General features: G+C 49.7%; 25 protein-coding genes. 9 read left to right on the forward strand and 16 right to left on the reverse strand.

Annotated elements, in window-relative coordinates:
- The first annotated feature begins 367 nt into the window (after positions 1 to 367).
- From ACJAYR_RS13335 to ACJAYR_RS13350, 4 genes are all read left to right on the forward strand, one after another.
- Positions 368 to 1456, forward strand: coding sequence for an MBL fold metallo-hydrolase (locus ACJAYR_RS13335; RefSeq protein WP_415237058.1), 1089 nt, complete (start codon positions 368 to 370; stop codon positions 1454 to 1456).
- A gap of 483 nt (positions 1457 to 1939) precedes the next feature.
- On the forward strand, positions 1940 to 2944 hold the full coding sequence (locus tag ACJAYR_RS13340) for a TAXI family TRAP transporter solute-binding subunit (protein WP_415237081.1): 1005 nt from the start codon (positions 1940 to 1942) through the stop codon (positions 2942 to 2944).
- Between the two features lie 76 nt (positions 2945 to 3020).
- Positions 3021 to 5075 carry a TRAP transporter permease gene (locus ACJAYR_RS13345; RefSeq protein ID WP_415237059.1) on the forward strand — a complete coding sequence of 685 codons (2055 nt, stop codon included), beginning with the start codon at positions 3021 to 3023 and terminating at the stop codon, positions 5073 to 5075.
- 454 nt (positions 5076 to 5529) lie between these two features.
- The gene (locus ACJAYR_RS13350) at positions 5530 to 8163 is read left to right on the forward strand and encodes an ATP-binding protein (RefSeq protein WP_415237060.1); all 2634 of its coding nucleotides are present in this window, start codon (positions 5530 to 5532) and stop codon (positions 8161 to 8163) included.
- 30 nt (positions 8164 to 8193) lie between these two features.
- Here the strand turns inward: ACJAYR_RS13350 and ACJAYR_RS13355 are convergent, their stop codons facing one another.
- The 10 genes from ACJAYR_RS13355 to ACJAYR_RS13400 form a co-directional block, all read right to left on the reverse strand.
- Positions 8194 to 20322 (reverse strand): hypothetical protein, encoded by a 12129-nt coding sequence (locus ACJAYR_RS13355; protein WP_415237061.1) that lies wholly within the window; start codon positions 20320 to 20322, stop codon positions 8194 to 8196.
- Positions 20323 to 20340: 18 nt separating this feature from the next.
- Positions 20341 to 21357 (reverse strand): CsgG/HfaB family protein, encoded by a 1017-nt coding sequence (locus ACJAYR_RS13360; protein WP_415237062.1) that lies wholly within the window; start codon positions 21355 to 21357, stop codon positions 20341 to 20343.
- 29 nt (positions 21358 to 21386) lie between these two features.
- Complete coding sequence (locus ACJAYR_RS13365) at positions 21387 to 21992, reverse strand: hypothetical protein (protein ID WP_415237063.1); 606 nt, start codon at positions 21990 to 21992, stop codon at positions 21387 to 21389.
- Positions 21993 to 22316: 324 nt separating this feature from the next.
- Positions 22317 to 23294 carry an ornithine cyclodeaminase family protein gene (locus ACJAYR_RS13370; RefSeq protein WP_415237064.1) on the reverse strand — a complete coding sequence of 326 codons (978 nt, stop codon included), beginning with the start codon at positions 23292 to 23294 and terminating at the stop codon, positions 22317 to 22319.
- Positions 23291 to 24133 carry an alpha/beta fold hydrolase gene (locus tag ACJAYR_RS13375; RefSeq protein WP_415237065.1) on the reverse strand — a complete coding sequence of 281 codons (843 nt, stop codon included), beginning with the start codon at positions 24131 to 24133 and terminating at the stop codon, positions 23291 to 23293. The genes ACJAYR_RS13370 and ACJAYR_RS13375 overlap by 4 nt, the downstream gene beginning before the upstream one ends.
- Positions 24130 to 25581, reverse strand: coding sequence for a M81 family metallopeptidase (locus tag ACJAYR_RS13380; protein WP_415237066.1), 1452 nt, complete (start codon positions 25579 to 25581; stop codon positions 24130 to 24132). Before ACJAYR_RS13380 ends, ACJAYR_RS13375 begins: the two co-directional genes overlap by 4 nt.
- A gap of 3 nt (positions 25582 to 25584) precedes the next feature.
- Entirely contained in the window at positions 25585 to 26127 is a 543-nt protein-coding gene (locus tag ACJAYR_RS13385; protein ID WP_415237067.1) for a TRAP transporter small permease, read from the reverse strand.
- A 4-nt stretch (positions 26128 to 26131) separates the two neighbouring features.
- Positions 26132 to 27109, reverse strand: a complete 978-nt coding sequence (locus tag ACJAYR_RS13390) for a TRAP transporter substrate-binding protein (protein WP_415237068.1) — start codon at positions 27107 to 27109, stop codon at positions 26132 to 26134.
- Positions 27110 to 27151: 42 nt separating this feature from the next.
- Positions 27152 to 28441: a TRAP transporter large permease gene (locus tag ACJAYR_RS13395; protein WP_415237069.1), complete on the reverse strand. Its 1290-nt coding sequence runs from the start codon at positions 28439 to 28441 to the stop codon at positions 27152 to 27154.
- A complete protein-coding gene (locus ACJAYR_RS13400; RefSeq protein ID WP_415237070.1) occupies positions 28438 to 29589 on the reverse strand; it encodes an NAD(P)/FAD-dependent oxidoreductase in 1152 nt (383 codons plus the stop codon). Before ACJAYR_RS13400 ends, ACJAYR_RS13395 begins: the two co-directional genes overlap by 4 nt.
- A 92-nt stretch (positions 29590 to 29681) precedes the next feature.
- Between ACJAYR_RS13400 and ACJAYR_RS13405 the strand changes: the two genes are divergently transcribed.
- Both ACJAYR_RS13405 and ACJAYR_RS13410 read left to right on the forward strand, forming a co-directional pair.
- On the forward strand, positions 29682 to 30299 hold the full coding sequence (locus ACJAYR_RS13405) for a helix-turn-helix domain-containing protein (protein WP_415237071.1): 618 nt from the start codon (positions 29682 to 29684) through the stop codon (positions 30297 to 30299).
- A 219-nt stretch (positions 30300 to 30518) separates the two neighbouring features.
- The gene (locus ACJAYR_RS13410) at positions 30519 to 31133 is read left to right on the forward strand and encodes a hypothetical protein (RefSeq protein WP_415237072.1); all 615 of its coding nucleotides are present in this window, start codon (positions 30519 to 30521) and stop codon (positions 31131 to 31133) included.
- Between the two features lie 383 nt (positions 31134 to 31516).
- Here the strand turns inward: ACJAYR_RS13410 and ACJAYR_RS13415 are convergent, their stop codons facing one another.
- The 3 genes from ACJAYR_RS13415 to ACJAYR_RS13425 all read right to left on the reverse strand — a co-directional run bounded on the left by ACJAYR_RS13415 (position 31517) and on the right by ACJAYR_RS13425 (position 35758).
- Positions 31517 to 32986 (reverse strand): PAS domain S-box protein, encoded by a 1470-nt coding sequence (locus ACJAYR_RS13415; RefSeq protein WP_415237073.1) that lies wholly within the window; start codon positions 32984 to 32986, stop codon positions 31517 to 31519.
- Positions 32987 to 32995: 9 nt separating this feature from the next.
- On the reverse strand, positions 32996 to 33505 hold the full coding sequence (locus ACJAYR_RS13420; protein ID WP_415237074.1) for a methanogen output domain 1-containing protein: 510 nt from the start codon (positions 33503 to 33505) through the stop codon (positions 32996 to 32998).
- Between the two features lie 210 nt (positions 33506 to 33715).
- Positions 33716 to 35758 (reverse strand): methyl-accepting chemotaxis protein, encoded by a 2043-nt coding sequence (locus ACJAYR_RS13425; protein ID WP_415237075.1) that lies wholly within the window; start codon positions 35756 to 35758, stop codon positions 33716 to 33718.
- A gap of 278 nt (positions 35759 to 36036) precedes the next feature.
- On the opposite strand from ACJAYR_RS13425, the gene ACJAYR_RS13430 reads away from it, so the two are divergent.
- The gene (locus tag ACJAYR_RS13430) at positions 36037 to 37332 is read left to right on the forward strand and encodes an MFS transporter (protein ID WP_415237076.1); all 1296 of its coding nucleotides are present in this window, start codon (positions 36037 to 36039) and stop codon (positions 37330 to 37332) included.
- 160 nt (positions 37333 to 37492) lie between these two features.
- On the opposite strand, the gene ACJAYR_RS13435 is transcribed toward ACJAYR_RS13430, so the two are convergent.
- The 3 genes from ACJAYR_RS13435 to ACJAYR_RS13445 all read right to left on the reverse strand — a co-directional run bounded on the left by ACJAYR_RS13435 (position 37493) and on the right by ACJAYR_RS13445 (position 40611).
- Positions 37493 to 37702 carry a cold-shock protein gene (locus tag ACJAYR_RS13435; RefSeq protein WP_169544072.1) on the reverse strand — a complete coding sequence of 70 codons (210 nt, stop codon included), beginning with the start codon at positions 37700 to 37702 and terminating at the stop codon, positions 37493 to 37495.
- 43 nt (positions 37703 to 37745) lie between these two features.
- Positions 37746 to 39116, reverse strand: a complete 1371-nt coding sequence (locus ACJAYR_RS13440) for a DEAD/DEAH box helicase (RefSeq protein WP_415237077.1) — start codon at positions 39114 to 39116, stop codon at positions 37746 to 37748.
- A 526-nt stretch (positions 39117 to 39642) separates the two neighbouring features.
- Positions 39643 to 40611 (reverse strand): LysR family transcriptional regulator, encoded by a 969-nt coding sequence (locus tag ACJAYR_RS13445; protein WP_415237078.1) that lies wholly within the window; start codon positions 40609 to 40611, stop codon positions 39643 to 39645.
- Positions 40612 to 40699: 88 nt separating this feature from the next.
- On the opposite strand from ACJAYR_RS13445, the gene ACJAYR_RS13450 reads away from it, so the two are divergent.
- Positions 40700 to 41566: an ABC transporter permease gene (locus ACJAYR_RS13450; RefSeq protein ID WP_415237079.1), complete on the forward strand. Its 867-nt coding sequence runs from the start codon at positions 40700 to 40702 to the stop codon at positions 41564 to 41566.
- Positions 41566 to 42333: ABC transporter permease (locus tag ACJAYR_RS13455; protein ID WP_415237080.1), on the forward strand; the 768-nt coding region annotated here is incomplete at its 3' end. The genes ACJAYR_RS13450 and ACJAYR_RS13455, both read left to right, overlap by 1 nt.

A 42333-nucleotide genomic window follows, 5' to 3' on the forward strand; every position in this document is an offset into this window, starting at 1 on the left:
GTTGACGAAAAAAGAGTAGAAAATAAGCTCAATAAGCTGTGGCCGGATCGTCTGACGTATTGCCGCAAACCATCGGGTACCTCCAACCATCTCCACCCCTTTCAGCCAGACTATACAATATTCAAGCCCAGTTAATCATATTCGACAGACCATTGAACAATTTCGGTTTCTTAAGCGGTCTGCAATTCCCATTTATAAGTTAACTAACATTATTGATGCCAAATCAGCAAACATTACAAAACGCTTTAGGATATATATAGTACTCATATACGAGAATAGTGGCAAACAGGAGGGTCTCGGCGAGATCTGGTTCCTACTCTTTCCGAGATAGGCTTTGCCTTAAATAAAAAGAACGAACAGGACATAAATGCGGTATCTGGGTCTGATCATTATCCTCTTTGTTGTCTCTGGCTGTTCCACTTCTCACGAACTACAGCCATTTGATCCAACCCGCCCCAAGGCCCACCACACCCAAGACGGCTTTCGTAATCTTTATCTGGACGACACCCAAAAAGCGGGTTTTTTTGACTTTCTGTTCAAAGTTCGTTTGCAAAGCAATTGGCCTGATGAAAACGCGCTGGCAAAAATGCCTCCCACACCCCGTGTTTCGGTCGATATTGCATCGATCACCTCTCCGCCCGACAATGATTTGCAAGTCACCTGGATCGGCCATTCGACATTGTTAATACAATTCGACGGGATCAACATCCTAACAGATCCCATGTTTTCTGAACGCGCTTCCCCATTTTCCTTTGCCGGTCCGAAACGGTATACCGCACCGGCCTTATCCATTGATCAGCTACCTGATATTGATGCCGTAATTATCAGCCATAATCACTACGATCATATGGACCTTGCGACCATTCAAGCCATTGGGAATAAGACGAAATGGCTGGTTCCTCTGGGAAATGCCCGCCTTTTGCAAGAGGTTGGCATAACCAATGTGATTGAATTGGACTGGTGGGAGAAAATCGATTTTAAAGGAATGGTCCTGACGCTTACCCCAACACAGCATTGGTCTGCCCGGGGACTGTTTGATCGATTTGCAACCCTTTGGGGATCCTGGGCGGTTCAGTTCCCTGCCCAGAATAGAAGCTTCTGGTTTGGCGGCGACACTGGTTATAATGACATCCAGTTCAAGCAAATTGGCGAAAAATTTGGACCATTTGATCTGTCGTTCATTCCCATCGGTGCATACGCCCCCAGATGGTTCATGAAAGGATCCCATGTAGATCCAGAGGAAGCTGTCCTAATCCATCAGGATATAAAGTCCGAGCAATCAATCGGAATTCATTGGGGAACTTTTGTCCTGACCAGTGAGCCGGTCGAAGAACCCCCGATCGCCCTTAAAAAGGCACTAAAAAAGGCGGGTATTCCGCAAAATAGTTTTCTCGCACTCCCCATTGGAGAAACTTACCGAAAATCTGAAGAAAATGCTGTATTAGCTGGTCAATAGGGCCTGTTTATTGGGTTCAACCGCGGTGTCTGGGCCCAGTGGAAATTCCGGAAAAAAGAACCCATAAACTGGGTTTCCCATTTCCCTTAAAAGACAAGCTCCATGTTCTATATTGAGCCCTGCCGTTTTTCAATTTAGCGTGCGAAAATGGCAAAGCCAGAACAAATGGGCATGATTATTAAATTTGGCTTATATTTAAGGGCCTATTTCCCATTCCCTAAAAAAAGACGGTTCAAATTGATCCCTCTTAAAGATTTCTGCTAACGCTCTCTTGCGTACATATTTATGACACAGGGCACACGCAGCACATCTCTCACGGAGGCACAAAGATAAAACCATCACAAATTCAATATTGTAGAGTGAAAATAATCTTCTTTACAATTAGGGGCATAATATCTTTTTATTGGAGCAAGTAATACGTACACAAAGTAAGTTTGTTCGACGATCCCTCGCTAACGGGAGAAGGGAATTTTTATGAAATCAATGAAAAAAATTGTGACAGGGATGGCAGTAGCCGCCACGATGGTGGCAGGCGCCATGTCATTCGCCTCTGCGCAAGACCTTAAGTTCTTTACCATTGGTACAGGCGGCACAGCCTATACTTATTATCCAGTTGGCGGCGTGATTGCCAACGCCATCTCAAAGCCTCCCGGGTCCCGGGAATGTGGTCAGGGTGGCAGCTGCGGCGTTGACGGTCTTATCGCTTCTGCCGTGTCATCACGCGGATCAGTCGATAACGTAAATGCCATTATTTCCGGCCTGCGCGATTCTGGTTTTTCACAGTCTGACGTTGCCTATTGGGCTTATACCGGAACCGGAACAATGGAAGGAAAGGCACCCGCCAAGGACCTTCGCACCATTGCGGCCCTGTTTGAAGAGCATATCCATTTGGTTGCCCTTGAAAAAAGCGGCATCAACTCTGTTGCTGATCTGAAAGGCAAAGTCGTTTCCCTCGACGAGCCAGGCTCTGGAACCTATGTGGATGCAAAACTCATCCTAGAAGCAAATGGCTTGACGACAAAAGATGTTACGGCAGAAGCCTTGAAAGGCAATGCCGCATCCGAAGCATTGCGGAACGGTAAAATTGATGCCTTTTTCGTGGTCGCAGGATATCCAGCTGGTTCCTTGGTTGAGCTTGCTTCCGCTGAAGACATCAAACTGGTACCGATCGACGGGGATGCAGCTAAATCTTTGACCGACAAATACGGTTTCTTCTCCCAAAGTGAGATCCCGGCCGGAACTTACGAAGGTGTCAATGGCACACCGACGGTTGCCGTGGGTGCCCAGTGGTATACAAATGCCAAACAGGACGAGACCCTGATTTACAACATCACAAAAGCTTTGTGGAACAAAGAATCCCGTAAGCTGCTTGATGTGGGTCACGCCAAAGGCAAAACTATTACAACTGATACCGCCCTTGCGGGTATCGGTGTACCGCTGCACCCAGGTGCAGAGAAATTCTACAAAGAAGCCGGGCTGATCAAGTAAGCTTTCACATCTTCAGGATCCCAGACGCCTCTGCGTCTGGGGTCTTTTTTTATTGCTGTTTTTTGGGGAAGAAAACATGACTGAACAGGGCGGGAGCAAGGGAGCACCCAGTGCTGAAGAACTACGGGAAATAGAAAGACGCTATGACCCTGAAACAGCCTTTCGGTTTTCTGGAAAGAAGATGGCACTGTTCATTTCAACCGTTCTGGTTGCAATGTCAATTTACCATTTTTATGCCTCGGGATTTGGTCTTATCCGCGAACTCTTGCACCGTGGAATTCATTTATCCTTCGTTCTCGGACTGGTATTCTTCCTCTATTCATTTTTTAAAGCCAAAGACGGATATGTACCTGCACCGCGCTGGTATCGTCCCGGAGGTATTCATCTTATTGATATTTCCTTGGGTTTTCTGGCCGTCGGTGCCGCAATTTATCTGCCGTTATTGCCGCCCGAAGTCGTCTCGGAACGGGTCGGCAATCCTTCGACATCAGACGTCTTTATGGGAACAGCACTCCTGCTTATAACGCTGGAGGCAACCCGCCGGTCAGTTGGACCAACCCTGCCCATCATTGCCAGTATCTTTATCCTGTTTGCCTTATTTGGACCCTACGCACCCGGTGCACTAAAACATGGCGGGACAAGTTGGTTAGGCTTGATAAATCATATTTACATGACCAATCAGGGTATTTACGGCATCGCAATCGGGGTCATGGCACAATATGTCTTTCTGTTTATCTTATTTGGTGTTTTAGCCACTCGCATAGGCCTCGGTCAGCTTTTTATTGATCTGGCGATGATTATCGCGGGTCGGTTTTCAGGGGGCCCGGCGAAAGTTGCTATTTTTGCCTCTGCCTTTATGGGCAGCATATCGGGATCGTCCATTGCCAATACAGTAACAACCGGCGCGCTTACCATCCCCGCCATGAAGCGCGTGGGATATCCTGCCCGGTTTGCTGCCGCCGTTGAAGCCACAGCCTCAACCGGAGGGCAGATCACCCCCCCCATCATGGGGGCTGCCGCTTTCATTATGGTTGAATATCTCGAAATTCCGCTCCGGGATATTCTGGCAGCCGCACTGTTTCCCGCCCTTCTGCATTATTTTGGCATCTTCATCATGGTGCATCTGGAAGCCAAGAAACTGGGCTTACGGGGTCTAACATCCGCAGAGCTACCCAAACTTTTCCTTGTTCTGAAAGAACACTGGCTGGCCATCACACCACTTGTCATTTTGGTGTATTTCATTCTGGCGGGCCGGACACCCGACTTTGCTGCTGTCTATGGGATCATTGCCTGCGTGGTTGTTGGATTTTTAAAACCATCCCACCGCCTGACTTTTATCGATCTTTGGGAAGGGCTTGGCGCCGGCGCCAGAAATACCATCGCGGTCGGGGCCGCGGCCGCCTGTGTTGGGATTATTGTGGGTGTCGTCACCCTGACCGGCGTCGGTTTCCGATTGGGATTTGTCGTAGTTCAAACTGCAACCGACATTGGCGCCATCTTTGGGACAACCTGGCCGTTCAGTTTCTTTGAAGTCCCTCAATGGGCACTGTTCTTCTCGCTGATCCTTGTCGCCATTGCCTGTATCTTTATGGGCGCCGGCATACCGACAACCGCCACCTATATCATTCTGGTGGCCGTCGCTGGACCTGCCCTTACACAGCTTCAAGTTCAGCCACTGGTCGCTCATTTCTTTGTGTTTTATTATGGCGTGCTGGCCGACATTACGCCCCCGGTTGCGCTTGCCGCCTATGCAGCTTCCGGGATTGCCGGATCCAATCCGTTTGCAACCGGCAACACAGCCTTCCGTTTGGGGATCGCAAAAGCGATGGTGCCTTTTGTTTTCGTCTACTCTCCGGCCCTACTGTTAATCACTGATGATTTCACCTGGTCCGCCTTCATCATTACACTAACCGGTGTGATGGCAGGTATCAGCCTGCTGGGCGTCTCTTTTTCCGGCTATCTGTTTGCTCCTCTCTCTCAATGGGAACGGTGGTATATTGGCATTGTGTCATTGCTGTTTATCGCACCGGGTATAGTCACGATGGGCGTTGGCGCTTTGCTCGCATCTCCGATCATTATTCGGCAGATCATTTTGGCACGCGAAAGAAAAACCCTTGCGCCGCCCGGTTAAAGCCAGACAGCCTCGTTTGTAACTTCGATCAAACGGGGCTTTCTTATCTGTTCTGATATCTTAGACGGGATTACCTTTCCGGCGTATCAACAAAAGAACACTGCCTGGTCGTCTCATGAGCAGGTTTGGTACTACGAAACCGAATATCCGCCCGTCCCCTAAAAACGTAAATCTATCGGTCACGCCCCTGTTGCAGTATGGGAAACGTCACTGAACCATATCAAATGTTCGTATCAGACCCAATAAATGCGACCGTTCACCGGCACGCCAATGAGCCTTAGAAAAGAGCTTTCCAAGCTGCAGGCAATCCAAAAACTATATTTTCTAGCAAGAACTTAGCCAAATACGGGAATGGCTTACAAACCCGTCAGGAAGCCTCGTAAACTCCGTTTCTGTTTACGCTTCCGAAACCATCTGGATGATAGAGTAAGCTGTGGTAATGTGGAGCCTCAGCTTGAAACCTAAAAATCTGTTTTTACAAAAACAGCAAATCGCCCTTATTGTTGGCTTGATAGTTATCGCCGCTGGTTCAGCGGGCCTTTGGGGTTGGGGACTCTACAACGCAGCCCTCGAACAACAAAGAGCAGGCTTGTTAGCGCTAACACGATCACAGGCACAAACCATCGCGGCCGTTGCCCGGTTTGATGCGCGTGACGTCAATGCCGATAATCCTGAAGGTGCTGTTGGAACGACGTTAAGTCAAGTGATTGACACTTACCGACATTTTGAAGGCTTTGGCAAAACCGGAAGTTTTTCTTTTGCGGTCAGTACCGCGAATGGCAACAATTATTATCTGGAAACCGGCGGACACAAACACCTGAAAAGTAAGTTAAATGCCGATACAGACGTGCTGACAAAAGATGTGCCCATGCAATTGGCGTTATCCGGACATTCCGGGACAATAGTTACCACAAATGCAAACGGCGTTGAAATTTTGGCCGCCTATGAATTTGTTGACAGTCTAAATCTGGGTATTGTTGGCAGTATTGCCATTCAGGAAATCAGAGCCCCTTTCATTGAAACCGGAATTATCGGGATTTTCTCAGCGATCGCTATTATCATTTTTGGTGCCGTCGCCAGCTATCTGTTAATCCGCCCCCTGATTTTAAAACTTGCCGGTCAGAAGAAAGCTCTGGAAGCCAGTGAAAGACGGTTTCAGGACTTTGCCATGAGCGCATCTGAATGGCTGTGGGAAATGGATGAAGATTTGAAATTCACCTATTTTTCAGACTCATTTGAAACAAGCACCGGCATAAATGCTCAAAAGTTGATTGGCCGGGCGCGGCAACCTATTACCAACAGCCCCGAAAGCGCCGAAAGCGCCGAAGTCTGGCAAAATCACATTCAGGATTTAAAAGACCGAATGCCTTTTTCCGGCTTCATCTATCAAACCACTGACCACAACGACAACGTCATTTGGCTACAGAGCTCCGGTCAACCCTATTTCGCTTCAGACGGCACCTTTTTGGGGTATCGTGGTACCGGCATAAACGTAACTGAAAAGGTCCAGATAGAAGAAGAAAACAAGCGAGAACGAGAAAAAGCCAAAATTGCCCAAAATCGTTTGATTTCCGCCATCGATATTCTTGAAGACGCCTTTGTCCTGTTTGACTCAAATGACCGTCTGGTGATGTGTAACGAAAAATACAAACAGTTCTACGAAAAATCCGCTGATTTATTCGTTCCAGGAAATAGTTTTGAAGAAATTATTCGAGGCGGCGCAGTGCGGGGCCAATATGCTATCCCGGAAGGGTATGATGTTGAAGACTGGGTGCAGGAACGAATGACCGCGCACCGCAACAGTAACTCAGTGCTGGAACAGCAACTGGAAAATGGTCGCTGGCTGAAAATAGCGGAACGGAAAACACCTGAAGGTGGTTACGTGGGCTTCCGGGTCGACATTACAGATCTGAAAAATGCCCAACAACAGGCTGAGCTGGCGAATATTGCAAAATCTGAATTTTTAACCGCAATGAGCCACGAAATCAGGACTCCAATGGCGGGGATCATTGGTTTAACAGACCTTTTACTTGAAGATGAACTCAGTGATCAACAATTAGACTTAGCGCAAGGGATCCGCGTTTCCGGGCAAAATCTGATGGCCATCCTGAACGACATCCTTGACCAATCCAAACTGGAAGCGGGTAAAATAGAGATCGAAAATACTGATTTTAATTTCCGCCATCTAATTGACGAAACCGTTCAGCTTTTCTCAGCAAAATATCGGGAAAAGGGGTTGAACCTGGACGTTAAGATTGATGCGGATCTCCCTCAGTCGATCTGTGCAGATCGATTGCGGATCGGTCAAATCCTGTCCAACCTCATTGGGAACGCTCTTAAATTCACAGAAAACGGCGGGACAACAGTTTCTGTCAGACAACTGAGCCAGGAAGATGACAATATCTGCCTGAAATTTGAAGTAACGGATACCGGCATCGGTCTTACGAAAAACGTTCAGGACAAACTATTCAAACCATTTGCCCAAGCGGACAACTCGACCTCCAGAATCTACGGGGGCACGGGCCTTGGTCTTTCCATTTCAAGAAAGCTTGTAGATCTGATGCACGGCCAGATTGACGTCAGCAGTCAACCGGGCGAAGGGAGTACCTTCTGGTTCACTATTCTCTGTAAAAAGTCAGAACTTCAAGTTCCTGACGAGCCCGTTACCTCCCGCAAGAAAAAGTGGCAATCGACAAAAAGACTGAATATTCTTGTGGCGGAAGACAACGACATCAATCAACAAATCATCCGAACCATCCTGACCCAACTGGGTCATGACGTGACTGTAAGGGAAAATGGTGCGGATACAGTCCAATCTGTAGAAACAGATGTTTTCGACCTTATTTTGATGGATGCCCGCATGCCCGTAATGGACGGGCTGGAAGCAACCCGGCTTATTCGGGCAGGCACGACCCCCAACAAAAACATACCGATTATTGCCCTAACCGCAGATGTCGTCGCGAAGAATATGCAAGATTATCTGGAGGCCGGTATGGATGAAGTCTGTTCCAAGCCGCTGGATTTGCCGAAACTCATGACAGCGATGAACACATTACTGGATGAAGAAATTCATAAACTCGCAAGCTGATCTGCCAAACGATCCCTTAGATGATCCCTGTCACTGTCCGGATGCCAATTGCTGACGCACATGATTTTCGTAATTTTGATTGGCCGCCTCTGCGGTCATGGCAAATAAGTTCTGTGCCTGACGAAGGTTAAAATACCCAATCGGCGAATAAGCAAGATTTTTGGGTTCGATGCCTAGCACATGAAAGTCTATTTTTGACTTATGGTCGGCCGAAATCTTCTTGTTTATATCCATGACCACAAATTTAGGTGCCCCTTTATGACGATCCAGCAGTTCGATCATATAATCCTCAAGTAAATTAATGCGCCCCTGTAACTCATGCGCGTTCACATACCGTTCATAGGCGCTTTTCCCGCTCATCGGGACAATACCGCCCGGATCAATGATGACCAACCGCCACAAATCCTTACCCTCGACCACCCGCTCAAACGTATAATTATCTGGCTTATTATCCAGCCATGCATACCCTTTTCGGTTAAGCTCGCGAGTTCCCTGATCAAGGGCGATGCGCTGACCATCTGTCAGAGATCCATTTTGTTCAGGGCGGGCCATCAGGTCTTCCGCCGTGCCCTGTTTCATATATTCAACAATTTCGATCCTGCGAACCCCGTTGCTTTCGAAAAACTTCGTCCCGACCTGTGTGGCTTCAAGTGTTTTGTGGACCTTAACCCCTCGCACGAATTGGGTATCCACTTCATTTTGCAAGACATCCCGCCCGAACGAGTCCATCGCCTGCGCATCGCGGGCGCCACTTTTGATAATGCGGATCAACCAGTTTGGATTCTCAAGATGTCGATAAACATAGCTGGTCGCGCCTTTCGCAACATATTCACCCAATAAAATCGAAACGTCCTTGCCATTAGGCCCTTTGAAATTCAAAGCGCGCTGGGTTCGATAGGTTTCATTTTCCAGGGCGCTTCTATTGTCACGGCCCGCCCCAGTTTTCCTGTCAGATGACGGCCTGACTTCACGGCCGGACAGGCTGGCATTTTCCACCACGCCCTCTGCCCCGGCAACCTTCTCACCGCTGAAGGGCACATTATCATTTGCAGGTTCAGGAAGCCCCAGCTTCATTTCCGCGACAGCTTCCTTGCCCGTTCCTTCCAGTTGATGGGATTTGTACAAGTCAGCGGTAAGCTGATTGGCTGCTTTTTGAATGGCTTCCAGATATCCCTGTGCTGCCTGATCGCTTATTTGCTTTATTTCCGCTTCGGTTAGCGCACTACCTTTCTCGGCACGCGCTTTTGCTAACGCATCCTTCGACAGAATATCTCTTACCCTACCCAGATTGGCCCGGTTGTCGTTCAGCGCTACAGTCATCTCGACGACGGACTTCAGGTTGCCAAGCTTCAAACCTGCAATCTGTGCAGCATCCAGGGCACGGACAAAGTATTTCGCACCTTTGGACGCCAGTTTTACCGGATCGCCATCATGCAGGATTTCCTTGAGCATATTCGCGACTTGCTCAAAATAGGACTGGCGGCCTTGATCTGTTGTCAGCGGCTTTTTGAGGGTCGGCGGTGTATCGGATAACAGGCTCTCTACTGTAATGCTGCGTTTTGCGGCCTGTAACGACATGACAACATGTTCGATCGCCCCTTGAGTATGATAGGCCTCCTGCGCGAAGTAAAGGGCGCGGGATTGGGCATTCCGTAACTTCAACCGCAATGCATCCTGGCCTGTGGCGTCTGCTTTTTCGAATTGCTCACGAAGTTGCAGAATATCCTGCAAGGCCTCTTCATATAACCGATTTTCTGCTGTTATCTGAGCATCCTCGGGTTTGGTATTGGAATTTGGATCCTCCAGAAGCTGCTTCTTCCGCGCTTCAATTTGCGCCCTGAAAACATCATTGGAGGCTTCCACCCAGCGCAACATGATCTCAACATTGATACGATTGGCTTGTGGGGTATTTTGCAAGATAAGATCACGATGGGCTTGCCAGACGTCATTCTCCATATATTTCCGGCCGGCCAGATGGGAAAATGCATCCTGATAGGTAATATCGCCTTTTCCGGCCTTAATCAGACTTTGAATGGTTTCTGTGTAAGCGTTGGTATCCAGAACGGTTCCTGTTTCACGCCCACCGATTTTTGCCGCCTGCCCCCAACCGGCTGCAAAACGGGCATTAAACAGAATTACCGCCAACTGCGCTTTTGGTCCGACAAAGCTGATATCATAATCACTGGTCAGGTTTTCAGAACCAAACGCTTCCACTTCACCGCCCAACTCCTTGATGATTTCTGCCGCCAGACTATCGACAATCCGGCGCCGGAGATTGACCAGAAGGCGCATCTCGACAGCTGACAATTCGCCCGTTTGATAGGCTTTTCTTGCTTTATTCCAGTTTCCTTTAAAGCGCTCCATCAATGTTTGAGTAGGTCGGTCAATATTTTCAATTATATCCCGCGTGTTCATTGCTTCGGTTTTGATGGCAAGCCGTCCTAGACCTTCTTTTTCAACCACTCGTAATGTCTGGCCATCATATAGCTTGCCCGTCAATTCGTTGGACAACAGCTGAATATCCTGAAGGAACTTTTGGGCAGCAGCATTTTCGATTGCCGTACGCTCGGCAGCTGTCAATTCAACCCCTTTGACCTCTTCTGCGGTTTTAAGATCCTTTTCGGCCAAAATCTCCCGCACTTTCGCAAGATCGGCCCGGTTTGCATCCAACGCCACAACCTGCTCGATTAATGCCCGATACTCCGCCAGTTTTATTCCCGCGATTTGGGCAGCATCCAGTGCCCGAATAAAGTATTTTGCCCCTTTGGAGGCGAGCTTGGCAGCATCCCCCTCGTGCAAAATTTCCTTCATCATATTGGCGATCTGTTCCACATACGATTGCCGACCTTGATCCGGTGTTAAATCAATTTTCAATTTAGGCGGAGTGTCCGATGTCAGGCTTTTAACCGTAATTTTGCGTTTTGCCGCCTGAATTGACATCACCACATGCTCAATCGCCCCTTGGGTATGATAGGCTTCCTGAGCAAAATACAGCGCCTTTGACTGGGCATTACGAAGTTGCTGGCGCAAGGCTTCTTTTGCAACGCCCGTCGCTTTTTCAAACTGCGCACGGAGCGCCAGAATATCTTTAAGCGCATCTTCATACAGCCTGTTTTCAGCTGTGATCTGCAAATCGCTTTCCCGCACCGGATTTTCCTTGTCCGCGCTCAGCTCCGCCATTTTCAACTGGATTTGCGTTTTGAAATCCCGATGAGCAGACTCGGCGAAATCCAGTACTTTTTGAACGTCAGCCCGCAGCGCTTCCGGTGTTTTCTCCAACACCAAAGCCCGGTGCTTCGCCCAGTTCGCATCTGACAGGTATTTTCGATTGGCCATATGGGCAAAAGCATCTTGAAAAACACTATCGCCGCGGCCTTGTTCTATAAGACTTTGGATGGTTTCTGTATAAGCGTTGGTGTCCAGAACAACACCGGTTTCCCGCCCGCCCAGTTGCGCAGCCTTGCCCCAACGACTGGCGAAGCGGGCGTTAAAAATAATGACCGCCAACTGAGCTTTTGGGCCAACAAAACTGATATCATAATCGCTGGTCAGATTTTCCGACCCAAAGGCCTGAACTTCACCGCCCAGTTCCCTGACAATTTCATTGGCAAGGCTATCAACGATATCTTTGCGCAACAGGGTCAGTTTGCGCATATTCGCGGCGGACAGCTCCCCTTTCTGGAAAGCCTTGCGCGCCGCATCCCAATTACCGCCATAGGTTTCCAGAAGAATGCGGGTTGGCTTATCAACATTTTGAAGCCAGTTTTGATAATTCAGTTCGCGGATCTGCGCCTCTCGTAACTGGCTGACACGTGTGGTTGGGCCTGTGCCCGGAACAGGGCCTTTGCCCATATAAGACAGGATTTTATTTATCCGGGCCTCCTGCAAGCGGGTCGATGCAGATTTTTCACCGCCCTCAAGAACCTTGTTCGTGCCTTTAAGGAGAACAATCGTCAAAAGATTACCCAGATAGTCGTCCTGCGAAATCTGATTGCCCTCAAGCAAACCGTTCATCGCCGTCAAAAGACCGGCTTCGCCCAAGAAAGCGACATTTTCAAGTGCCCGTGCGTAGGATTTTCCGGCCGCCGCTGTGCTCCCTAGGCCTCTGGCTCTTTTGCCCAGCTCCTGCGCTGTTTTACCAAACCCTTTCAATGCCCCTATGATCAACAGATTATGGGCATATTCTTTTACGATCGTTTCGCGAGACCAAAACTGGTCCTGCAAGGCGAGTGTCGGATCAAGTCCGATACGCGCCCCCCGGTTAAGCGCAGTAAACGCACCGGCTTCAACCGCAAGTCCCGTTCCATAAGCAAGCGCTTTTCCGCCGAGGGTCCGCACCCCGCCAAGCGCCAGCATTTCCATGGTGACGGCCCGTCCAAATTTTCCAGCAATTCCGCCCGGCAAAGCAACGGTCGCAAAAAGCTCTGCCCCCTGTTTTGCGTTCAGGAAGCGGTCGACGGTTGCCAAAGGGCCTTTTTTAGTAAGATTGACGAATTCAGTTCCGACCTTGGTTGGATCAAGCTTGATCTGTTTAGGGATGGTATATTTTCCGTCTGTAAGGAAACCATGACGGGTTAAAATGGTTCTGTCAGCGTCACTTAATTGACCCGGCAGGTTGGCCCCAGCGCGGATCAGTGCAATCTGAACCTTTTGACTTTCTGCGGTAATCTGTTCAAGCGCTTCTTGAGTTGCATCCATGCCCACCAGCAGGTTATACGCCCGGGCGGGGCCGGCCGACGTCCAGTCTTCGTGCAGATAATTAACAAACGCGTTGATTTCACCGGCCAGGGATGCATCCCGTAGCGGCACCAAAGCACGGAACAGGCGCTGTGGATCTTCTTCCAGTAACGCAGACTGATATTCGTTTAACAGTTGGTTCTTATCGTTGATTGCAACCCGGGCTTCCAGATCCTTCGCTGCCCCGGTCATGAGACGCCCTGTCTGGGCCAGCTTTTCAAACATTTCAAGTAACGGATTTGAACTGCCGACCAAGGCTCGCAAATACTTTGCTTCTGCCGTTACGAAGAAGTCATACAGTTTCGCTTTTTCCGGTGTGGAACGGGTAGGATCTTCGTTAATGAGCTCTGCCCGGCGACTATCTTTGTAGGCCAGTTCGGCGTCATCCAGCGCCATTTCCAGCCAAAAATCCTTATATTTTCCTGGATTGGCTTCATACTCGCGATCCCGTGGATCATTTTTATGATTGGCAATTGTTTTTTCCCGCAAGCCCCGGCCTGCGGTCATTGAGTAATTCTTGCGAGTGTCCCAGATTTCAGTCGCAGACCGACCATAGGCATAAACACCAGCAAGTTCGCGCTGAACGGCTTTCATTGCCGCTTCCCGATGGGTTTTTGCCAGAAAACGGCCATACCATAGCTCTCCACGTGTGTCCGGCGCCGAATATTGGCCCGCGTTATCGAACCAATAATCATCCATACCATCCCGCACGGAACGAAGCTGATTCAACTCGGCAATGGCACCCGCCAACCGGGCTTTATCGTAGTCCTTATCCCTCAGCAACAGGCCTCGATCAGAAAAATCAGACCGGATCTGAGCTTCATACTCCTGGATCGCTTTATTCGCAGCCATCCGCAGCTCGTTCATTTTTTGCACCCGATCTTCTTCAGGCACCTGCAATAAATCAAGACGCAGCTTTAAGCCGGCAAGTTGCCTGATTTCAAAGCGATAGGCGGCCGCGCTTCGATCAGGTTTATTGTTCTGAGCGGCATTGCGAGCTGATTTCCCCGCGGTTTGAATTCTTTCCTGTAGGTAACCGTTCAGTGTTTGCGACACAATCGCACCCTGATCTTTCAAAAAGGCACCCAGTATCTTTCTCTGTTCGGCCGATACGCCTTCACCGTTCATGCGCAGTCGAATACTGTCCAACAAACGTGTTGCTTGCTGGAGCCCGATCTGAATATCTTTTGGACCAGCCTCCTTAATCAGCTTTTTCATCTGAGCCTGCAAGGCAGGACCCGCAATATCATAACGCCCGGCAGCAATAGAGCCGCGCACAATATCCATCAGGTCTGAAAGCGAGATTTCTTGTTGGGCAAGTTTTTGCGCCCATGACTGACCCTGGTTGATTTGCTCAATCAAGCCGTTCGCCGCTTTTTCCAACGCCTTCCTATAAACCCTGTCCAGATCACCGACAGTTGCCAGCTTCTCCTTAAAGGCAAGAAGTTGTTTCTTGAGTGCTTCTTCGTCCGCACCCGATCCAAGTTTCGAAGACTGAAGTGAGATATCCGCATATTCAACCTGAAGATCGAACCGATCTTTCACATCCTTTGGAATATCTTTCATTTCCCGCAACTGTTTTATCAGCAACACGGCTGTTTTATCAAAACTACCGGAAGAAATTAAATCGTTCAGGGCGATCAGACTGCCCGACAAACGCGCGTCTTGTGGCAATTTAGCGATTAAATCAGCCAGCCTCTTTTCGTCTATTTTGTCACCGATTGACAGGAGTTCGATTTTGAAGCGTGAACCAATAAGCGCTTCATCACCTGGATTTTTGACGAGCGCCGTTTCAATCGCTTGTTTTGCCTCAGCAAATTTCCCGGCCCGCGCCAGACGCTCTGCATTTCCAAGGAGTAGCGTAGAGACCAGTTTAGGATTGGTTGAAATCTCCAGAACGGTGGCGATTGCAGTATCGCGTTTGGCGGTTAAATCTTCTAACGGCCCGAGTTGATCGCGCTGAGATTGGGGAAGCAACGCGTAAACGCGTTCAAGGTTATTCACCGTATCGATCAAGGCCACCGACCGCGCCAGCTTCACAGACGGATCATCCGACGTCGTTTGATTGATCAGGTCCAGAGCCTTCTTGAAATCCCCCCCGCGCATGGCTTGATGGGATTGATCCAACCGGCTTTTTGCACCGTTCAGGCCAGCAAGGCTTTCTCCGTTCGCTTTCTGATGATCATAGATCCGGGCTAACTGTCCATTGACGCGCTCCAGCAAATTTGAAAGTTGCAGGTTTCTGCTTTGAAATTCAGCATTCGCCGGAAGTGCTTTTTGTAAAGCGGTCAATGATTGTTTCAACCGTTGAACGGCCGCCTGGCTGCCCGAATGGTCCAGTATTTTCTCTCCTTTTTCAAGGCGTGCCAGTTGTCGGGTTATTTGATCGAGAAGAGGTTTAAGGCTTTTAGCTGACTGACCCGGCAAGCTTGCAATTTCTGCCAATGCCGCCAACTTCTGCAGCATCTCATCAGGTTTGTTATCCAACCCTTTCAGCTGTCCTTCCAGTCGTTGGTTCAAACTGTTTCGCAACTCATTGGAAGACTGCATCAATATGTCTTTTTCCGACTCTCCCAATTTATTGTTTTTATCCAGCAAGGCCTGTTTTAGAAAATGTGCCCGCGCCAGATCCGCAACCAGTATCTGTTCTTCTGTTTTTGAAAATGCAGTGACAGCCGCCGCCCGCTTCATTAATGCATCGATAAACAGCGCACCTGTCGGTTTCAGACCATGATCCTCCATGAAATCCGCAGTTTCATCGATCAATTCGTCCGCTGCCGTCGCTCCCAATTGCTTGATCAAGCCAATCAGGATCCGGGGCAGCACTTTTTGCGCCATCTCGTCCGTTTGCTCAAAGGCAGGCATCAAGCCTGTGTTGATCCAGTCGATCAGCTGTCTTGTGCGTTCCAATTCTATTTTTTCAGGAGAGGGAACAGGCGTTAAAGCCTGCTGATCCTGCGGACGAAGACTGGCGACCTGTGCCCGGACACCCGCAGGCGCTGAAGGAGGCCGTTTGATTTTGGCAAGATACGTATCGCGCACCGCTTGAAGAGCGGCCCGCTGGTTGGTAAAAACCTGCGCAACAACGGGTTGCCCGCCGTCCTTAAAAGCAGTTTCCGTCTGCCGAACCCCTTGGATCGTTTTATCCAGAACCTTGACAATTTCCTTGATTTTATCCTGTTCGATTATCGGATCTTTTGGGGTTGCCTGAGATGTATTATTTGCTGTCGTCGATGCGGGAGCAAACCCTTCAGGCTGCACGGCGGCTGATTTCAGGGTTTCCATTTTCTTCTGCAAGGCATCCCGCCCTGCAAATAAAGAATTACGCTGTCCATCCAGCGCGCCCAGCAAGCCGGGAATTCCAGCCCCCTGAACCGACGCCATCATTGTTTCTACGGCTTCGATATGAACGTCAATGTCGTCAATGGCCTGTTTAAATTGCTGAACCGCCGCGGTCTGGTTGACCGCAGGAGGGGCTTTCGTCTGATTTTTTAGCGCGGCAATTTCCGGAAGAAGCGCGTCTTTCGCCGTCTTAAAGACGAGCTGTTGCTGGGCAAAAACCTGATGAGCAATTGAAGTTTCTGGCGTGTCCTTTTTCAACCTGGTAAACAGCGCAACCTGAGCGCCAAGCGCAACGGCTGCCTGTTCCAGTTGATGCAGCCGGCCCTGATTATCCGCAAGTAACACAGGCGCGGGAGATGTCCCGATTGCCAGACCGCGTGCGTTTTCCGCAGTTGATCCAATACCCCCGGCGACAGCGCCACCGATTGCGCTACCCGCCGCGCGGACCAACTGTGTCGAGGCCTGATTTATCCGGCCGGCCATTTGACTGCCCCGGTCTTTGGCCTGGCCGTCAGAGCAACTGACTTTAGGCGCGCCAGAACCGACGCATTGCCCACCGCCAGAGCCTGGCATTTTATATTGTTGAGCCTGCTTTGCCTGTTGAACATTGCTGATATTTTTAGCAACAGCATTGGCCGCCGGACTTGCTGTTCCCTGAGAGGCCCCAGAGGCCGAGGCAACCTGTTTTCCTTTATTGTTTTTCTGGTTCGCCGCCGCAGCCCGCGTGCCTTTCACATAAGCAGCCCCCATTGCACTATTAACGGAGTTGATCTGGCATTGACCCGTTGGCTGTATGTCACTGACGAAACCCTGTTTGGTAAGACCCGCGCGAACCTGATCGCGGTACCCACCGGCTTTTTGAATGCGAGTGTCTATGTCTTTCAAACGGGCATCGATCGCTTTTTGGCTCATACCAGCCTGCGCAGCCAAGGACGGTGCGCCGTCTTCACCCGGCACCAGATTGGCCCGCACCTGATTTAGACCTCCCAGCTCACCGTTCAATTGCCCCAGATCATTTAACTGTTTGTCGATTTGCGCTGCGACACGCCCGACCTTCAGAGGGTCAACTTTTCCATCTGCGCCAAAAACATCGGGCAATCCACGGTTATAATCACTGACAATCTGTTGCCCCTTGGCCCCCAGTGCACGATATCCTGAAAGTTCAGCAGTCGTTTCTGCGGCCCTTACCTTATCACCAAACTTCTCGTCAACCTGCCTGTTATGAATGGCAAATTCGCGTTTATGACGTTCCTGTGCCCGTTCCAGCTTCTCAACCTTTTCCTTGAGATTTTGCCTATCACGCCACGAGCTGTTGGGGGCGTTTTCCAATTCTCCTAATTCTTTTTTAGCGCTGTTCAGCTCTGTTGATTGATCTGGATATCGCGTAGGAAGAGAACTTCTGAATTTCTCGCGTTGCTCTGTCAGGTCTTTCAGTTGGGCTTGCGCTTTTTTGTCAGCCTCCACGGCTTGCTGATGCCCGTCCGCATTCGGTTGCCCCTTGAAGTTTTGCACTCTGTCTTCAGCAGCTTTCAAATCATTTATGCCCTGTTCCAGCGCCGCCAGTTTTTTATCTCTGGCATCTGTATCCAGCATGCCGCCAAAGGAGCTTAACGTCTCCTGCATTGTTGGAACGCCGTCCTGTTCCATTTGGTTGCGCAAATCACGGGCCCTATAAGCCGGTCCACTTTTCTCGTTCTCCAAATGGCCGGTGATTTTCTTTCTGTCCTGCTTAAGCCGATCCAGTTCACGGGCTTCGCCAGAGTTTAAACCACGCCCATAGGACTCCTGATATTCCACGCCGTTCTTAAGGCTCGACAAATCCCGGATAAATTTGTCTGCCTGTTCAACAATACCGCGGGCTTTCATGATTTTATCAAAGTCACCATTGTCTGAATCTTTATACCGGTCGATATAATCCTGCGCGGCTTTTCGTTGTTTACGAACGTCATCTGCCTGACGCTCCATCTGTTTTAATTTGTTTTTATCCTGACGGGCTTCTGCCGAATTACCCTTTGCCTTGGTCTCAAGCTGCTTGATCCGCTTCTCCATTTCCCGGCGCTGATCCCGAAGTGCCTGATCCTGTTTCTTCAGCATCCTTTCTTTCCATTGATCCTTTGACTGTCCGTACCCCCGGTCCAACGCATCTTCAAACGCGTTTGCATCTTTCTGGTATTCGCGCTCCGTCCGTTCAAAATCGCGTACTTTTCGCTGGAAATCCTGTTCGCCTTTCTGAACTTCGTTCAACGCTTTGCGGGCATCTGCCTGTGCGGTGCGATGTTTTTGACAATTGGCGCTACGGCAATTTGGATCGGCAGGAGGGCCTTTGCGGGCCTCGCTTTCTTTACGGCGCGCATCGTCATATTTTTCCTGGGATTTCTCTTTCTTATCGTCCAGCGCATCCCGTTCTTCGCTTAGTTTCTGGCGATCCTCAGACAGCTCCTTAAAACGGTCATTCAGTTTTTTCTGCGCTTCTTTCAGTTTTTTCCGGTTTTTAATTTCTTCATCTGCCTTTTTATCATCGGCCAGCTTTTTCTTTTTCTTCTCCAATTCCTCGCGGGCTTTGCGTAACGCCTCTTTCAGCTCTTCTTTTTCTTTATCCAGTTGTTCCTGCAACTCGTCAGCAATTTCAGGGGCCGCGCATACAGGTTCATCTTCTTCCGGGGCCACATTGGACGGCAGTGATGCCATAGCAACACCCTGTCGGATGAATTGCCCGATCGACGCAGAAAGCGCGTTGATTTCACCAAAATTTATGGGCGCCCTTGGGGTATCACTGACCATGCTTTGCTGGCCGTGCTGGTCAGAATTCATATGGGACGGTGACTGGTTTAACAAAGCCTGCGCCCGTTCCTTGGACCCCAGGCGCGCATTCCCAGCCTCTTCTCGGCGGGCTTTACGCAATGCTTCTTCTTCCGCTTTTTTTGCTGCCTGATCATAGGAAGACGCATTGTTCGTCGTTTCTACGGTTTCCGGTGTTGCTGCGGGCTGATTAACGATAGCCGGTGCATCGGATGGCGTTTCCGTTGACGTCAACGCCTTGGTTTCAGGCGTCGGTGAAGTGGAGATAGCTGTATCCCCACCGCTTTCCGTTTTCGCCGGTGCAGACATTCCGGTTGTGGATGTGATACTGTCCGGTTTAGCGGGTGGTTTTTCAAGAACGGTCGGTTGGGTCGTTACGACCGTTTCGGCCGTGCCTTCGGTTGACGAGGGAGCTGGCGACGCCGTTTTTGTATCTGTGCGGGTTTGGGTCCCCGAACCTGTGGTTAATCCTGGAGTGTTCGGGCTTGTTTCTGTTTCAGTTTTTATCGTGGGCGCACCGCCTGTTGTGATTTCAGGCGTACTTGTTGTTGCCGTTTTAGGCGCCGTTGCAGTTACAGAAGGGACGGTCTCTTTTAAAACCGTTGGGGCGGTATCCCCACTAAGGCGAGACGGGGATTGCGTAACCGCGCCAAGAGGCAGGCTTTGTTTCGGAGCGGCCAATGTCGCCGGGGCTGAAGAAGATGTTCCGGCGGTGGTTTCAGTTGTCGAGGGGGCCGTTGTCGTGTTGGGCCTGCCCTGCACCGTGATCGTCTCATTTAGCTCCGGATCCGTGTCACTTTGAATGACAATTTCCCCTTGAAGAACGGCGTTCGGATGCGGTTTCGGAGGTACAAGATTTTTCGGGATGACATAAGTGCCACTCGTTCCTTTACTGCTGTAGTAATCAACCGTTGTGCCCGTATTGCCGGAACCACCGGTCGTTCCAGGTAGCGTATTTGGACTTTGCAATAAAATTGATGGCCCTGTGGTTGTCGAGGTGCCCCCGCTGGTTGTCGGCAAGTTTGAATAAGGGCTTTTATAACCTTGTGCCTGTGTCGCCTGTTTTGCCTGACCCGCCTGTTGGGCCTGACCGGCCTGCGTGGCGTATCCCCCACCAGTTGTCGGTGTCTCTCCCGCAGAATAGGACGGTGAGGAATTTTGATAATAGCTGGGTGTTTGTTGTGCACGAACCGCCCCAACCGTTAAGACGAGAACACTACTGAGAGATATCAGAAGATATCTGGCAACCCTTTTTGCAGGTCCGGAACGACGATCGCCCATGGCATTTGTCCTCCCCTCCTATTGGCTAATGGTTACAACAAGATCTCCGCGTTGTGGAGCATCGGCATCCAATGGCGCAAAATTACCAAGAGAGATTTTCGGCAATACTTCTGTCACTGTTACCAGGCCCAGCTCTTTTTTACGGAGCATCAACAATTCTCCCGTTGCAGGATCCGTCAGTTTTTTGAGAATACGTTCGACACGGAATTTATCGTTCATCTTCAGGCCCGTTTCAGCACCTGCATTGATGTAAACCTCACCGCCATCGAAGTCGACCACCTGCCCTGTCCAGGGAAGGTTATCTGTTTTAGCGGCTATTTGCTGAACCGCTTTGGTAATACATTTGCGCGTGGCTTCACCAAGCGGGGTTTTCAAGAACTGATTGGTCCCCAGACTGACTCCCTCATAGCCGACATTTATATCCCATGATGAATTGTCGATCTGCTCAGAAACCCGATACACTTCCTCCACTTGGGACGTGGTGGCATTCACCAGCCGGATATCCATGGCAACCTTGCCACTGGCCGTCTGCCGGGAAAGCCCGACACCAAGCATTTTACCCAGACTGCCACCGGACAGGCCCAAACTCATCCCACCGCCAGAATCCGCAGCACCAAATTCGGTGACAGATCCATAAATCAGGAAATTGGTTCCTGTAACCTGCCCAAGGGCGGGCCCTGTGGTCGCACTGGTAACGCCTTGACCTTTCATTTGCTGTTCCGCAAGAACCTGCCCCATATTGGCCCGTTCCAGGACAATAAACCGTTCACTTTCAACAAGGGCCGTTGTCATCATCGCCGATATGCCACCGCCGATATCCCAATCACCATATTGCTGTTCAAACGATCCGATTGCGTCAAACTTCCCTACGGAAACAACCCGTTTTGGACCTTTAATTTCCTGAACTGTGTCAGTCAGAACCGGAATTTTTTCTTCATCAGCCTTCGCAGCCCCTCCCAGAAGACTGACAATCGCAAGAGCACTCAAAAAAACGTTTAAAGGGGAATATCCAACACGTAACGGTTTTGCAATCATGACAAGTTCCTAGCTTTAAAGTTAGTTATTCACGGATCTTCCACCGGCAGCCAATCCCCGGTTTCTTTGACTATTTTATATCGTTCGACCAACGAGCCATCCTGCGTCACGATATCCAGTATCAAACTATCCGTCTGGTCTTTGATCTCGCCAAGTTTCAGGCGTTTGTTGCCGTTTCGGATTAATTGATATTCAGCGATCAAACGAACGGACTTTATGGTTGGACCATCCGGGCCATAGGCCTCTTTCGTCAGAGCACCGGCGCGAGAGCGCCTCAGGCCAGCGTTTATCGGAACCTCTGGCGGAGTAGAAATCGTGGGTTCATTTTGAGAGGCGGCCAGTTGATCCATTAAATGAGAAAGGGCTGTTATTTGGGCAGCAAGAGATAGAAAGTCTACCTGCCTGTCTCGAGACTCCCGAAAAACATATGGATATCCAAGCTGGCCTTGCGCCCGTGCTTGCGCGGCTTCGCGGTTCTGGTTCGCTTTTACAAGCCGGTCATCATCTGCAAAGGCCGACGTTCCCATTAAAAAAGGCACGGCTAACAACATCAGCTTTGAAATGTGATGCAAGCGCGTCGCGAGAGACAGCCTTAACAAGAGGGAACCTCTTGCGGCAGGACTGGAAAAGGTCACCCTGCTCTCCATTTTTATTAATTTGAACTATCTAATATAGAGGGATTACACTGTCAGGACAAGAAATCTTCATGCCCATGATCAGTTATTCAGACCGAAACCAGCAGGAAGGGTGAGGCCTGCATGGCTCTTCTCTTTATAAGAGCGGGCACCGTATGGAGGATGGTATCCGGACAGGGTTTTACCGACTATCAGTGCAAACGCCGGAGTTGTTTTTATCCTCTTCAAAAGGTCAGTGCACCCCTACCTGACCAGCAGAATGTAGAGCCGTTGCTGAACAGGCAGGCCACGCGCCCCCAAAAAACTGCAGTGTCTTATGCGGCACTAAAAAGCCACCTGCTGGCCCAGATTGTTTTCTTTGGCTTTTGTCACAACAAAATGTGCGACGGACAGATCCTGCGCGGCTATTCCAAGAGATCGATAAAGCGTTATCTGATCCTTGTCCTGCCGCCCGTTGATTTCCCCTGACAAAACAGCGCCGATTTCGCCCTGAATATCGTCTTTTGTGATTAGACCTGATTTTATCATATCAACTATTTCGCCCGCTTGCGCTTCTGCGGAAGGCCAATAGTCAACCCACACCTGAGACCGTAAAATCGCTTCATCGTCCAACTCACGCATGGTCGGGATGGACGAGCCTACCGCGTTTATGTGGGAACCACGGGTCAGCCAGCGGCCCTCAAGAATCGGTGCGGGAGACGCGGTGACCGTACAAATAATGTCAGCAGTTTTTACCGCTTTTTCCACATCGGTGCCCGAGCAAAAGCGAATATTGGGATATTTCTGAACTGCCCGCGCAATAAATTGAGCCGCTTTTTCCGCAGAACGCCCCACAACCTCTACAGTTTCAATGGGTCGCACTGTACATATTGCATCCAGATGGAATTCTGCCTGCTCTCCATATCCAACAAGAACAAGGGATGACGCCTCTTTCCGGGCCAGAATATCTGTCGCGACACCACTTGCTGCCGCCGTGCGAATTGCCGTCAACAGGCCCGCATCCATCATCGCAATGGCGCCGCCGGTTTCACTTTCAAACAGAACAATCGCACCGCGATGCGAGGACAACCCAAGCGATGGGTTAGTCGGGAACAGGCTGACCAGCTTAACCCCAAAACAGGCCGGGTCGGTTATCGCGCCCGGCATGACTCCCATTTTATTAGCTCCGCCCACCGGAATGGCCGTACGAAGCGGCAAGGTTTCTGTGCCGCGTGATACGGTTTTCATTATATCAGACACCACGGTGATGGCTGCCTCCATGGGTAACAGACGAGCCACATCATCATTGCTCAGAATAATCATTTCTCTCGCAGACCTCCCTTACCCCATTGTGGTCCAGTTAGCCCCAAATTCAGGGTTTCCTCCAACAGTGACGTATAAAATTCCGGGCGAATAACATAAGGGAAATGTCCACCCCACAGAAACCGATAGGCGACTTCTGGTTTTAACCGGGCTCTGACAGACTGCCGCATATCATCCGGGATCAGCGGGTCATCCTCGGTTTCGACCGTCACGGAATTTGCCTGATATTCTGATAATTCCGGACCAAATTTCAACGCAGACAGCCGCGCGCGAAGTTCTTTTTCCAGAATACGGCCATTGACTTCGTTAAGCAGCAGCTCAACAAGATCACTTTGCTCGGGATGCGTTTCCTCCCACAAACGAAGCCCCGCTGCAAATCCTTGACGCAATTCTTCGATAGGGGCAGCTTCAAGATCTGAGGAATAAGGAGCCCGTTGATCCATACCAACAACAGAATGCAGCGTGTTTGCCGCGATCAGGACCGACACTTTTTTGGGATGAGCCGATGCAAAATACTGAGCCAAATAGCCCCCAAGGGACGATCCTAAAATACTCGCGCGGCCGATCTCCAGTTGTTCAAGCAGCAGCATCAAATCTTCGGACCAGTCTTCAATGCCGCCACTATTCGGATAGCTAAGAGCCACAAGGCGCAGACGATCAGACAGCGCCTCTATCTGTTGCCAGAAAATATCTGCGCGGCCCAAAGTGCCGGGAATTAAAATCAGCGCAGGCCCGGAGCCCACATCCAGTACGCCCCAATCACGCCCATTTAACATCATCCGCTTTTCAGGGTGGCGCGAAGAAAAAGCGTCCCGTGCTTTTATCAGTGCGTTTGTCATGCGAACGGGTCCTCGCTCTTAGGCCAATAATTCGGTTTTCGTTTGGTATAGGGTATGTTGGCAAAATCCGGTGTAATGGCACCGGGCGTGGCGACCGGGATCACTTTACTGGCGATCGGATTAAACCCTGCCTGATAGTGGTTGGAGGACTTGACGCAAATATATTTGTAGTCTGCAAGAGTAATCCCCAGCTGCTCAAACGCTTGAGGATGAAAGGTCTGGGTTCGAATATCGTTCACGATAATATCGATCCCCTCGCACTGAAGCCAAACCGTTTCCCCCATAGGTACAGGCAAGGTCCCAAACATTTGGCTGGCACCGGAAAGGCAGCGCTTAACGGTAACGGTCAAATCCAAAGGGTCTCCGGACATTGGACCGCATTTGCCTCCCAATCGCAGTGGTAGCGTGGCCCCTTCTCCCGCTTCCCGGCAAATCCGCACCGCAATCGGATCCCAGAAGATACCCGTTGCAACAGACGTCATATTGCGATCCAGCATCGCTTTAAGCATAAAGGTTGAGTCAGATGGCGCCCCTCCCCCTGCATTGTCAGACATATCAGCAAGCACGACCGGCCCGTTTTGTTCAGCTTCCGCTCTATCCAATGCCGTCTCAATATCAATATTTTCAGAGAGTAGTTCACGCCTAAGGGCGTATAGGCGTTGTCCAAGGTCGGTCGCGACAGCGGTTGCCTGCTCTGCATCTCCGTCACAAATGGCAAGCGCCCGGGTCCCCGTTCTGGGGTGATCCCCCCACGGGAAACCGTGGGCAATAGACAAGGACAAAATGCCGTCTTTTCCTTCTCGCGCACTCATCGCATCTACAAAACCCCGCATTGGCGCATGAGGGGTAGGCATGGCAAGAATCATTTTACAATCATAGTCGCGCATGACCGGCTTAATATGCCCCAACGCTGTTTCGCGCGCCAGACGAAATAAATCATCCGCCCGTTCTGGAATATCAACATGCGGATACTCTTTAAAGGGCACCAGAAGATCGGCCTCCGTCATCATGGCGTCTGTCAAATGACAGTGCGGGTCAAGCAAGCCTCCAATAATGGCATCGGGGCAGATTGCCCGGCATTTTTCTATCAAATCGCCTTCGCAATCATCATACCCATCGGCAATCATCGCGCCGTGAAGCGCCAACAAGACAATTTCGACGGGCCCGTGCTGTTCCAGATCATGAAGAATTTCATCGCGAAAGCCTTCATATACCTTTTTCACGGTAGGCCCCGCAGGCTGCGCATGTGCGGACAGGCTTTCAACTACAGACCAACCCTCAGCTTCCGCCAACTGGCGCCAGACATGCAAAGGCGACGTCCAGTATTGGATCGGGTCTGACGTTGCATTTCCATGATGGATAGCCGCCTCTTCGAAGCTCAGCATCCCTGTTGGCAAAGGCGAGAAAGAATTTGTTTCTGTACTCAAACCCGCGATAAAAACTTTCATTTCTTATTCCTTGTTCTTCAAGTCTTCCGCCTGCTCCAATCCGGTAAAACGGATACCCAAACTGGCAATCATATGAATTAATATGAGAATAAAAGCGATCGGCACAGCGGCCGTGAACCAGATCATCGAGACGGGCAGCAGTTCAGCCTGACGCGCCAGACTGCGCCCCAAAAAGCCGAAAGTGATGTTCATATTGGCCCCAAATAAAGAATACCAGATCACTGGCAGGGTAAAGAGCAGAACCCCAACAGCCCGAATGACGGCCAGCATTGTGCCAAGGGGCCCCCTGATTGCGACCATTGCCGGAAACAGCGTTGGATCTGCCCGATAGCGGAACGCGGCGGACGCTCCTAACATGCCAGCCCACACCATGGCCCGCCGGGACAATTCCTCTGTCCATACCGGCGGGGCGTCTAGCAGATATCGCGCAAATACCTGCCAGGAAGCCGCCATAACCATGACCAATACCGCCGCGACCGCCCCCCAAAGGGCAATCCTGTTTAACTGCGACGATATCTGATCAAGTGTTACTGCAATGGCGCGCATGAAATCAGTTCCCCTTGGCTTTCTCCCATTCGGAAATCTGATCCTGACTGATCAAACCACTGTTATAGGCAGGTGCAGACGCTGCCCGGAAAGCATCCCGTGCAGACTGGTCCAAACGTTGAATTGAAACACCTGCAGCTTCCAGCTTTTGAAAAACCGCATCCTGTTTTTTCAGCCACTCCCGGTTGGCCATTGTTGCCGCTTTTGCCGCAGCATCCACGGTGGCCCGATCCGTTTCACTAAGGCCCTGATACCACATCTCGGAGACGATGGTGATCCGAAGGGATGGTGTAATCGCGGCATCCGTGAAATGTTTGATAAAGTCAGTATGACCAAACAACAGGGGCACAAAAGCCGGATTCAGATATCCATCAGCAACCCCGGTCTGCAAGGCGTTTGGAACCTCGGCCCAGCTGACAATCGTCCCGGCTGCGCCCCAGGCTTTATAGAGCTCGATCTGACTTTCATCCAGCGCCCGCATGCGCAAGCCTGCCATATCTTTGACGGATTTGATCGGACGTTTTGTATTGAAAATACCAGACGCTTGACCAACAGAATTAACCGCAAGAACCCGAACGCCGGCGGGCGTGGTCTTTGCGTTAATTTTGTCCAGCATACCGCCTTCATTCAGGGCCTTGTCGACTTCTGCTATATCTTTAAAGAAATACGGCAGACGCAACCCATAAATCAGACTATCCAAGGATCCCACAATATTCAGCGGGGACATGGAAACTTCAAGCAATCCCTGACTGACCTGATCAAACAATTCGTCATCACCGCCCAGCGATCCACGCTGATATTCCTCAGCCTTGATCCCATTATTATTCAGATATGTGCTAAAGCTGTTTGCCCAGACATAACTGCCGGACGCTTCCAGATTTTGCGGACTGTCCAGCGCAATTTTTACTTCTGCAAGGGCTGGCTGCACAAAGGCGCTGGTGGCAGCAACTAAAGCACCAAACAGGATTTTTTTATATTTCATTGAACCTCTCCATGTTAGTTATTTTCGAATAAACGCTTTTGGCTACCCTCCTCCAATGAAGCCAAAGGCACGCGGTAAAAACAGACTGAGGGCGGGTACCTCAATCAGCAAAATCAGAACCGCAATCTGTACAACAACAAAAGGAATAACGGATCGGGCAAGGCGCCAGTAATTGACACCCGTTACCGTAGACACAACCAGTAAGCAGCCCCCAAGTGGCGGGGATACAAGCCCGATACAAAGATTAAAGCACAGCACAATACCCAGATGCACCGGATCGGCCCCGTGGGCCAACGCAACGGGCGCAAGAAGGGGCACGAGAAGGGCCAGCGCAACAGGAATATCGAGCACCATACCGGCAATCAGAAAAACCACGTTCAGAACCAGCATATATCCCGCAGGACCCAGACCAAGGGCAGCGACGATGTCCGAGATGGCTTCAGGAATCCGTTCGATCGCGCCAAGATAACCCAGTGCGGAAACCGCGCAGATAATAATGAAAATAGACCCGGACAACATTGCTGTTCTGCGCAAGCCCTCAAGAATGGATGCCCATTTCAATCCTTCATAGAACCAGCCGGCGCCCAATGCGGCAAACACGGCGATTGCGGCAGCCTCTGTCGGGGTTGTCCAGCCGAAAACGATGCCGCCTAGAATAATTACCGGCAGAAGCAACGCAGGCAGTGAATGGAGGAGAGTAGCCGCAAAAGGAGGCGCCTCACCTTTACTCACTTTCGGATGATCTTCCTTCCAGGCGAATACAGCATTTACAGCAATCAGCGCCGCCGCCAGGATCAGTCCCGGAATAATCCCTGCCAGAAAAAGTGACGTGACAGAGGTTCCCATCAACGCACCATAAAAAATCAGAATGATCGACGGCGGAACAATGGGTCCAATAATCGACGACGCCGCGGTGATGGCACTGGCATATGTCAACGAATATCCGCGTTCCTTCATAGCTGGGACCAGTGTATTGGATAGCGCCGCCGCATCCGCCACGGCCGATCCGGAAATGCCTGCGAAGAAGACACTGGTCAAAATATTGACATGCCCCAGCCCGCCCCGCAACCGACCAACCAAAGCCATGGACAGATTGATCAGGGCCTTGGTTACACCGCCGCGGTTCATGAATTCGCCCGCCAGAATAAAAAGTGGCATCGCCATCAAGGCAAAAACATCAATTTTGGAGAAAATCTGTTGCGGCAATATGGCCAGATATCGTTCGTTCCCGGTGGACCAGAAGGCCAGAACAGCACTTCCGCCAATCACGTAAGCTATCGCAAGGCCCGAGCCCAGCAAGATCAAAGCAATAAAGGGAACCAGCTGTATCATGCCGAAAGTCCTGCCCTATTGGGCGATAGATCTGCTGCAACGACCCCTTCATCCTGAATGTCCCGGGGAAGCGGATCCCCCATTACCAGAGCTGCTGCCATTCTTGAAAGGGCGGGTGCCGATTGAATGCCATAGCCTCCTTGCCCTGCCAGCCAGAAAAAACCGTCTGCCTCTGAATCGAACCCGACAACCGGACATTTATCTGCGACAAAATTGCGAAGACCGGCCCATTTATGATCAATATGCCGCACGGACAAATCAAACGCCTTTTCGATCCTGTCGACACAAATGGCCACATCCAGATCTTCCGGCTGCGCATCGCAAGGTTGGGATGGGGTTTCGTCGGCCGGGGACAATAACAACTTGCCAGCGTCCGGTTTCATATAGAATTGTTCATCGATATCAACCATCATTGGCCAATGATCGATAATCTGGTCCGCTGGTGGAGAAACCAGAAGGGCTGTCCGTCGTTTGGGAACCAGCCCAATGGGCTTTACCTTTGCCAGCCGGGCCATATCGTCCGCCCATGCGCCCGCCGCATTGACGACAATTGGCGCGTTGAAAATTCCAGCATTGGTCGATATACGCCACCCGTCTGATGACTTTTCAATATCCTGCACCTCGCAGGATGTAAGGAGGTCCCCCCCCTGTGATTTGAACGTTTTCAAATAATGCTGATGCAGCAAATCGACCTCGATATCCGCACAGCCTTTTTCCATAAGAACACGATCCACATACGCCGCCCGCAGGATCGGAACTGTTTCCTGCGCATCGGACAGAGAGACCGGGACAACACCGTCCCCCAGTTCGAGCTGCGTCTTTTCAAAGGTTTCGGACTGATCCTTGCGGGCAATGAAATACAAACCCCGCGGCCTCAACAGACCGGTTTCAATAAACCTGGAGTCCGGATTATTGAAAAAATGTCCGGAGGCCCGCGTCAGAGCGCGAATGATCGGCGGCCCATAGATACTTGAATAAAGCGCAGCAGAGCGACCTGTTGTGTGATATCCCGGCTGGCTTTCACGTTCCAACAGAAGAACCCGGGCCCGGCTCGAAAGCTCAGCAGCGATTGATGCCCCTGCTATTCCGGCCCCGACAATCACAATATCACAAGACTTGCCCTGCACATTCACCCCCATTTGTTCCATTGAACCGTAACACCAATTTTCCGATTGGAAAAGTGTTTTTTCCGATTGGAAAATTGGTGGTGTTCAGGAACAAGGCATTCTATACTTTACCTATGAATGACATTTCCCAAACCGATACCCAGCGACTTGATTTTGGCCGCCGCTTACGTGACTTGCGGACTGAAAGAGGCTGGACGTTATCAGAAGTCGCGCAAAAGTCCGGCCTCGCTATTTCCACAATCTCAAAGGTGGAGCGTGGCGTCATGTCGCTGACATATGACAGATTGGCCTTATTAGCATCCGGTTTAGGTGTGGACATGGCCACTTTCTTTTCCAAAGATGGCCAGAATTTTGAACCCGGTAGTTTTGCAATTGCCCGATCTGGGGAGTTCGAACGTCAGGAAACCAAAAACTACGTCTATGAAATGCTGTTTCCGTCCCTTTGGCATAAATCCATGACCCCAATGATGGGAACATTAAAAGCCCACGATGTTCTCGATTTTGACGCCTTTGTCAGTCACCCTGGTCAGGAATTTCTGATGGTCCTTGATGGTACGATCACCGTTCATCTCCAGGGAAAAGACCCGGTTCGCCTCAACGAAGGGGACAGTATATATTTTGACAGTACCCGCGGTCATCTTTATGCCTCAGCGGGGGATCAGGACGCCCGAATACTTGTTGTCTGTACGGACACTGAAATTGGCGAAGCCCTGTCGGGACCATCGAAATAACCGGAAAACCAACTCCAGCCTTCCCGAATCGAACCGCCGAAAAAGCAATAAAACTGCCATTTATGGTTAACAAATATAACCTAGAGTTGCGGCGGCACGCCCTCACAGATCGCCCGGTAGTAATTTATTAAAATTTTATTAATTTTCTTGGCAACGACCTTCTTTTTCGGTCTATTAGAGTTTCGGTATGCAGGTTGCTTACTCATTGAGGGGATAGAAATGAAAAAATTAATCGGAGGCGTAATCGTACTGGCAGCATTGGCTGTCACATCATTTGCCCAAAAATCCGAGGCTGCCTTCGTTGGCACCGTCAATACGGGCGAAGTGGCCTACGACATGCTCGCTCCAGGAAACGTCATCCCGTCTCCTGCCATCAATATTATCCGTCATCCGAACTGGGTTGCTGCCCCGGGTAGCGCTGAATGGATTGGACAGACAAACGGCAATGTGTCAGACCCAGCTGGCGACTACACATTTTCGACAACATTTGATCTTACCGGTTTTGACCATACAACGGCGCAGATCAATGGTTCAGTCGCTGCCGATAACTCAGCGGCGTTCTTCCTGAACGGAAATGCTCTGGGAATTAACGTGGTTGGCTTTCAGGCACTGACTAATTTTGCCATCAATAACTTCTTCGTCGCAGGCGAAAACCTACTTGAAGTCGTTGTTGTCAACTTTCAGGGAAGCGGCACCAATCCAATGGGTCTTCTGATTGCCGGATCTGAAATTACAGCAGTATCCGCCGTTCCTCTCCCTGCCGCCCTGCCTCTTTATGGTGCAGGCTTGCTGGCAATTGGTTATGTAGTTCGTCGGCGCAAGTCAAAAGCCTAAGTCGCGAAGACAAAAGACATCTGAAAAAGGGCAGTTTAATACTGCCCTTTTTTATTGCAGCTTAGTTAGCATCGGGCATATTTCGAACCGTTCACCCCTGCAAAGACAGTAAACGCGTGCCCTAGTTGAACTTGGCAAATAGCGAAAGAAACACAAAGAAAACCGCCGCCGCCACCTCAAACTCTCCTCTTCAATTTCTATGACCAATCACACTGCCTTGCCAGTTCGGGTGCGCTAACAAAAGTGCTTGCGCCATAACATTGACAAAACTTTTCGCCAGAAACATATGGTCTTCAGGAGCAGGGCGACCCCTTTAAAGGAGCCGTCTTCTTGTACAATAAGCGCCTTGTGCATTGGGCCTTCAGACGGAATAAGCGGCTTCTTTAATCTGCAGCTCGGAAGTACAGATTGACAGTTGTCCCCTCGCCAACAGTACTGTCAATATTCATAAAACCGCCGGACTGTTCGACATAGCCATGCACCATCGACAGACCCAGTCCGGTTCCTTCGCCCACTTCTTTTGTTGTATAAAATGGCTCAATCGCTTGTTTCCTTACGTCTTCAGACATACCGGTTCCAGAATCCGTAACAGCGATGCGAACATACCGCCCGCCATTTTTTTTCGCTTCATCCCCGGCATCGCCTTCCACCAAGACGGGTTCCACCAAAATGCTCAATGTACCATCCTTTGTCATGGCGTCGCGGGCGTTCGTCGCCAGATTAATCAAAGCATTGTTCAACTGAACAGCGTCCGCAAAAGCGTTTATCTCTGCATTGCGGATCTCTAAACTGATTTCAATATGCTCTCCAAGGCCTCGACCGATCATCTCCAGTGCCTCTTGCACAGCAGCGCCCAAATTTAAAACCTCATTATTCAGGTGTTTTTGGCGACTGAATGACAAGAGTTGATCAATAAGTCCTGCCCCCTTATCCGCGGCGTTTAATGCAACCCGAATATGTCGGTCTGTGGTTTCATCCTGAATAATTTCACGGGCAAATTCCAATCGGCCAATGATCACTGACAAAAGATTATTAAAGTCATGGGCTACACCACCAGAGAGTTTCCCCAACGCTTCCATTTTTTGGGATTGCTGGAGTTTAAGCTCGATATTTTTATATTCACTGAGATCATGAATTATACAGGTATAATAGGTCTCGTTGACAAACCGGGACGTTCCAACCGATAAATTAGCGACATACTGGCTGCCATCTTTTCGGCGGGCGACAACCTCACGTATCGCCCCAACCGATTGTTCGACCTTACTATGATCATATCCGGGATTCTGAGGGTCCTCGTCATCCGAAAATTCCGATGGCATCAGCATCTTTACATTTTGGCCAATGATTTCATCAGTCGAGAAGCCCATCATCTTCTTGATCGCTTTATTCACCAAAATGATTTTGCCGTTTTGGTCGGTCAGGATAATAATATCGATTGCAGCATCAATGACCGTTTGCAGCCTCTGTTCAGAAAGGGCTTTATCTCTAAACTCACCATGTTCTTGATTAACGCGAGAGAACCCCGCAAGGCTTCGCTCTATGCTTTTAAATCGAAGCAATATTGCTTTTTCATCACCCGAGACAATTGCAGCCCCTTCACAACGATACTCCCGCTCAATGTTATCTGAACCCTGCAGTTTTTGCCGAGAAAACAGGGGATCCCGGCTACCTGAGCAATAGCTTAAAAAACGCTCGAATCCGCTTCCAAAAAGCGCCACAAGATTTTGGTTTTGTTCGAGACTAAACCCCCGCCTTGCTGCCGGATTAAGTGCCAGTATGTCTCCGTCCACGGAAAGTAGAAGACTAGGGATCTTGTCGGAATATGCTATGAGGTCAAACGATGCGCTTATCATAAAATATGTCTAGGATCGTTTGAAATATTCACGGCCGTCTTCGCCGTTCTGATTAAAATAGAGGACGACACGACACTGATCGGCCCCATTAGCAATTGTCTCTTTCAGTTCGACTTTTGCGTATTTTAAGTTCTCGGACGCAATATGCCCAAAAACATTTGATGTCATCATACACAGCGACGGCCGACCCAGAACGCGATCACCAAACGGGCATTTATGGTTACCAAAAACAATATAGTCCGGCGTTTCTTCCACGATATAAAAATCGCCTTGTATTCGCCGCTTTAAATCCAGCAAAACCTCGCCAACCTGTTCTCTTGTCAGGCTGGATAAACTCAATGCGTCTTTGTAGTCGTGATCAATTTTAGACCCAATCGCCTGCCCGACAAGACTGACATACCCTTCGGCTTCATCAATTCCCACAACATCTTCGAGTGTTCCAGAAAGTTCTCTCAGCAAATCAAGAAGAAAACTCTCTCGCTCTAAGAGTAGCGGCGCTGTTTCTGGTGAATTTGCCATTGAAAAAACCCTTTATAAGTACATTCACAATAGTATAGCACTGGATGCTTAACGAATTCTTTTTCACCTGAAAATAGAACGCTTTGCCTGAGTGTACTTGCACCACAAGACGTTCCCGTTCCTCACCTTTCAAACGGCCCCCTACAAATTAGCGGATCGCCCTGCTTAAAAAAACAAGAGGCTATCAGAGCACGAGGTCGCCTTGATCCCTTACGCTCTTACCTGCTCTAAAAATTTGCTGACTTCAGATTTCAGATTTGTCGAACAATCATCCAGCTCGCGCACGGCTGTCAGAACAGATGTAGAGACATTCTGCACCTCATTTGAGGCTTCCGTTACGCCCGCAATACTGGAAAATACATTTTGCGTCCCTTCCGCAGCCTGATCGACATTCCGAGCAATTTCTTTCGTCGCGGCAGTTTGCTCCTCAACCGCAGCTGCAACTGACGATGCAATCTCTTCAATCTGATTGATGGTGGTCGAAACATTTTCGATCAGGGAAGCTGCGTCTTTTGTGGAACTTTGAATACCACCGATCTGATTGCTGATATCTTCGGTAGCCTTGGCTGTTTGGTTCGCAAGATTTTTCACCTCACTGGCAACAACCGCAAATCCTTTTCCAGCGTCCCCGGCCCGCGCAGCCTCAATCGTTGCATTGAGAGCCAGTAGATTGGTCTGTTCAGCAATGTCTGTAATGATATTGACAACCTCACCAATTTTTTGTGCCGACATAACCAGCGTATCTATACTTTCCTTGGACTGTGAGGCTTGAGCAACGGCTTCTCGGGCAATATTGGTCGACTGGTTGACCTGATGACTTATCTCGTTACTGGAGGCGGTCAGTTCTTCTGTCGCCGCTGAAACCGTCTGTACATTCTGTGATACAACCTCAGATGCAGAGGAAACCTCGTTGGCTCGATTGAGGGAATTTTCCGCCGTTGTCGCCATCGTCTCTGCGTTGACGTTCAGCTTGCTCGAAACATTGGCGACTGAATTAACAACACCGCCAATACTCGTCTCAAAGTTTTCTGCCATTTTGGATAAAAGTACGCGCTGATCTTCTCGATTTTTCTCCTCCGCGTGCAATTTCTCCATACGCGTTTGCTCTTCAAGCTGCGCTCGCTCGTCGGCGGCTTTCTTTTCTGCCCGGCGTTGTTCCTTTTCTTTTTCCCGCTGCTCGATAATACCGTTTCTGAAAATTTCGATGGATTTCGCAATGGCGCCTATTTCATCCGTGCGGTCCTGAGAAGGCACTTCAATTTCGGTATCTCCGCCAGATAGCTGTTCGACCACTTCCGTAATTTCATTGATTGGATCTGAAATTTGCCGGGCAATCCGGAAGGCTGCATATATTGCACCTCCCAATATAATCAGGACAATAAGCAGAGTAATAAGGAGAGAATTGGTGATCTCACCAAAAACTTCGCTTGCGGGCAGTTCTACAAAAACAAAGGACTGGATTGTTGGGATCCAGGCAACGCCTACAATCATTTCGCCTTTTTCACCGTCGTAATTGGAGATTCTAACCTGACCATCCGTGCCAAGCAGAAGTTCTTCAGCAATTTCTTCCATGCCTTCGATGTCAGAAATATTGGTATTCCCGATCAAACTGCTATCGCGATGTAGCTTGAACACCCCTTCGCCGGATGTTAGCCATACCTGCCCGGTTTCACCCACTTGGAAGCTCTCGATATATTGGGCGATTTCTTTTGCATCAACACCAAGCCCAACAGATGCAACCTTTCCGTTTAACTCTAATCGGATATTGGTGAAAAGCTTCCATTCATTCCCGGTGCTTTCACTCTTGTCGAGAACCATCTCGTAGGGGGCCCCACTGGACACAAAACCATCGAACCAATATTTCATATTATCCGAGCCGGCCTTGTTAAACCCATTTTGATCATAATATTTACGCGTCACATTGGACGCAAATGTGGCACTAAAGGCGTTTACGTCCTCGACAATACTGCTGGCATAGGCGGCCCAATCCTTGATCCCCTCTTCAGGTTCGCCCGCGGCAAACCAATCCTGGACATAAGTGTTGCTCGCAATACCACGTGACGCCGTCAGATAGACACTCAGCTTCTTCTCAATATCATTCCGAATTGCACGAACATGGGCTGGGAATTCATTTTCGTACAGCCTGTCTGAAACCAGCGAATGGATTTGCAAATAACTTACAGTTCCCGCAATCAATACGGTTCCCGTCAAAAGAACGGTTATGAGATAAATCAATTTTCTGCCAAATGACATTTTCCACTCCAAGATGCGCTCCGGCGAACGCAAAAGCCGAGATTGATGCTTTTCAAATTAGAATATATTGGTATTACAGGAATACATTACTTTTGCCTTAACTTGTCGCTTTTGCATCTGATTAAAAGGCCAAGTTTCCAAAGGTTGTGCCCTAAGGGACGTTTTGCCGGTTATAAGATCTCTTTATTCTCAAAACGGCGTTCTATACAATTCACCTTCTCGCGCACAATGCGCAGACACAAAAAGTATGAGAAATGCCAAAACAGGTGCCCTCAGTTATGTTCAGATCCCTTTCGCAAAGAACGTTTAACGCATTGACCTCTGAAGATAACGGGCAGGTTGATAAAAACATTTCAGAAAACTCATATAATGATCAGCCAAAGAATTTCATGATCCATATTATGTCGCTTTCACTAACGAAAACAGCAGATGGATTAATCGACCCCAAGCTGATTTTAAGCTGGATATTGTCTTCCCTGGGCGCGCCAGTATATTTCATCGGCATGCTGGTTCCGGTGCGGGAAGCGGGCGCCCTGTTACCACAGCTTTTCATAGCGGGTTTTCTTAAATCTCGACCCAAACGCAAATATGCGTGGGTCTTGGGCTCGGTTATTCAAGGTGTCTGTGCCGTTGGATTGGGCATATCAGTTTTGATATTGGAAGGATTTTCATTAGGCGTTGCGATAATTGGTTTATTAGCATTACTGGCCACTGCCCGCAGCATTTGCTCAGTTTCCTACAAAGATGTATTGGGCAAGACAGTGGATCGATCAAATCGAGGAACTGCAACGGGCGCAGCGAGCTCTATGGCCGCTGCATTTGTTATCTTGTACGCGCTACTGGTCACGTCGGGTATATTCGACAAACAGTCTCTGATTACGATGGGTCTGTTTTTGGCTGGGATTTGCTGGATTAGTTCCAGTCTCCTCTTTTCAACCTTGACCGAGGAAGAAAGTGATATCGAAGGCAAAAATTCGCCGATCGATATTGCCCGGGAAAATCTGGAGTATCTTTTGCAGGATCGCCAGCTTATTCTGTTCATCGTGACGCGCGGCCTTTTAATGGCCACAGCCCTTGCACCGCCGTTCATGATTGCTCTGGCAATTAACAGTGTTACCGATTATGCAGGTTTGGGACTAATGCTTCTCGCCTCGTCCCTTGCCGGACTTTCAAGCGGCTATATCTGGGGACGGCTCGCAGATCGCTCCAGCCGGAAAGTGTTGATGCTATCCGGTCTCTTGGCCGGCAGTGCCTTGCTGGTAACGGTGATCTTCGCGCTTGCAGGAACACTGGAAACCGCATGGCTTATGCCCGTCATCCTGTATGCACTGATGGTCTCCTATCAGGGCGTGCGTCTGGGACGTTCAACCCATCTGGTGGATATGGCTGATGAAAACAGACGAGCCCCTTATACGGCGCTCTCCAATACCATTATTGGCACGTTATTGCTGGCAGGGGGTGGTTTTAGTTTTGTGGCCGCCGCGTTCGGTGAAATTGCCGTTCTGGGCATTTTTAGTGGCATGTGCTTTCTGTCGATGATCAGCGCGTATTTTCTCACGGAAGCGCAATCCTGATACAGTGGTTTGTCCGTTGAGAAGAACAGGCACGGCGCACGCTCAGGCCTTGAGATTCAAACCAAGAACCGAGGATCGTTTAGACAAAAAAAGTGCCAGCTCACCGCGTGAACTGGCACTTTTTCATAAGATAGTTTAGGGAAAATTACCCTAAGAAACCTTATTTTACCTGCAAATTAATCGCTGAAGATTTATTGCGGGCCTGATCTACTTCAAGGTCGTAGTTGATTGAGTCACCTTCGTTCAGGCCACTCAGACCAGCGCGTTCTACTGCACTGATATGAACAAACACGTCTGTGCTGCCGTCGCTAGGAGCGATAAAACCATAACCTTTAGTTCCGTTGAACCATTTAACTGTACCTGTAGCCATATTGATCTTTCCTTATATTTGATCGTTACGTATTAAAATCTACTTATCTTTTACCGATTTGAGACGGCTTATTCTGTTTTCGCGACCCGGTATTTCCGAGCATACGATTAAGGCCCGCAAGCGGCTCTGTCGAGCCAGCCGTGCGATCTTTTGTTTTCAAAGCGTTCCCATCAGCCCCCTTAGGCTTGCGGTTCCCGCGTTTCGGCCCTTGACGATTATGCGTCTTTTTAGGGCGAGAAAATTTTGCTGATCCAGCATCCGGAGCAACAAAGGGTGCTCCATTGGCTGGCAAGGGATCATTGGCACTTTCGAGTCTGTTCCCGATCAGTTTTTCGATATCGCGCAGGCATCCCTGTTCTGCTACATCACATAACGAAATGGCGTTACCTGACCGGCCTGCACGCGCTGTTCGGCCAATGCGATGCACATATGATTCAGGAACGTTCGGCAATTCGTAATTAACCACCAACGACACGTCATCCACGTCGATACCACGGGCGGCAATATCCGTTGCAACCAGGATTGATGTGCGTCCTGCCCGAAAAGAGGCCAACGCCCGTTCCCGTTGAGACTGGCTTTTATTCCCGTGAATGGCCGCAGCGGTAAGACCCGCCCCTTCCAGATGGCGACTGACCTTGTCTGCACCGCGTTTTGTCCGCGTGAAGACGATGGCCCGTCCGCTTTTATCCTGTGACAGAATCTCGGTCAGGACGATACGTTTGTTTGCTGCAGGAACATGCCGGACGGATTGTGCAATCCGTTCAATCGGTTTTGAAACCGCCGCAACGGCAATTTCGACAGGATTGGACTGAAAATCAGCGGCAAGCTTCCGGATAGGAGGCGGCATTGTTGCTGACATCATCACTGTTTGCCGTTTTTTCGGCAACCGGCTTATGATCTTACGGATCGTCGGCATAAAGCCTAGATCCAGCATCTGATCCGCTTCATCCAGAACCACCGACCGAGTTTGGTCAAGCCCAACAACCCGTTCGTTCATATGGTCCAGTAACCGGCCCGGTGTGGCGACAACAATATCGACACCAGACGCCAACGCCTTGATTTGCGCTTTCGGTTTAACACCGCCAACGACAACCGCAACGGAAACGTTCAGGAATTTTGCGTAGTTATGAATATTCTCACCGATTTGGGCTGCCAATTCACGAGTAGGCGCCATAATCAAGGTGTGACATTTTTTTGCTCCGGGCTTTTGTCCATCTTCAACAATTTTTTGAAGAAGAGGTAAAACAAAAGAAGCGGTTTTTCCGGTCCCCGTCTGCGCTATACCCAATACATCATGACCCGCAAGCATGGCAGGAATGACATCGGCTTGGATAGGAGTAGGAGTGGTATAACCTTCGATTTCTATCGCTCGAAGTAAAGACTCGGCAAGTGCGAGGTCTGTAAACTTTATCAACTAGTCTCTTTCACCGACCTGTAATTGCATTGCACATTTTCCGTGCTGAGCAGAGGCCGTTTTGTTCTGGAAGCTTGCGTAGAAGAGCTGCCTTTTTTAAATCTGATCCAAAATGGATCTTTCAGGCAACGATATCAATACGACTTATTGCTAGAATATCACACCGTTGCTGACAATTTGGTCAACTACGCCCGGCGCGATGCAGAGAATTGGTCACAGTTCAGCCGGAATAGCAAGACAAATCTTTTTGAGACCAACAAATAGGATCACCATTCAGAGTGTATTTCATATTTTTAGCCGGCACCAAACCGCTACAGCCCTTATAATCGACCTGCCCCAAACAACAACCATCCATAGTAAGTCACTGAAATAATGCGCATATTACTTAATCAATAACCACCGTAAATGATATCTGGTGAAACCATTTCATTCGTTTTCGCCGCCCTTCACTATATAACGCGCGTCGCCTACCGTGATCCCGAATATTGCGTCAATTTGCAGACCCACGGGGTGGGCTGGTCCACTTTTAGAGATAGATTCTCTCTTCAATGGGCGTGCTATCGATCAGTTTTTCCAGAATCTGACAAAACGCCACTTCAGCGCGGTTTAACTGGGCTTTGGGATTTTGGACCACATAGACATCAATTGCCGGCGGAGAGGTATAGGGCGGCAATCGCCATAAAACGCCGCTTTCCACGTCCCGCTTTGCCACATGGATCGGCAGGGGGCCAATCCCCAGGCCTGCGATAATCATGCGCCGAACTTCTTCCAGATTAGCGGACGTACCAACTACCCGATCATCCAGGTTGGCTTCCGCCCGCATTAGCGCCACCAGCCTCAAGGCATCCCCCATCTGATCCGTCACAAAACTAACACTGGACTGCCCGGCCAAGTCCGTCGGGCGAAGGTCTTTCACCCCAAACAAGGGATGAGAAGGACCGCAAAAAAGCCCAAAATGTTCCCGGAACAGACGCTTATAGTGAAGTTTTGGACTTCTATCTTTTACAAGACAGATCCCAATGCTGGCCCGCCGGGCGATCAGATTTTCGATCGCATACCGACTGGCAGAAATCTCTATGGACAAGGTGGCATGTGGATGTTGCTGATGAAATCTGGAGAGTGCGTCATCAAATAGGGGGCATTCAACATGACTTGCCATTGCAATGCGTACATGACCGCGAATGTCATCTTCAGTATCACGAAGAATGGTTTCAAAACGCAGGATCGTACCCTGAATTTCAATAATTTCCTTTTCAAGCAGCTTTCCTGCTTTTGTTAGCCGAAAGGAGCCCGGCGACCGAAGAACCAGTTGCTTGCCCAAGCGTTCTTCCAAACGTTTGAGAGACGCCGAGACAGACGGTTGCCGCAAACGCAATCTATTAGCCGCATCTGTAATGCTTTTGGATTTTGCAATGACCAGAAAGGTTTTTAGCAAATTCCAGTCCAGATCACGGGCCAGTTTTTCCGGGGACAGATTTGATGAAGATGTCATCATAGTTTCAAACTATAGTTATTATTCTGAATATCTATTTGATCTATACAACCATATCTGACAGCTTTCAATCTAATTTCTTGGGGGGCCTATGTCTATTGAAACACGGGAGGCGCGGCAGCCTTGGATATTGTTGTCACCAGCACTGACATCGATATTGCTGCTTTTGATTGTGCCGTTGATGTTCATCGTCGTTTATTCCTTTTGGCTTCGCACTGCCACAGGTGCGGATCAGGTCGGCTTTTTTCTCGATAACTGGATAGAAGTTCTAACCGATGAATTTTACCGTGATATTCTGGTACAGACGCTGCGCATCGCGTTGATCACAACACTCTGCTGTGCTCTGATGGGATACCCTGCGGCTTATTATATTGCCCGCTCCAACGGCAACAAAGCGATCCTACTACTGCTACTGATGCTGCCCTTCTGGATTAGCTACATTATTCGCACCATGTCATGGATCAATATTCTTGGCGTTTCCGGTGCATTGAACACCGTAATGATAAGCATCGGGCTGATCGATGAACCCATTCAGATGCTCTACAACGAAGTCACCGTTATTCTGGGTCTGGTTCACTTCCTGTTACCTTTCATGGTCCTTAATATCTATGTAAGCCTTGAAGATATTGACCCCAATCTGGAAGACGCCGCCTGTTCGCTTGGGGCCTCCCGCTGGCAAACGTTTCTTGAAGTAACTTTGCGACTGTCGCTGCCAGGATTGGCCGCAGGCGGTCTGCTTTGTTTCGTGCTGGGCGCCGGAACCTATATCACACCGGTCATTCTGGGCGGTCCAAGGGACGCCATGTTTGCCAATCTTGTATTTGAAGCGATTATCACGCAACTGGACTGGCCGCTTGGATCCGTTCTCTCTCTTGTCCTGATCGTTGTGCTGGGCGCCATTGTCATGGTTTACAACCGCTTTTTGGGAATGCGTCAATTGATGAAGGGGCTTGGCTGATGGGGTGGAATTTCATACGGCTTTGGACAGCACTGGTCTATTTGTTCATGTTCCTGCCCGTCGCAGTTGTCGTTCTGCTTAGTTTTAATGCCAATCAGTTTGGTAGTTTCCCGATCACCGGCTTCTCCTTTCGGTGGTTCATCGAACTGGCAGGCAATGATGCCATCATCAGAGCATTCCAGACATCGTTGCTGTTAGGTGCACTGACCGCAATAATTTCAACAACACTTGGCGTTCTAGCCAGTCTGGCGCTTGTTCGGTACAAAGTGCCGGGCGGCAATTTCATCAGTTCTCTGCTGATTGCCCCCATTCTTGTGCCTGAAGTGGTGCTCGCCGTTGCCCTTTTACTGTTTCTGAATTTCATGTCGATCCACAAAAGCTTTTTCATGCTGCTCATGGGACATGTCATCTTCACCCTTCCTTTTGTGGTTCTGGTGGTGCAGGCCCGCTTGATCGGTATTCGCCGAGATGTTGAAGAAGCGGCAATGAGTCTTGGTGCTACACCAATACAGACCTTTTTCCAAATCACGCTTCCCTTGCTGGCCCCTGCGGTATTCGCTGGAATGCTTTTCGCCTTTACCATCAGTTTTGACGACATAACCGGCACCCTCTTCTGGAAACCGGGTGGCATTGAGACCGTCCCTACGCAAATTTTTGCCATGCTCCGCAATTCCATATCGCCGGAAATCAATGCGCTTGGCTCAATCATGATTTTCTTCACCGTCGGGGTTCCCTTGATCGGGGCCGCCATCGCCCGACGGATGGCT

Source organism: Sneathiella sp. (assembly GCF_047631475.1).
Lineage (GTDB): Bacteria > Pseudomonadota > Alphaproteobacteria > Sneathiellales > Sneathiellaceae > Sneathiella.

Coding starts and splice junctions, on each gene's coding strand:
- ACJAYR_RS13405 (WP_415237071.1), top strand. CDS start 29,682: ATGAATGACATTTCCCAAACCGATACCCAGCGACTTGATTTTGGCCGC.
- ACJAYR_RS13335 (WP_415237058.1), top strand. CDS start 368: ATGCGGTATCTGGGTCTGATCATTATCCTCTTTGTTGTCTCTGGCTGT.
- ACJAYR_RS13385 (WP_415237067.1), bottom strand. CDS start 26,127: ATGCGCGCCATTGCAGTAACACTTGATCAGATATCGTCGCAGTTAAAC.
- ACJAYR_RS13400 (WP_415237070.1), bottom strand. CDS start 29,589: ATGGAACAAATGGGGGTGAATGTGCAGGGCAAGTCTTGTGATATTGTG.
- ACJAYR_RS13380 (WP_415237066.1), bottom strand. CDS start 25,581: ATGAAAGTTTTTATCGCGGGTTTGAGTACAGAAACAAATTCTTTCTCG.
- ACJAYR_RS13395 (WP_415237069.1), bottom strand. CDS start 28,441: ATGATACAGCTGGTTCCCTTTATTGCTTTGATCTTGCTGGGCTCGGGC.
- ACJAYR_RS13445 (WP_415237078.1), bottom strand. CDS start 40,611: ATGATGACATCTTCATCAAATCTGTCCCCGGAAAAACTGGCCCGTGAT.
- ACJAYR_RS13430 (WP_415237076.1), top strand. CDS start 36,037: ATGTTCAGATCCCTTTCGCAAAGAACGTTTAACGCATTGACCTCTGAA.
- ACJAYR_RS13435 (WP_169544072.1), bottom strand. CDS start 37,702: ATGGCTACAGGTACAGTTAAATGGTTCAACGGAACTAAAGGTTATGGT.
- ACJAYR_RS13360 (WP_415237062.1), bottom strand. CDS start 21,357: ATGATTGCAAAACCGTTACGTGTTGGATATTCCCCTTTAAACGTTTTT.
- ACJAYR_RS13425 (WP_415237075.1), bottom strand. CDS start 35,758: ATGTCATTTGGCAGAAAATTGATTTATCTCATAACCGTTCTTTTGACG.
- ACJAYR_RS13370 (WP_415237064.1), bottom strand. CDS start 23,294: ATGATTATTCTGAGCAATGATGATGTGGCTCGTCTGTTACCCATGGAG.
- ACJAYR_RS13375 (WP_415237065.1), bottom strand. CDS start 24,133: ATGACAAACGCACTGATAAAAGCACGGGACGCTTTTTCTTCGCGCCAC.
- ACJAYR_RS13390 (WP_415237068.1), bottom strand. CDS start 27,109: ATGAAATATAAAAAAATCCTGTTTGGTGCTTTAGTTGCTGCCACCAGC.
- ACJAYR_RS13415 (WP_415237073.1), bottom strand. CDS start 32,986: ATGATAAGCGCATCGTTTGACCTCATAGCATATTCCGACAAGATCCCT.
- ACJAYR_RS13355 (WP_415237061.1), bottom strand. CDS start 20,322: ATGGGCGATCGTCGTTCCGGACCTGCAAAAAGGGTTGCCAGATATCTT.
- ACJAYR_RS13420 (WP_415237074.1), bottom strand. CDS start 33,505: ATGGCAAATTCACCAGAAACAGCGCCGCTACTCTTAGAGCGAGAGAGT.
- ACJAYR_RS13450 (WP_415237079.1), top strand. CDS start 40,700: ATGTCTATTGAAACACGGGAGGCGCGGCAGCCTTGGATATTGTTGTCA.
- ACJAYR_RS13345 (WP_415237059.1), top strand. CDS start 3,021: ATGACTGAACAGGGCGGGAGCAAGGGAGCACCCAGTGCTGAAGAACTA.
- ACJAYR_RS13340 (WP_415237081.1), top strand. CDS start 1,940: ATGAAAAAAATTGTGACAGGGATGGCAGTAGCCGCCACGATGGTGGCA.
- ACJAYR_RS13410 (WP_415237072.1), top strand. CDS start 30,519: ATGAAAAAATTAATCGGAGGCGTAATCGTACTGGCAGCATTGGCTGTC.